Here is a 56801-nt window from a genome sequence, read left to right on the forward strand (position 1 = left end):
GGCCCCCCGGCAGCAGCCACCAGCACAGACCGCCCCGGCCACCCCGGCCGGCCCGGACCGCCACCGCACCGGGGTTCAGGAGGCCGCCGGTACCGGTTCGCGGCCGGCGGCGGAGGGGGCGGCGACGACGCCGTCCTGGTAACTGAGCACCGTGGGGAAGGCGGGGACGCGCAGAGCGCGGAAGAGCGGTGCGGCCTCGGGCCCCGGCACCACCTCGTCCGCCGCCCCGGCGAGTTGGGCGGTCAGGCTGCTCGCGCCGGCCTCGGCCCCGATCACCAGGGCCAGAACCTGCCCGCCCGCCGCCCGGACCCGGTCGGCCCGTTCGGCGAAGTCGGGGAGGCTGTCGGTGCAGGACGGACAGTCGTGGGAGAAGACGCCCAGCAGCAGCTCCCCGGAACGGAAGCCGTCCTGGGTCACGGTCCGGCCGCTGAGCGCGGTGGCGGTGAAGTCCGGTAGCCCGTCCCCGGGTTGTGGCCCCTCGGCTGCGAAGTCGCGGCGTCGGCGCACGGCTTCGAGCTCCTGCCAGCGGCGCAGGATGACCATGAGCAGGACGAGGTTGAGCAGGGCGACGGCTCCGACGAGCACCAGACCGGCAATGACGTAAGGCAAGTTCGACCCCCTGGCGCGGTTGCACGGGTGAGCAGTGTGATACGTGGGGCCTGTCGGGACGATGCCAAGACCTTGCCAGGAACATGACGGGCTGAGCATGATTGCCGCCATGCTTGCCACGGGGTCGCATTTTCGAGTGCTGGGCAGAGTTGAATGGACCGTCGACGGATGCCCCAGGGCCATCGGTCGCCGCCGCGAGCGCCTGCTGCTGGGCTTACTCCTGCTGGAGATGGACCGGCCGCTCCCGATGGACCGGCTGATCGACCTGCTGTCGGACGAGGACGAGCGTCCGCGGTCCCGGACCGACCTCTATGTGGACGTCTGCCGGCTGCGGGCAAGCCTTCGCCGGGGCGGGTGCGACGGGTCGGTACGAGTGGTACGGAGCGGCTCGACGTACACCCTGACCGGCGATCCCCAACTGGTGGACCTGCACCGTTTCACCCAGCTGGTCAATCGGGCCCAGCAGAGCACCGAGCCGCGGGAGGTCTCACGGCTCGCCTCGTCCGCCCTGGCCGAATGGCGCGGCGCGCTTCTGGAGGACGTCGCCTCCGAGCGGACCCGCCGAGGCATCGGCGCCGCTTTCGACGAACTTCTGATCTCCGCACAACTGCTGCGTGTCGCGGCGGAGTTCAAACTGCGCAACTACTGGTCCCTGGCCGCGGAGCTCGCACGCCTCACCGAGGAGTACCCGGAACACGAGATGTTCCTGGCCTTCCGCGCGGCCACACTCTACGAATGCGGCCGCCGCGCGGACGCACTGCGCGTGCTGTCCTCGGCACGCGCCCAGATGACCGCCCGCCTGGGCCTGGACCTGAGCCGCGAACTCCAGGACCTGCGCCAGGCGATCCTGCGGGACGGCCCGGTGGACCTCCGCATCTTCCGGGGCGGAGCCCTGGGCGCCACGATGTGACGCGCGGGGCGGGGGCACCACGCCCCGCCCCCTCTCTGCGGAGGCACAGACGAGCGACAGAGGCACTCCGCGATCAGTAGTGGTACCGGGCGGCAAGGAGAACGATCCCCTTGTCCCTAAAGAACCACCCCGATCCGACCTGCGCGTTCAACGATCGGCAGAGTGACAGCACAGCACCCGCTCACACATGGCGCCGGAACACCGTCCGCAACGCTGCTACCTGTGGAAACGCACCTTTCCTGGATCGCATCCAGCACAGTGACGGCAGACCCGGCACTCCGAGCCTTTGTGTACACACGGGACACCCGGTACCCTTGGGCGCATGACGCAGCCACTGCCCATAGAGTCCATTCGCGATGTCCGGGCACACCTCGCCGAGGTCGTGGAGCGAGCCGACCGGGACGACGTACCCACTGTGATCACCCGACGCGGCAAGCAGGTCGCCGCCGTCGTCTCCATCGAAGTGCTGCGCAAGTACCAGGAGTGGGAAGAGCGCGAGATCAACCGGATCATCGACGAGCGCATGGCCAATCCAGCACCCGGCATCCCGATCGAGGACGTCATGAGGGAGACGCTGGCGCGCAGTGAGTGAGTACCGCACCGTCTTCCGGCCCGAGGCCCAGGCCGAGCTCCGCAAGATCCCGCGGGACACGGCCCTCCGCATCCTGGCAAAGCTGACCGAGCTGGAGAGTAATCCGCTCGGCTTCAACACCACCGCCCTCGTCTCCCAGCCGGACCGCCGTCGACTGCGAGTCGGCGACTACCGAGTCGTCTACACGATCGACAACGGAGAGCTGGTGGTGTGGGTTGTGCGCATCGGGCACCGCTCCACCATCTACGACACCTGACCCCGGCCCGCTGCGGCATCGAAGCATCCAGCGCCCGCCGTCCAGCACGGACAGGGCGAAGGGGCCGGCCCCGGGAGAGCCGCCCCCTTCCGATCCGTAGGTTCCGATCCACACTCCCGACAAGCCGTCCAGCACGCAGCGAACGGACGGATCACACGTTGAAGCGGAATGTCTGCGGCCCGAACCTGACCTGCGGCGGAGCCTCCTGCATGCCCCTGAACTGGTATTTCCTGGTTGGCATGCGTTGGCTCCCGACGACCATTTACGGGTGTCCTGCGGACTGGCTGCGGACTTGCCGGGGGATCCGAGGCAGCGAAATCCCTGGAGCTGTAAACCGCGTCTGAAGCGGCCGAGCTCGATGAGGGTCGTCGTGCCCGGCACCACCAGCACAGAGGCCGCCTGGAGGGCGGGCAGAGCGATGACGGCAAGCGGCTGTGGCGGCCGAAGGTCGCCCCTTCGTGAAGACGCGAAGACGTACTTCAGTCTGGCGAGCGCCGCCGTAACGCATCGGGCGATGTCAGGCGATTGCCTGACAGGCGAGGGATGGGTCCGGTAGATCTGTGCCCGTGACTGACTCCATGCCCCCCGATGACGGCGAGCCCACTTCCCTCCGCGAGAAGGCCAAGGACTGGGTCGAGAAGCACCCGAGGACGATCCGCTTCGTCAAAGTCGCGGGCGTGGCTGCGGGCATGGTCGCTGTTGTGGTCCTCGCGCCGCGCAGCATGGATGAGGACGCAGACGAGTTCCCCAGCTATGCCGAGGGTTCCGCAAACGCCGAAGACGTTGAGGATGCTGAGGGTGCCGCGGAAGTCGAGGGTGTCGCTGGCCAAGAGCAGCCCTCCGCCTCCGAAAGGACGAGCAGTCCTCGCGACTCCGTCAAGAACCACCTGCGGAATCTCCACCACGGCTGGAACGCCAGCGAGGAGAAGAAGGCGCAGTACAAGGAGGAGACAGGGGAAGATCTGCCTCCCGGCACCACCTGGGTCTCTCCAAAGTCCGATGCGGACGATTCCCCGGAAGGCGAGGCCCCCGGTGCGGATGATTCCCCGGAGGACGAGTACCCGGGCGAAGCAGCAGCCTGAGCGCTCAGGTGCAGGTCGCTGCGACCTCCATTCTTGTGCAGTGCCAGCGCAGGCCCTTACGTTCCGTCCCATGACCGCATCAGACGATCTACTCCGCCGGATCGAGCAGGAGCCTTCCCTTGCTGCCGCGCTCGCCTGGCCTGGCGATTTCGACGTCGAACGCCGGGACCCCATTGAGGACCTTGCCCTTCCCACCGGTATCCCCCTACACCCGATAGCCAGCTGCGGCGCCGGCGGCACGTACTTCCTGTGCGGGGAAGCCGGAGCCGAGGAGAGGCCCGTCCTGTACGCCGACTCGGAGGGCCAGGCCACACTGATCGGCGCCGACCTCGTCGAGGCCATCACACTCATCGTGGTGCTGCCCTTCTGGCGCGACCTGGCGAAGGGCTTCGCGATCAGCGAGCTCGGCTCGGACCTTCGGGCCGACCACCCGGACTTCGACGCCGAGCGCGACCGCCTTCTGCACGCCCTCGGGCTTGCCTCCATCTCCGAGGAGGAGGCTGCCGCTCGCCTGCTGGCGGTGGCTGCACGCACGGCCCCGGACTACGTGCCGCGCGTACCGGACGACGATTACCTGCCTTACAAGCTTCTGTTTCCGAGTGGCCCTGCATAACGAAGCCAGCGCTACGTCAGTACCGGGCGATGACCTGCCGCAGGTCCGTGCCCAGGAGGTCCTCCAGCGCGTGGACGCTGGCTTGCGGTAGCGGCAGCTCGCATTCTGGATCTGTGGTTACGAGGCTGTACCTGGCGAAACCCGCAGCCCAGACGTAGTCGAGGGCGTTCAAGTCCGTCTGGGCAGAGCAACAGGGCACCGTAACGGCAAGCGAGTCGAAATAGCCGTCCGGAAGGGCTGCCGTGTCCATCGCGTTGCCCCACCAGTCTTCGATGTCGGAGCCGCACACGGGGCACCGAACACCGCACCAGTTCTCCCCGGGGTCGATGAAGGCTGCGCCGGGGATGTCCCAGACGTCATAACCGCCCAGCGCTTCAGGAACCAGTTGCTGTAGCTGGGCCTGCGCAGCCTCGCTCGCGGCCGACGCAGGCGAAAAGTGCGGATCCTTGGGTATGAGGTGAAGCAGCGTGATGCTCACGCTGCCGACCAGCCGTCCAGCGAGACCTCCAAGCCGTCATTCAGGTAGTGGTGGAGGGCGCTGGCAGTGGTATCCACAAACGCCTCGGGGATGGCGTTGGCGTCGATCCAGCGGACCTGGGAGTGCTTGCGGGGTTCGCGGTTTTCGGGTTCGCCGGTCCATTCGTGGGCGGCGAAGACGACCGTGAGGAAGCCGTTGGGGGCCTCGACGCCCCAGGCACCGTGGATGATGTGGGCGACCTTGAGGGACTCGGGCTTCACCGTGAGGCCGGTCTCCTCGTACAGCTCACGGACTGCAGTCTCCGTGATGGGCTCGCCCGGCTCGCTCTTGCCGACGGGGAGGTCCCACAGGCCCTGGGCAAACTTGGCGTTCTCGCTGCGCTGGAGAAGGACCACGCGGTTGGTGGCCTTGTCGTGGACGATTACAGCCGCGACCAGCAGGGTCATCGATTCGAGCGCCGGCTTGAGGGCCTTCGACTGGTCGTCGGTCTGCTGGGTCACGGTGTTCCCTTCGTCGGGCGGGTTGTTGGGCATGTTAGGCGAGGGCCTCGCGGGCGCGGCGTGCAAGATCGGCGGCACCGGGAACGCGGCGGCGCTGGTAGACCGCGAGAGTGGAGCGGATTGAGGTGATCGCCTTGCGGGTGCGGTCGGAGGTCATGCCCTCCATGAGGACCAGGGCCTGGGCCCAGGCGGCGACGGCCTCGTCTGCGCGGGCCTGGGCGGCGAGGCTGTCGCCGAGGTCTGCGTGGGTGAGGGCGTGGACGCGCTTGTACTTTTCGGGGTCCCAGCGGGTGAGCGCGTCGCGGTGCTGCTGTTCCGTACCGACGTGGTCGGCGAGGTCGGTCAGTGTGCGTGCGGTGTGGCTGGCCACGGTGCCGGCGGCGGGGCCGCTGACGCGGGAGAAGCTGGGCTGGGGACCGTCCTCGCGCAGGAGCGCGTCTTCGGCGGCGAGGAGAGCTCGGGCGGCCAATGGGTTCTCGCCAACGGCTGCGTAGGCGCGCGCGTGCGTAATGTGAAGGAGCGCTTCCGTCTGGCCGTCTACGTGGCCGAGGCCGCGAGTGAGGGCGCCTTCGACGAGGTCCACGCAGTGGTGGGGCTGTTTGAGGCTGAGGGCCTGGTGGGCGAGGGCGCGCATCATCTAGGCGGCGTGGCCGTGGGGGTCGGCTTCGCAGGCGAGCTTGTAGCCGACCTGGTAGTAGCGCTGGGCGGCACCTTCCTGGCCGAGGTCGTGGTGCTTCCAGCCTGCGAGGTAGGCGAGTTCGGCGACGGCGCCGAAGGCGGTTCGGCGTAAGGCTTCGCTGGGGAAGCGTCCGCGCAACATGGGGGCGGCGGTGTCGGCGAGGTACGCGGTGACGGTGGTCAGTCCGTGCCCGCCGCCGAGGCGCTCGTCGGCCGCGCTGAAGGCCGCGGTGATCTGGCGTACGACGTCCACGTCCTCCGCGCCGACCAGGGATGTGCCGGTGCGGGCGCGGAGCATGCGGGTGGTGGCTTCGTGGTCGTATCCGAGCGGCATGGCGACGCCGGCGGTAGTGAAGGCCGCGATGGCGAGGAAGCGGCGGCGCTCGACGTCGGCGCGCCCCAGGTCGGTGGCCGCGAGGACGGGGTCGGACTCCGCTGGCGCATCGCCATCACCGGCCTGGAGGCCGATCTCGGTCTGGGTGATTGTGCGCGCCGCTCGACGGGACAGCGCTTCGGCGAGGTACTGGCCTACTCGGCCCGACGGGGCACGGGTGCCGCTCACCCAGTGGGAGATGGCCGACTTGTTGGTCTGGAGGATCTCGCCGTTCTCGGCGGCGATGCGCCGTACGTCTCGGGCGAGAGCCTCGTAGGTGCAATCGGCCGCGTTGATGACGTCGCGCAGACGAGTGTTGGGGTGTCTCTGCGCCGCCAAGATTGCCTCCACTCCGGAGCTGTAAACCGCGTATACCGCTTCAACTGCCTTCCACCGTACCCACTGAGCGTGACCAACGGTTCACTTATCAGCAGCCGCCCGGAACGGCCCGACCGTGATCCAGGCTCCCCCTTGATCCGGGCGGCACGCCGAAGTTCCGTACGCCCACACCAGGTTCGGGCATTCCTGTGCCCGAACCCGGCCGAACAGAGACGGAGACACGGTGACCACCATCGACACCACGGCCATCACGGTCGAGCTGCCCGAGGCGTTCGACCCGCGCTGGAGCCGCCTGCCCGGCGTCCAGGTCGACGGCCGGCGCATCACCATCGACCCGGCCGAGTACTTCTTCCGCTTCGAGTCGAACACCTGGCTCGTCGCCGACTGGGAGCTGGTCAAGTCCCAGCTCCTGGACGTGGACGAGACGACCGAGAGCGCGGTCGAGCCGCTCGCGCTCGACTTCATCAAACAGCACAGCGAGTCCACGTCCGACCCGGCCCGCCTCCTGGCCACCGCGTACGAGGTGTACGCCTACCTCTTCCGCGAGGAGCACCTGGCCGGCCTCGGCCTGCCGCAGATCACCGCCGAGCACCTGCGGATGCTCCGCGAGGCGGCCACGCTCATGGCGCTCAACAGGGTCGAGCTGGACGGGCACATCTCCAACGTCGGCCCGTGCTGGTTCTTCCCCGCCGCCACGTCCGTCGTCTTCGACCTGGACGACGAGATGGGCGGGATGCTCGACGAGGTCTACCACGGCGCCTGGTTCAACGAGCACCGCCGCATCGAGTCCATCAAGGCCCACGCCGCGCTCGGCGGCCGGCTCGTGCACGGCTGCCAGTCCGTGCCGGACCAGTCCGGCGGCGTGGTCGCGCCCTACGGTGCCTCGATGGCGAACTTCCGCGACGACCTCGCCGCGTTCAAGGCGGGCTGGATCGAGCAGGTCTACGCCCACCGCGTGAACCCCGCCGCGTAACCCACCATCCGATCAGGCTCCGGGGTGGGCCGGCATCCCTCGCCCGCCCCGGAAGCCACCATCCCCCGGAGCCCTCCTGTGACCACGAACCCCAGCGCCGAACTCCTCGACAACCTGCTCACCGCGACCGGCCAGACCACCGCCGTACGGGAGGAGGTGCGCGTGTGGTCCATGTCCGGCGTCGAGCGCGTGGCCTTCCCCGACGGCTCCACGGCCATCTTCAAGTACGCCAAGAAGCCCTTCGACAGCGAGGACCAGGCTCTCCGCCTGGCCCACACCCTCGGCGTACCCGTCCCCCAGGTCCACGCCTCCGCCGTCCTGGACGGCTGGCTCGGCATGCTCATGGAGGACCTCGGACCGTCCGTCCGCGAGGCCGACGACCTCGACGGCGTCGCTGCGGCTGTGATCCTGCACGGAACCCGTACGGCTCCGCCCTTGCCCGTCCTCGACCAAGAGCGGCTGCGGACGCTCCCGGCCAGGGCGCTGGAACACCTCGAACGGCTGCGCAAGGTTGACCGGTGGCAGGATGCCGACGACGTCGAGGACGCGCTCGACCGGATCGCCCAGGTCGCCGAGGCTCGCTCGGCCGGAGCGACGCTGGAACCGTTCGGATGGGTGCACTCCGAGTTCCACCCCACCAGCCTCCACATCGGCGAGCGCGGCTGGCGGCTGCTCGACTTCGCCCGCGCCTGCACCGGCCCCGGCCTGCTTGACCTCGCCAGCTGGCACGGCACCATCGAGCCTCCGCACCCCGTCCGCCTGCGCGTCTTCCTGGAGCAGTACGTCACCGCCGGCGGCACACCCGACGCCCTCGCCCCGCGCGGCGGACTCACCGCCGAACACTGGGCCCTGAGCTGGCACCGCATGTGGGCTGTCGAGTGGTTCATGGAGCAGTCCATCCGATGGATCAACGACCCGGCCACCGACCCCGCCTACATCAAGGCCGTCCGCCGCCACCTCACCGATGTCCTCCACCTCCTGGAGATCTGACGTGCTCGCCCAGGCATCCCCCTGGCACGCCCACGCCTCCCAGCGCACCGCCGCCAGACTCGCCGAACCTCTGGCCGTACCCGCCCGGATGGAATGGACCACGAGACCCGGCCAAGGCCCCGGTGCCGAGATCCTCGGCCCCGACCTGCGCGGCAAGCGAGTTCTCGAACTTGGCTGCGGCCCCGGCCACAACGCCGCCCACCTCGCCACCCGCCACGGCGCCCATGTCACCGGCGTCGACCTGGTCGGCCTCCAGGTCCGCCCAGCCCGCTCCCACTACGGACGGCTGAACAACCTCACCTTCGTAGCTGGCCACGCACTGCACTACCTGCACGCCTCCGACGAGCAATGCGACGCGATCTACTCCGTCTTCGGGGCCGTCGGTCTCGTCGCTCCTGAGCTCCTGCTGCCGGCCATCGCCCAGCGCCTCACGCCCGGACGAGTGCTCGCCTTCTCCGTCCCCCACCCGCAGCGCGGCGGCCGCAGCCCCTCCGGCGACGACCGGCCCCGTCGCGACTTCGTCACCCTCCCCGACCGCACCCGGCTCCCCATCGCCCGCTGGGAGTTCGACACCGACCGCTGGGAGAGACACCTCAGCAGGGCGGGTTTCTGGCTCACCTCGGCCCAGGAGTTCAACGACCACCGCATGGGCCACTGGCCCACCACCCTGCTGATCCGCGCCCGCAAGCTCTGACCAGCCACTCGTCCCGGCTTCCCCCGGAGGAACCGATGCGCCCGCCTTACCTGCTCCTCGACATCGACGGCGTCCTCATACCCTTCCCCAACGCGGACGGCTCGACCCCGGCCACCCACGCCCGCCACGACGTCGTCCCCACCGGCCGGAGCGCCGACAACCCGGTCGCCGTCTGGCTCGACCCTGCCCACGGCCCCATGCTCATGGACGTGATCCGCACCGGCCTGGTCACCCCGGTCTGGTGCACCAGCTGGCGCCAGGACGCCACCACCCTCATCGGCCCGTTCCTCGGCCTTCCAACCCTGTCGTACGTCGATCTCCCGCGTCCGCAGATCACCACCAGCCACCCCAACGGCTACCTGTGGAAGCGCGACCACGTCGACGCCTGGCTCGGCGACGTCCCCGCCGTCTGGATCGACGACGACTTCACCGGCCTCGACCATGAATGGGCGGCGGAGCGCACTGCGAAGGGAACGTCGACCCTCCTCATTCAGCCCGACCCACACCACGGGCTGCAGCCCGAGCACCTGACCAGGCTCATGACGTGGGTCTCGCAGTTACCCACAGCCCGCGCCGCCTGACGCCCTGATGCCCTCGCTGCCACAAGCAGCGAGGGCATCAGAGTGTTGCTCGCGCGTGAGCTGTCTGCGGTCTGTGGCACGTATCGGCGGCGCTGGTGTCGGAGTCGGCTGGAACACTGCGGTCTTGATCAACGAGATGACCCCAGACCTTCCTGGTGCTCCCGCCGGCTCCCTGCCACCCAGAGCGCAGGCAGAGCTTGCCGGCACCGCCTGGGAAGAGCTGCCGCACGTCTGTACGGGCCGGCACGGTGTGCCTGACACACCCGACATCCTCGGCGCTGTGCTCGCTGCCGACCCGGCCCGCCGGGTACGGGCGGTGGGCGATCTGTATCGGCTGCTCCTCAATCAGGAGCAGGTGTTTCCGGCGACCGCTCCGGCAGCCTTGGTCCTGGCCCATCTTCTCGACGATCCGCGCACCCTCGCCGAAGACCGGTGGGAGCGCAGGGCCGGTCGGCGGTCACTTCGCGCCGAACTGCTGAACTGGCTGGCTTCGTTCGCCGACATCGCCCGCCTGGACGTCGAAGACGGCGTCGGCACGGCGCAGAATCTGGCCGCCTCCCGTGCGGCAAGGCCAATACTCCACGACCGCATCGCGGACTTCTGCGACGCCGACGATCCACTGGTGAAGGAGGCCGCGCTCGCGGCCACCGCCCTGCTCCTGGACGACCCCGCCCTCGCCTCGTCCGTACCCCGGTACGCGCCCGCCGTTCGGGAGGTCCTTGCCGTGAGCGCGGACTCGTACTACCGGTGGGTCGCCCGGGAACGGCTGGCTGCCTGGGGGGAGGATGTCACCGGTCTCGTCACTGCGGAGAAGGAGCGCCGCGCGGCCCTGGACCGGGCAGGCGAGCTGTCGGAGGACCCGTTCGGCGGCCAGGAGCAGGAGCAGGCGATCCGCTGGCTGGAAGAGCAACCCGAGGACACCGCGGCTCCGAAACGACTCGGCCGCCGACGTGAGGACCGGACCGCGCCCATACCGGCCGCCCTGCACGAGCCAGCACCCGAGCCGCCCGTGGCCGCCGCTGGAAGCGAGGCGGGGTACCGCGGCCCGTGGCGGATCGCCCGGGAGGAGGAGCGCGCCGAGTGGACGTTCACGCCGTACGTAGGAGTCGGCCCCCTGCACTTCGGGATGCCCTTGGAGGAGATCACCCGCGTCCTCGGCGAAGGACCGGCCGTCTCGTCCTACTCCCACCACGGCGAAGACCAGCAGCTCAACTACGCCGACTTCACTGAGAGCGGGATCAGGGCCCTCTTCCACGACGGCCGCCTGGGGTGCGTCGCCGCAGACGCCCTCGCAGGCCCCCAGGTGAGACTGGACGCAGCCCCTCTGACCGGCTGCGCACCTTCCCACGTGGAGGGCTGGCTCGTCCACCGCACAACACGGCCCGGCAGCCTGGCGTACAGCGTCGCCGGCGATCCGGTCTTCGCCGACCTCGGCCTGGCGATCCGCTCTCAGCGGGCCGGCGACGTCGTCCTGACCCGCCCCCTCTTCCTGCTCCGCGACTGGCTCGACCTGTGGCACGCGCTGCCCAGCGAGGAATGGAACTGCTCCTGAAACGTGGTTCGCCGGTCGGCCTCACCTGAGTGCGAGGCCGACCGGAGCGACATCTCGTCCACTCGAGCGACATCGGGGGCGTAGACCACCGGCCGGGTAGGGAATCAACGTGAGCAGCCCTGTGGCTGGCTGAGCAGCGGGCCGCTGATCCGGCCCGATGCCGCGCCACAAAACGTGGCGAGGGCATCTGACCAGGGTCAGCGGTTTCGACTCTGCTCTTCGGGCCCCGTGGCCACTGGTGCGACCGGAAGATGCGGCGTGGCAGACCTGGCCGATGTGGTACGCGGACCCGCCCCGCGGACGGCGGGGCGGCGGTCGACGGAGCAACGTAGCCGCTCCCCCACGTGCTGGCCGAATTCAGCACGTTGCGGACTCTATCCGGACCACAAAAGGCCGCCCAACCCGCTCCGTCGCAGGTCAGACGGCCTTTCGCCGAACGTATTAGACGTTGAAGCGGAACTCCACCACGTCCCCGTCCTGCATCACATAGTCCTTGCCCTCCATGCGCGCCTTGCCCTTGGCGCGGGCCTCGGCGACCGAGCCGGTTTCGACCAGGTCCTCGAAGGAGACGATCTCCGCCTTGATGAAGCCCTTCTGGAAGTCGGTGTGGATCACACCGGCCGCCTCGGGGGCCGTGGCGCCCTTCTTGATCGTCCAGGCGCGGGCTTCCTTCGGGCCTGCCGTGAGGTAGGTCTGCAGGCCCAGGGTGTCGAAGCCGACGCGGCCGAGGGTGGCGAGGCCCGGCTCTTCCTGGCCCATGGACTGGAGGAGTTCGAGGGCCTCGTCGTCGTCGAGCTCGATCAGTTCGGACTCGATCTTGGCGTTGAGGAAGATCGCCTCGGCGGGGGCGACCAGGGCGCGCTGCTCGTTCTTGAAGTCCTCGTCGACCAGCTCGTCCTCGTCGACGTTGAAGACGTAGAGGAACGGCTTGGTGGTCAGGAGGTGCAGCTCGTGGAGGAGCCTGCCCTTCTCGGTGCCCGCGGTGATGCCCGAGGCGAAGAGGGTCTGGCCCGACTCCAGGATCTTCTGGGCCTCCTCGACCGCGGCGAGGACCGCGACCTTCTCCTTCTGGAGGCGGGACTCCTTGGTGAGGCGCGGGACGGCCTTCTCGACGGACTGGAGGTCGGCGAGGATCAGCTCGGTGTTGATCGTCTCGATGTCGTCCTTGGGCGAGACCTTGCCGTCGACATGGACGACGTTCTCGTCCTTGAAGGCACGGATGACCTGGCAGATCGCGTCGGACTCGCGGATGTTCGCGAGGAACTTGTTGCCCAGGCCCTCGCCCTCCGAGGCACCGCGGACGATGCCGGCGATGTCGACGAAGTCGACCGTCGCGGGGAGCAGCCGCTGGGAGCCGAAGATCTCGGCCAGCTTGTTCAGACGGGCGTCCGGGACGCCGACGACGCCGACGTTCGGCTCGATCGTGGCGAACGGGTAGTTGGCCGCCAGCACGTCGTTCTTGGTCAGGGCGTTGAACAGGGTCGACTTGCCGACATTCGGCAGGCCGACGATTCCGATCGTGAGCGACACGTTGGCGACTTCCTGAGGAGTGAGGCGGTGGGCGGGAACGCTGCGGGCCCGGGTGGGCCGATTCTCCAGTTTACGGGCGGGGGCAACCGGGTACCCACGGGTCCGGTCGGGCGCCGGTCCGGTTCCCGTTCGGCCGTGTGGCATCGAACTCATCGCCTAGGTCGACCAAAGGGCGTGTCCCGCACCTGTTTCCTGCCGCCCGGCGACCTACGTTGTCCCGGTGGAGCAGCACAGGACACGTCCCCCGCAGCGCAGGCAGTCTCGCCAGGCCCCGCTGTCCCCGCAGGCCACCATCGAGGAGGCCGCGACCGTCTACCGGGTGGTGAGCGCGCCGGAGGGCCGCTCCCGTCCGGTGCCGCCCGTCGTGCTCGCGCTGCGCAGGCTGCCCAATCCCCGGCTGACCGGCGTCGGGGCCGGGCTCTTCGCCGCGGCGACCATGTTCGTGATCGCCTGCCTCGACCTGGTGGCCCTGGACGGTTCGCCGGTGGTGTTCGGGGTGCTGTTCCTGCCGGTCTGCGCGCTGACCGCGCTGTGGGTGCGGCCGGCGGACCTGGTGACCGCGCCGATCATCGTGCCGATCGCGTTCGCCGTCGGGGTCGTACCGATCGCCGGTGGTACGGGCGGCTTCGCCGGCCGGACCATGGCGGTCGTCACCGCGCTCGCCGTGCACGCCGGGTGGCTGTACGGCGGGACGCTGATCGCCGGGCTCATCGCGACCGTACGGAAGGTACGGCAGATGCGTCAGCGACAGCGCCGCTCACCGCTCGCCTCGCAGCCGGCGCGCCCCTCCTCGCGGGGGCCGCGCCGCCCGCGGCGGTGAGCGGCGTCCCCCGAGGGCTGTCGTGTGATCCCCGGCGCGTGTGCGGCGACAGCCCCTAGCTGCTCGATGCCGCCATCGCGGCGCCCACGATTCCCGCGTTGTTCTGCAGCTCGGCCGGCACCATCTCGGCCCGTACGTGCTCGATCAGGGGCAGGAACTTGTCGGCCTTGCGGCTGACCCCGCCGCCGATGATGAAGAGCTCGGGCGAGAACAGCATCTCCACATGGGCCAGGTACTTCTGCACCCGGTGCGCCCAGTGGTGCCAGCTCAGGTCCTCGTCCTCCTTGGCCTTGGTGGAGGCGTGCTTCTCCGCGTCGTGGCCGTTCAGCTCCAGATGGCCCAGCTCGGTGTTGGGGACGAGCCTGCCGTCGACGAAGAGGGCGCTGCCGATGCCCGTACCGAGCGTCAGCATGATCACGGTGCCCTTGCGGCCCCGGCCCGCGCCGAACGTCATCTCGGCGACACCGGCCGCGTCCGCGTCGTTCAGCACGGTGACGGGGAGGTTCAGCCGGTCGCCGAGGAGGCCTCGGGCGTCCGTGTCGACCCAGCCCTTGTCGACATTGGCCGCGGTACGGGTGACGCCGCCGGTGACGACGCCCGGGAAGGTGACGCCGACCGGGCCGGACCAGTCGAAATGGCCGACGACCTCGGCCACGCACTCGACCACGTCCTTGGGCGTGGCCGGGTGCGGTGTCAGTACTTTGTGGCGCTCCTGCGCCAGGTCTCCGCGGTCCAGGTCCACGGGAGCGCCCTTGATCCCGGATCCGCCGATGTCCACGCCGAAGATCTGCATGCAATCCACGGTACGGGCAGGCCGCCCGGCCCACTTCCCGAAAGCGGAACGTCCCTGTTGTCCGGGGCTAATGCTCCGAGAGTTGTCCGGGGCTACTGCTCCGAGAGCGCGGCGGCCTCGGCGCGCAGATCGCGGCGGAGCTCCTTGGGCAGCGAGAAGGTGATGGACTCCTCGGCCGCCTTCACGATCTCCACGTCCTCGAAACCGCGCTCGGCCAGCCAGGCGAGGACACCGTCCACCAGCACCTCGGGAACCGACGCCCCGGAGGTGACACCGACCGTGGAGACACCCTCCAGCCAGGCCTCGTCGATCTCTTCGGCGAAGTCGACCAGATGGGCGTCGTTCGCGCCGGCGCCGAGGGCGACCTCGACCAGGCGGACGGAGTTGGAGGAGTTCTTGGAACCGACGACGATCACGAGGTCGGCGTCCTCACCCATCTGCTTCACCGCGATCTGGCGGTTCTGCGTGGCGTAGCAGATGTCGTCGCTGGGCGGCGAGATCAGGAGCGGGAACTTCTCCTTGAGCGCGCCGACCGTCTCCATCGTCTCGTCGACGGAGAGCGTGGTCTGGGAGAGCCAGACGACCTTGGACGGGTCGCGCACCTCGACCCCGGCGACGTCCTCGGGGCCGTCGACCAGCGTGATGTGGTCGGGGGCCTCGCCGGAGGTGCCGATGACCTCCTCGTGGCCCTCGTGGCCGATCAGGAGGATGTCGAAGTCGTCCTGCGCGAAGCGGACGGCTTCCTTGTGGACCTTGGTGACCAGGGGGCAGGTCGCGTCGATCGTGGCGAGCTTCCGCTCGGCCGCCTCCTGGTGCACGGTCGGCGCGACGCCGTGCGCGGAGAACATCACGATCGAGCCCTCGGGGACCTCCGCCGTCTCCTCGACGAAGATCGCGCCCTTCTTCTCCAGGGTCTGTACGACGTACTTGTTGTGGACGATCTCGTGGCGTACGTAGACCGGGGAGCCGTACTGCTCCAGGGCTTTCTCCACGGCGATCACGGCACGGTCCACGCCCGCGCAGTAGCCACGGGGAGCGGCGAGCAGGACGCGGCGAGGTGTCGTAGCAGTCATGCGCCCCATCGTAAGGCCGAGTCGAACGCGCGGAAGATCGGCCGGGTGGCGAGACTGATCCGTACGCGGTCCGGCGGGTCTGCTCCGTACCCGGTCCGGCGGGACCGACCCACCACCCGGTCCGGCGGGACCGATCCGTACGCGACCCCCAGGGAGGGCTCATGCCGGAGAGCGGCAGCGGTGGCAGGGGCGGGGGCGCGGAGGCGACGGGGGCGGCAGGGGCGCACCAGGAGAGCGGGAGGCTGCGGCGGACGCTCGGTTTCCGGGATCTGGTGGTCTACGGGCTGCTGTTCATCGCGCCGATGGCGCCCGTCGGGGTGTTCGGCACGCTCGACGCGAAGTCGCACGGCGCCGTCGCGCTGGTCTATGTGGCGGCGACGGTGGTGATGGCGTTCACGGCGTTCAGCTACGCCCAGATGGTGCGGGTCGTCCCGCTGGCGGGTTCGGTCTTCGCGTACGCGCGCAAGGGGCTCGGGGAGGGGGCGGGGTTCATCGCCGGGTGGATGGCGATGCTCGACTATCTGCTGATCCCGGCGGTCGCCTATCTCTTCTCCGGGATCGCGCTGAACGCACTGGTGCCTTCGGTGTCACGGTGGGTGTGGACGGCGCTCGCCGTCGTCGTCACCACGCTGCTCAACCTCTGGGGCGTGCGGGCCGCCGCCCGGGTCGGTTTCGCGGTGCTGGCGATGGAGATCGTGGTGCTGCTGGTGTTCCTGGTGTCGGCGGTGGTGGTGCTCGTACGGGACGGGGCGCAGCGTGGCTGGCTGACTCCGCTCACCGGTGATTCCGGTTTCTCCGCGTCGGCGGTGCTCGGGGCGGTGTCGGTGGCGGTGCTGTCGTATCTGGGCTTCGACGCGATCGCCACGTTCGCGGAGGAGGTGTCCGGGGGCTCGGCGAAGGTGGCGCGGGCGCTGCTGTTCTGTCTGGTGCTCGCGGGTGTGCTGTTCGTGGCGCAGGCGTATCTGGCGGCGCTGCTCGAACCGATGACGTCGGCGGAGCTGGCCGCCGATCCGGCCGCGCAGGGGTCGGCGTTCTACGACACGGTGGACTCGGCGGTCGGGGGCTGGCTGCACGATCTGGTGGCGGTGAGCAAGGCGATCGGGGCGGCCTTCGCGGCGCTGGCCGGGCAGGCCGCCGCGGGCAGGCTGCTCTTCGCGATGGCCAGGGAACGGCGGCTGCCCCGGGTGCTCGCCAGGGTCGACCCGGGGTCCGGGGTGCCGCGGCTCGCGATTCTGCTGGCCGCGACGGTGACGCTGATCGCCGCGGTGTGGGCGGCCCGGCGCGCCGACGGGCTGGACCATCTGGTGTCGGTCGTCGACATCGGCGCGCTGACGGCCTTCGTGCTGCTGCACGCGTCGGTGGTCGGCTGGTTCGCCGTACGCCGGATGGAGGGGCCGCCGAGCTGGTGGCGGCATGTGCTGGTGCCGGTGGTGGGTGCGGGGGTGCTGATCGTGGTGATCGCGGAGGCGACCCGGAGCGCCCAGGCGGTGGGGGTGTGCTGGTTCGGGGTGGGGCTGGTGGTGCTGGCGTTGCAGTGGGGGCGGCGTGCGGCCTGAGCGGGGAGCGGCCGGGCCTGGCCGGCCTTCGTCGTGGCGGCCCGATTGTCGGCGGGGGCCGATACGCTCGCTCGCATGGCTCTTCAGACATCCGCGGAAGCTCCGCTGCCCGTAGGTGATGTGTCGCGGCTCATCGGGGGCTGGATCGACCGGCTCGGGGCGGTCTGGGTCGAGGGGCAGATCACCCAGCTGTCGCGGCGGCCGGGCGCCGGGGTGGTGTTCCTGACGCTGCGCGACCCGTCGCAGGACATCTCGGTGAGCGTGACGTGCTTCCGGCAGGTCTTCGACCGGATCGCGGATGTGGTGACGGAGGGGGCGCGGGTCGTCGTCCTGGCGAAGCCCGAGTGGTACGCGCCGCGCGGCCAGCTGTCCCTGCGGGCCACGGAGATACGGCCGGTCGGCATCGGCGAGCTGCTGGTGCGGCTGGAGCAGCTGAAGAAGTCGCTGGCCTCCGAGGGGCTCTTCGCGCTCGACCGGAAGAAGCCGCTGCCGTTCCTGCCGCAGCTGATCGGTCTGGTCTGCGGGCGGGCGTCGGCGGCCGAGCGCGATGTGCTGGAGAACGCCCGGCGGCGGTGGCCCGCGGTCCGCTTCGAGGTGCGCAACGCGGCGGTGCAGGGCGTGCACGCGGTGAATCAGGTGGTCCAGGCGGTGAAGGAGCTGGACGACCTCCCGGAGGTCGACGTGATCGTGGTGGCGCGGGGCGGCGGCAGTGTGGAGGACCTGCTGCCGTTCTCGGACGAGCAGCTGATCCGGACGGTGGCCGCCTGCCGTACGCCGGTGGTGTCGGCGATCGGGCACGAGCCGGACTCCCCGCTGCTCGACCTGGTCGCGGACCTGCGCGCCTCCACGCCGACGGACGCGGCGAAGAAGGTCGTGCCGGACGTGGGCGAGGAGCTGGACCGGGTGGGGCAGCTGCGCGACCGTGCGCTGCGGACGGTACGGGGGCTGCTGGACCGCGAGGAGCGGGGGCTGGCGCACGCGCTGGGCCGGCCGTCGATGGAGCGTCCCCAGCGGATGGTGGACGAGCGGGCGTCGGAGATCGACGCGCTGATCGGCCGGAGCCGGCGGGTGCTGGGGCATCTGCTGGACCGGGCGGATTCGGAGCTGGCGCACACCAGGGCCCGAGTGGTCGCCCTGTCACCTGCGGCGACGCTGGAGCGCGGCTACGCGGTGCTGCAGCGGGCCGACGGCCATGTCGTACGGAATCCCGAGGACGCGGGGGCGCCGGGCGAGGTGCTCCGGGCCCGGGTCTCGGGCGGCGAGTTCGCCGTACGGGTCGGCGAGTGACCGCCCCCGCAGGTGTGGGCGGACGAGGTCAATGGCCCCCGGCGGGCCGGAACGTAGGGTGGGACGCATGACGGACGACGCGACTACGGCGGCCGGTGCCACGGGCACGCTCGGCTACGAGCAGGCCCGCGACGAGCTGATCGAGGTGGTGCGCCGCCTGGAGGCGGGCGGTACGACGCTGGAGGAGTCGCTCGCGCTCTGGGAGCGGGGCGAGGAGCTGGCGAAGGTGTGCCGGCACTGGCTGGAAGGCGCGCGCGCCCGGCTGGACGCGGCCCTGGCGGGCCCGGCCGGCTCGCAGGAGAACGGCGGCACGGCGGCCGACAACGGCTGAGACCACGACTGGCGAGCGCCGAGGGCGCCGCCGGCAGCGCTCGGGGAGCGTTGTGGAACGAATCACTCGGCCCCGCTTTAGTTGAAAGTTAACCTACCTCTCCGTTAGCGTGGTCCCCGTTGCTCGATCCACGTGTACGTCCGGAAGGTAATACGCACGATGTCCCTCGCTCTTGACCCCGCCGCCCAGGACCTCCTCTTCCGTGAGGCCCGCACCGCCAACACCTTCTCCGACGAGCCGGTGACCGATGAGCAGGTCCAGGCGATCTACGACCTGGTCAAGTACGGGCCGACCGCGTTCAACCAGTCGCCGCTGCGCGTCGTCCTGGTCCGCTCCGACGACGCCCGCGCGCGTCTCGTGAAGCACATGGCCGAGGGCAACCAGCCGAAGACCTCGACCGCCCCGCTGGTCGCGATCCTGGCCACCGACAACGAGTTCCACGAGGAGCTCCCGGCCCTGCTTCCGCACTTCCCGCAGGCCAAGGACGCGTTCTTCTCTGAGCGCCCGGTCCGCGAGTCGGCCGCCGCGCTGAACGGCGCGCTGCAGGCCGCCTACTTCATCATCGGCGTCCGCGCCGCCGGCCTGGCCGCGGGCCCGATGACCGGCTACGACGCCGCGGGCATCGAGAAGGAGTTCCTGGACGGCGACCACAACGTGCTGATGGTCGTCAACATCGGCAAGCCGGGCGAGGACGCCTGGTTCCCGCGTCTGCCGCGCCTCGCCTACGACGAGGTCGTCACGACCGTCTGACCGTCGCCACGCGCATGCGGAAGGCCCTGGAGCACTCGGTGCCCCAGGGCCTTCGCCGTACTCCGGCGCTTATCGCCCGTGCTCCGGCGCTTTCGCCCGTGCTCCACGGCCTTCGCCGTACGGAGCGCGGCGGCCGCCGGGACGGCACGCCCCGGCGGTGGCGTCAGGACGTCTTGAGGGCGGCGGCCATCTCCGCCAGCCGCTCCGGCGAGGCGGACCCGGTGACCACGGTGGTCGAGTCCTTGTCGTGGCGCACGAGGGCGTCGTACTTCGGGCCCTTCCAGTGCTGCCAGGCCTCGCCCGCGACCTGCTGCGTACGCCCGGTGTCCTTGGCGTCCTGGCTGACCTCGGTCACGTACTTCTTCGCCGGGGACGTGGACTGCTCGACCGCGACGTACTTGCCCTCCGGGTCGAGGAAGCCCAGGTGCCAGCTGTTGCCCGCCTTGCGGTCGTAGCTGACCGAGGTCGGCTTCCACTTCTCGGTCAGTCCGTCCGGCGCGGCCACGGGGTACGGCGCCGCGCGCCGGGCCGTCAGGAGCTCCACCCGGTAGTCGACCGCCTTGACCGGGTTGGCGTTCTCGTCGTGCGGAACGAAGATGTAAACAACCCCTGCCGCAGCGGAGATGACCGCCATCGACAGGAACATGTCCCGCACCGTCTGCTTGCCTCGCTTGCTAGCCACGGGTCCATGGTCGCATTAGCCCCGATGGGCCCGACCCGGGGGCAGCCGCTCATAAGTGACCCGGTCTGCTCATTTTGTCGACCTGACGATAGAGTCGCAGCACCCTCTTCCGGTCGTCGCCGTACAGAGTCGCCGTACAGAAAGGTGCGCTCCGATGTCCGAGCATCATCTGCCGTCTCAGCTCGAGGTCTCCCCCGAGGCCCCCGACCGCAACCTCGCCCTGGAGCTGGTCCGGGTCACCGAGGCCGCCGCCATGGCGGCGGGGCGCTGGGTGGGCCGCGGCGACAAGATCGGCGCCGACGGCGCCGCCGTGAAGGCCATGCGGACCCTCGTCTCCACCGTCTCGATGAACGGCGTCGTCGTCATCGGCGAGGGCGAGAAGGACGAAGCCCCCATGCTGTTCAACGGCGAGCGCGTCGGTGACGGCACCGGCCCCGAGGTCGACATCGCCGTGGACCCGATCGACGGCACGACCCTGAACGCCAAGGGCATGCCGAACGCGATCGCCGTACTGGCCGCCGCGGACCGCGGCGCCATGTTCGACCCGTCGGCCGTCTTCTACATGGACAAGCTGGTCACCGGCCCCGAGGCCGCCGACTTCGTCGACATCAACGCCCCCGTCTCGGTGAACATCCGCCGTGTCGCGAAGGCGAAGAACTCCGCCCCCGAGGACGTCACCGTCGTCATCCTCGACCGCCCGCGCCACGAGGGCATCGTCAAGGAGATCCGCGAGACCGGCGCGCGGATCAAGTTCATCTCCGACGGCGATGTCGCGGGCTCGATCATGGCCGCCCGCGAAGGGACCGGCGTCGACCTGCTGATGGGCATCGGCGGCACCCCCGAAGGCATCATCTCGGCCTGCGCCATAAAGTGCCTGGGCGGTGTCATCCAGGGCAAGCTCTGGCCCAAGGACGAGGCCGAACGGCAGCGCGCGCTGGACGCCGGGCACGACCTGGACCGGGTGCTGTCCACCGACGACCTGGTCAGCGGCGACAACGTGTTCTTCGTCGCGACCGGCATCACGGACGGTGAGCTGATGCGCGGCGTGCGGTACCGCGCGGAGACGGCGACCACCGAGTCGATCGTCATGCGGTCCAAGTCCGGCACCATCCGGAAGATCGACTCCACGCACCGGCTCTCGAAGCTGCGTGCCTACAGCGCGATCGACTTCGACCGCGCGAAGTAGGTCCGGCAGCAGAAGAGGCGGAACACGAAGAGGCGCCCCCGTGTGCGGTGGGGGCGCCTCTTCGCGTAGCCGCCGTCGAGGCAGTGCGCGCGATTGCGGGGCCGTACGGACTCGGGCCGCACCCGGGCCGCCGGGGCGGTCAGCCCGCCGCGGCGATGCGGCCCGTCGCGCCGGCGGACGCGGAGGAGGCCTTGAGCTCCATCTCGCGCCGTCTGCGGCGGGCGAGCACCACACGGCGCTCGGCGGCGGTGAGCCCGCCCCACACCCCGTACGGCTCCGGCTGTATGAGCGCGTGCTCCTGGCATTCGATCATCACCGGGCAGCGCGCGCAGACCCGCTTCGCGGACTCCTCGCGCGCGAGTCTGGCAGCAGTCGGCTCCTTCGACGGGGCGAAGAACAGCCCGGCCTCGTCCCGGCGGCACACCGCCTCCGAGTGCCAGGGGCCGGACTGGTCCTCCCGCGCGGGGGTGCGCTGGGACGGGACGACGGCGACCTGCAGGGGCTGATGCGGCAGTTGCAGCACGGTCTACTCCTGACGACGGCTTCGCGAGCGAGAGACGACGCAGCATTCCCTACCCGCTGTGCGTGCGCCCATGCACTGAGTGGCACCCGGTTCCGGGGCGCAATTCCCGTCGACCGGGAATTTGGCTTGTTTTCGAAGGGGATAGCCGAGGCCGGTCCGGTTTCGCAGGAGTTTCCGTGAGTTCTCGCACTTGTCACGAACGCGACGAAGAACGCGGTGCAGAGTGCGGCGAGGAGCGCGCCGGTGAACGGCGCCCCTATCCGAGGTATTTGCGCAGCCGGTCCTGGAGATCCGCGATGAACTTCCCACGCTTGGGCTTCGCCTCGACGCTGCCGAACACGGAATAGCCGTTGACGACGACCACCGGCGCTTCGGGGTCCGCGGATTCCAGTGTGGCGACTTCGAAATTACCGAAGACGCCCGTGCCGCTGCCGCGCAGCGAGATGTTCTCGGGGACCTTGATGTCCACACTCCCGAAGACGGAAGTCGCGTTGATGACGGTGAGTCTCTGACCGAAAAGCGCCTCGGTCAGATCCACCTCCACGCTGCCGAAGAGCGCGAAGGCGTTCGTACGGCTGCCGACCCGCCAGCGGCCCTTGCGGGTCGAGCTGCTGAAGATCGCCACCAGGTTCTCGGCGGGGCCCGTGGGGCTCTCCTGGCCGTGGACACCGGGGGCGGCCGGGCGGGCGGTGCCCGCCGAGGCGGGCAGGTCCCGTACCAGCGGCTCCAGCTCACCGACGGTCTTGGCGCGGTAGACCGCGTCGACCCGCTCGGCGTGCTCGTCGGCGGTGAGCCGGCCCTCGGCCATGGCTTCCCGCAGGATGTCCGCGATCCGGTCGCGGTCCGCGTCGGAGGCACGGATACCGGCCGGCTCCATCGGGGCCGTCTGCTGCTGGGGCTGCTTTTCGAGGTCCACCGGCCCAGGGTACCCAAACGCGATAGATCGCGACTAGTGGCTGCCCCTCCCCGTCGCGTCGGCGGCTCCATGGGCGGCCGGACTGAGCCTTACCTCACAACTCCGGCACCCGTGCGGCGTTCTACCCTGGTGGGTGCGCTGCCCAAGGGAGGTCAGCCGCTGTCTGCCGAGTGAGGAATGGCCGTAATGCCAGAGTTTGCGTACTCCGATCTGCTCCCCCTGGGCGAGGACACCACGCCGTACCGCCTGGTGACCTCCGAGGGTGTCTCCACCTTCGAGGCCGACGGTCGTACGTTCCTCAAGGTGGCGCCGGAGGCGCTGCGCGCCCTGGCCGCCGAGGCCATGCACGACATCTCGCACTATCTGCGCCCCGCCCACCTGGCGCAGCTGCGGCGGATCGTGGACGACCCCGAGGCCTCGTCGAACGACAAGTTCGTCGCTCTCGACCTGCTGAAGAACGCGAACATCGCCGCGGCGGGCGTGCTGCCGATGTGCCAGGACACCGGCACCGCGATCGTGATGGGCAAGCGCGGGCAGAACGTCCTCACCGAGGGCGGTGACGAGGAGGCGCTGGCGCACGGCATCTTCGACGCCTACACCCAGCTCAACCTCCGCTATTCGCAGATGGCTCCGCTCACCATGTGGGAGGAGAAGAACACCGGCTCGAACCTGCCCGCCCAGATCGAGCTGTACGCCACCGACGGCGGCGCGTACAAGTTCCTCTTCATGGCGAAGGGCGGCGGCTCGGCCAACAAGTCGTTCCTCTTCCAGGAGACGAAGGCCGTGCTGAACGAGGCCTCCATGATGAAGTTCCTGGAGGAGAAGATCCGTTCGCTGGGTACGGCCGCCTGCCCGCCGTACCACCTGGCGATCGTCGTCGGCGGTACGTCGGCCGAGTTCGCGCTCAAGACCGCGAAGTACGCCTCCGCGCACTACCTCGACGAGCTGCCGGCCGAGGGCTCCCCCACCGGCCACGGCTTCCGGGACAAGGAGCTGGAGGAGAAGGTCTTCGAACTGACGCAGAAGATCGGCATCGGCGCCCAGTTCGGCGGCAAGTACTTCTGCCACGACGTGCGCGTCGTCCGCCTCCCCCGGCACGGCGCCTCGCTGCCCGTCGCGATCGCCGTCTCCTGCTCGGCGGACCGCCAGGCCACCGCGAAGATCACCGCCGAGGGCGTCTTCCTGGAGCAGCTGGAGAAGGACCCGGCCCGCTTCCTCCCGGACACCACCGACGAGCACCTCGACGAGGCCGGGGACGTCGTGAAGATCGACCTCAACCGGCCGATGGACGAGATCCTCGCCGAGCTGACCAAGTACCCGGTCAAGACCCGGCTCTCGCTGACCGGTCCGCTGGTCGTGGCCCGCGACATCGCGCACGCCAAGATCAAGGAGCGGCTGGACGCGGGCGAGGAGATGCCGCAGTACCTCAAGGACCACCCGGTCTACTACGCGGGCCCGGCGAAGACGCCCGAGGGGTACGCCTCCGGCTCCTTCGGTCCGACGACGGCCGGCCGCATGGACAGCTATGTCGCACAGTTCCAGGCGGCGGGCGGCTCCAAGGTGATGCTCGCCAAGGGCAACCGGTCCAAGCAGGTCACCGACGCGTGCGACGCGCACGGCGGTTTCTACCTCGGCTCGATCGGCGGCCCGGCGGCCCGGCTCGCGCAGGACTGCATCAAGAAGGTCGAGGTCGTCGAGTACGAGGAGCTCGGCATGGAAGCGGTCTGGAGGATCGAGGTCGAGGACTTCCCCGCGTTCGTCGTCGTCGACGACAAGGGCAACGACTTCTTCACCGAGCCCGCCCCGGCACCGACGTTCACCAGCATTCCGGTGCGGGGCCCGGGTCTCGCCTGACGCGCCGCGCCGTACGGGGCGCGCATGACGTCACGGCCCCGCGGGGGCGTTTTGGCCGGAGCGCCCCCGCGGGGCCGTTCTCATGCCTCCAGCAGGCCCGATGTCGCGACCAGATAGCCGAGTTGGGCCCGGCTGTTGCTGCCCAGCTGCTCGGAGACCCTGCGCACGTGCTCGGCGACGCTGCGGCGGCTCATGCCGAGGCGCCGGGCGATCGACTCGTCCGTCTCGCCGCCCACGACCCCCTGCAGGATGGTCCGTTGCAGGTCGGAGGTGACGACCGGGGTGCGCAGCGGCACCCGTTCCGGGCGGACCGGGACCGCGCGGGCCCAGGCCTCGTCGAAGTGCCGGGCCAGGAAGCGGACCAGGGAGGGGTGCTGGATGCGCAGGGCCCGGTGCGGCTCGTCGGAGAACGGGACGAACGCGAGGTTCCGGTCGAAGACGATGATCCGGTCGGCGACCTCGGCGAGCGTTCTGACCTCGGCGCCCTCGGTCGTCACCCGCTCGATGTAGGCGAGCGTCGTACGGTCCGAGCGGACCGTGTGCTGGTAGATGGTCCGCTGCCGGATGCCCCGCCGCAGATTGCGCAGATCCCTGGGCAGCGACTCCTCCAGCACGTGCACGGGACGGCCGCCGCCCGGGTGGGCGGTGCGGACCTCCTCGCGGCAGCCCGCGACGCCCGCTTCGAGCGCCTTGCCGATGACCGCCTCGCCGGAGAGCCGGGTGAGGGCGGACGGTTCGAGCCGGTGCGCGTCGGCGTACAGGCCCTCGAACACGGACAGGGCGGCGCGGGCCGAACGCAGCGAGCGGCGCTGCCGGGCGATCGCCGCCTCGATGGGCCCGAGCACGTCGAACGAGGCGGTCTCGGGCGGTACGGGGACCAGGCGTCCCGGCACGTCGCGGTCGGCCACCATCAGATGCAGGGCGCTCAGGCAGCCGGGCACCTCGTCCGCCGGAAGGCTTCCGTCCGCGAGCGCGCGCCGGTAGGCCGCGAGGGCCGGTTCGCAGACGCGCTCCGGAGACGATTCGCGGCAATCGCACGCCCGTGGGCCGGAATGATCGTCCTTCACAAGCATGCAGATTACATTCGTGCAATCGCGCGGTCGTGGGCGAACGCGAATGCCCGGTGAGTATGTCCCGGTGACGCACGACATCGAACAGGCGGACGACCGACCGGATCAGGCACCCGACACCGATCAGGCCGGACGGGCGCGCGCGGAGCGCCGCTATCGATTCCTCGTCGCGGGATACGCGCTGTCCTCGTACGGCACCTTCCTGAATATGGTGGCGCTCAATCTGTTCGTCTACGAGACGACGGGCAGAGCGCTCGCGTTGGGCCTGTTCATGGCTGTGCGCCTGGCGTCCGGTTTTGTCGCCGGACTGATCGCGGGCGGTCTTCTCGCACGGTTCCGCGCGAAGAACGTGATGCTGTGGACGAATGCGGCGCAGGCGGCGGTGATGCTGCTGCTGGTCTTCGCACCGGAGGGGATGCGGACGGCCGCGTTGACGGCCGTTTCCGTGGTGGTCGGCGGCTGCGGAACGCTTTTCATGGTGGCGCTGCGCAGTTCCATTCCGGAGATGGTCGGCGAGGACCGGCGCTCCTGGGCCAACTCCCTTTCCATCACCGGGCGTTCGCTGGCGATGGTGGCCGGCTTCGCCTCCGCGGGCGTGGTGGTCTCGCTCGTCGGCTACACCGCCGCGTTCGTGGTGGACATGGCCACCTTCGTGGTCTGCGCCGTGACGGTGGCACTGCTGCCGGTCCCGGGCAGAGGCGGAGGAAAGGACACCCGGCCGGATTCGGAGGGGGATTCCGGCCGGGGTACGCGGAAGGGGCGGCCGGGCCGGTGGCGGCGGCCGGGCGCGTTCCTCGCGTCGGCCGCCGCGCCCGGTCTCGGTCTGATGGTGGTGCTGCGGAGTGTGGATGCCTTCGGCTCGTCCTCCCACAACGCCGCGCTGCCGGTCCACTCCGCCGCGCTCGACGCCGCGCACCCCGCCGTGTTCGTCAGCGGGTTCTGGTGTCTGTGGGCGCTGGGGAACGTCGCCGCGCAGCAGGTGATCCAGCGGTACGTCAGACGCACCGGGCGGACGGTGGGTGCGCCGGGCTTCGGGTACGGCACCTGTCTGATGTCGGGGGCGTTCATCCTGGCGTTCGCCGGGTTCCCGTGGGCGGCGACCGTGGTGATCGCCTTGGTGGCGGGGGCGGCCGACGGGCTCACGGAGGTCTCGTACACCTCCCATCTGCAGACGCTCCCCGCCGCTCTGCGCGGTCATGCCTTCGGGCTCTCCGCGACCGTCGAGAACCTGGGCTTCGGCGTCGGCATGATCCTGGTCGCGGCGGCACTCGACAGCTACAGCCCGCTGACCGTCGTCGCCTGGTCGCACGGGGCGGCCGTCGTGGTCGCGGTGGTGTTCCTCATCAGGGTGTCCGGGCCGCGCGGGCGGGCCGGTACGCCCGCCGCCGATCGCGACGGGCCGGTGCCGTGACGGCTCACGGGATTCACCTGATTCAGGTACGACGTTATTCAGCCAATCTTGCGGCGCTCGGCGCGGGGCCGGGCGCCCGTCACGCCGCCCCGCACACTCCCGGCGCGCCCCCGCCCGCCTCGGAGCCCGCCCCCGGCGCCGCCGGTCCGCCACCGCCGCTTTCACGCAGCGGGCCGCGCCGCGGACTTGCGGCGTACCGGGCCGCTTTGGTGGGTTGGCGGACGTTCCTGGAGCGCTCCGCCCCCGCCTCGAACACCGCCCGCACCGCGCCGCACCCGGCGGCCCGGCGCGGGCGCCTCCACCCTCACCGTCGAATCACCGGAAAGGCGGACGCCGAATGACGCCGCTTCCCCACCGCAGCCACAGCGACGACCTGCTGTCCTTCATCAGCACCAGCCCTTCCCCGTACCACGCGGTGGCCAGTGCCGCCCAGCGCCTGGAGAAGGCCGGCTTCCGCGAACTGCGGGGCACGGACGACTGGACGGGCACGACCGGCGGCAGCTTCGTCGCCCGCGGTGGTGCGCTGATCGCCTGGTACGCCCCCGAGGGTGCCCCGGCGCACACCCCCTTCCGGATCGCCGGCGCCCACACCGACTCCCCGAACCTGCGGGTCAAGCCCGCCCCCGACACCTCCTCCGCGGGCTGGCGGCAGATCGGTGTGGAGATCTACGGCGGCGTTCCGCTGAACACCTGGCTCGACCGCGACCTCGGCATCTCCGGGCGGCTCGCGCTGCGCACCCCGGGCGGCGGCACCGGCTCCCGGCTCGTCCGGATCGACGAACCCCTGATGCGGGTGCCCCAGTTGGCCATCCACCTGGACCATTCGGTCAACGAGGGACTCGCGCTCGACCGGCAGCGCCACCTCGCCCCGGTGTGGGCGCTCGGCGAGCGCGAGGAGGGCGCGCTGCTGCGCCGGGTCGCGGCGGCCGCCCAGGCGGAGCCGGACGAGGTGCTCGGCTGGGACCTGATGCTGCACGACATCCAGCCGCCCGGATACCTGGGCGCGGACCGCGAGTTCGTGGTGTCGGCGCGGCTGGACAACCTGGTGTCCGTGCACGCGGGCGTCACGGCCCTGACGGGTGCGGCGACCGCGGCCGAGGCGCCCGCGTACATTCCCGTGCTGGCCGCCTTCGACCACGAGGAGGTCGGCAGCGGTTCGGAGACGGGCGCCCAGGGTCCGCTGCTGGAGCGGGTCCTGAGCCGCTCGGTCATCGCCCGCGGCGGCAGCCCGGAGGACTGGTCGCGGGCCCTGGCCGGTGCCTTCTGCGTCTCCGCCGACATGTCCCACGCGGTGCACCCCAACTACGCGGAGCGGCACGACCCGGAGCACCGTCCGCTGCCGAACGGCGGGCCCGCGCTCAAGGTCAACGTCAACCAGCGGTACGCCACCGACAGCACCGGCATGGCGGTGTTCGCGGCGGCGTGCGAGCGGGCGGACGTACCGTGGCAGCCCTTCGTCTCCAACAACGCGATGCCGTGCGGCACCTCGATCGGCCCGATCACCGGGGCCCGGCTGGGTGTGCCGACAGTCGACGTGGGGGTGCCGGGGCTGTCCATGCACTCGGCGCGCGAGCTGTGCGGGGCGGACGACCCCGGTCATCTGGCCGCCGCTCTGGGCGCGTTCATGACGTCCGGCTGATCCGCGCCGAACGGCCCGGAGGGGCGGAGCGGCCTCGGCCGCCCCGCCCCTCCACGCGCCGGTGGAACGGTCCCGCTACGCGAACCGCTGCTGCGCGCCGCCGTCGCAGCTCTGCAGCTTCAGCGGCTCCTTCGCACCGGCCAGCGTCAGGCACAGCCCGGTCGAGGCCGCCGGGCGCAGGGTGCCCGACTGCTTCACGAACTGCTGGTTGGCGGCGCCCGAGCAGTTGTACAGGATGAGCGTGGCGCCCGCCTTGTAGTCGGCGCCCGGTACGTCCAGGCACCGGTCGTGGCTCAGCGCCGTACGCAGGGTCCTGGTGCCGGAGTCGTACCACCAGCCCTGGTTGCGGCCGCCGTGGCAGTCCCAGCCGCCGACCTTGGTGTCATTGCGGGTCACCGAGCCGGGGGCGTCCACGCAGGTGCCCGTGGCCTCGTTCTTCAGGGGCTTGAACAGGTCGTCCCACGCCCCGGCCTGCAGGACCGGCTTTCCGGTGCTCGCCGGGTCGGCGCAGCTCGCCTCGCGCAGGTTCGAGTTGTAGATCTGGGTCAGACAGGACGCGAAGGCGCCGTGGCCTCGCTCGTTCGGGTGGAAGGACTGCCGCAGGGAGTTGGAGTCCGGCGGGAAGTGCCCGAGGTCGATGTAGAGACCGCGGGCCCAGGTGGACTCGCTGCAGACCTCGTGGCCGTGGAAGAGCCGGGAGTTGTCGAGGTAGACGGCCCCGGTGTCGGCCGCGGCCTTGCGCATGCCGCGCTCGAAGGTGGGTACGGCGGTGTTGCGGCCCCAGGCGGCGTCGGAGTCGTAGCCGGCGCAGCCGCCGGGAAGCTTCCCGGGGAAGTCGGGGTTGTCGTAGAAGTCCGGGCCGATGGGGCTCGGGTAGCCCATGACCACGAGCTTGTAGTCGCTGTCGGCGTAGCCGGCCCCGGACATGACGGTCTTCAGGTCGCGCACGGTCTTCTCGACCTTGGGGACGAGCCCGTCGACGCGCGCCTGCCAGCCGCCGTCGTACTTGGGCTCGCAGGTGCCCTGGGAGAGCACCCAGCGCGTGACGCAGTCCGTCATGACCGGGCCGAACTGGAGGTCGTCGTTGGCACCCGCGACGAGCACGATCATCTTGATGCGGGTGTTGCGGGCCTTGATGGCGAGGTTGTCGCTCTGCACCAGCTCGTCGGCGTACTGCTTCGAGCCGCCGATCACGATGTTGCCGGTGTACGCGCCGGAGCAGGAGACGTTGTACGTGACGTCCGCCGGGATGCCGGTGCGGTGGATGGCCGAGTCGGGCGAGCGGTGGCACCAGTTGTCGGGGCCGTTGGTGCCGGCCTCGTACGTGCCGACGCCCTCGCCGGAGATCTCGCTGTCGCCGAGCGAGATCAGCCCGGTCTTGCGCTCCGCGAGCGGCCGCTCGGCCGGGTCGCCGTACAGCTTGGTGGCTTCCGCCGCGCGGATGGCCTCCAGTTCGGGTGACAGCGGGGTGGATGCGGTAGTGCTGGAACCGGACCGGTCCGTCGCGCCCGCCGGTCCGGCCGCGGCGGCCATGCCGCCGAGTGCCGCCGCCATGGCCGCGGCGGCCGCGACCGTACAGCGGAGTCTGTGCCTGGTGCGCCTCATTGCGCCTCCCCGGGTTGTGGTTACCCCCGGTATTTACTGGTCGGTAGGCAACTTGGGAATAGACAGAACAAGACAAGTGCTCAACTTTTTCAGGAGGTTGAACGAGATGGACGAGTCACAGACCGGCGCAGGGACCCCCGCGGGCTCCACGGATTTCCGTGTCGAGCACGACTCGATGGGCGAGGTGAGGGTGCCCGCGCACGCCAAGTGGCGGGCCCAGACGCAGCGCGCGGTGGAGAACTTCCCGGTGTCCGGGCAGCGCCTGGAGCGGGCCCACATCGAGGCCCTGGCCAGGATCAAGGCCGCCGCCGCCAAGGTGAACGCCGAGCTGGAGGTGCTCGACCCGGAGATCGCCGCGGCCATCCAGGAGGCCGCCGCCGAGGTCGCCGAGGGGCGCTGGGACGACCACTTCCCGGTCGATGTCTTCCAGACCGGCTCGGGCACCTCGTCCAACATGAACACCAACGAGGTGGTGGCCACGCTCGCCACCGAGCGCCTGGGCCGCGAGGTCCATCCGAACGATCACGTCAACGCCTCGCAGTCGTCCAACGACGTCTTCCCGTCCTCCATCCACATCGCCGCGACGGCGGCCGTCACCGGCGACCTGATCCCGGCGCTGGAGCATCTGGCGGCCGCCCTGGAGCGCAAGGCCGCCGAGTTCGCCACGGTCGTGAAGTCGGGGCGCACGCATCTGATGGACGCCACGCCCGTCACCCTCGGCCAGGAGTTCGGCGGCTACGCGGCACAGATCAGGTACGGGGTCGAGCGGCTGCGCGCCTCCCTCCCCCGCCTCGCCGAGCTGCCCCTGGGCGGCACGGCCGTGGGCACCGGCATCAACACCCCGCCCGGCTTCTCCGCCGCAGTGATCGCCGAGGTCGCCCGCACCACCGGGCTGCCGCTGACGGAGGCCCGGGACCACTTCGAGGCGCAGGGCGCGCGGGACGGGCTCGTGGAGACCTCGGGCCAGCTGCGTACCATCGCCGTCTCGCTCACCAAGATCTCCAACGATCTGCGCTGGATGGCCTCCGGACCGCGCACCGGACTGGCCGAGATCAACCTCCCCGACCTCCAGCCGGGCTCGTCCATCATGCCGGGGAAGGTGAACCCGGTCGTCCCCGAGGCCGTGCTGATGGTCGCCGCCCAGGTGACGGGGAACGACACGACGGTCGCCACGGCGGGCGCGGCCGGCAACTTCGAGCTGAACGTGATGCTTCCGGTCATCGCGAAGAACCTGCTGGAGTCCGTCCGGCTGCTGGCCAACGTCTCCCGGCTGCTCGCGGACCGCACGGTCGACGGGATCACGGCGAACGCGGAACGGGCCAGGGAGTACGCCGAGTCCTCGCCGTCCGTCGTCACCCCGCTGAACAAGTACATCGGCTACGAGGAGGCGGCGAAGGTCGCCAAGAAGTCCCTCGCCCAGCGCCGCACCATTCGCGAGGTGGTCCTGGACTCGGGATACGTCGAGCGCGGCGACCTCACCGTGGAACAGCTCGACGAGGCCCTGGACGTGCTGCGCATGACCCGCCCCTGACCTGCGCCGCGGCGGCGGGGCTCCGGGGGCCTCTAAGATCCGTCCATGGCAGGCAAGGGAGACATCGAGCACTGGGCGCCGGGTGATCAGATCCTGTGGCGCTACCGCCGCAACGGCGTGTCGGACGGGTCCGGGGCGCCGGAGCGTGCCCCTGATCCGTTCCACATCTGCCGTCCCGTCACCGTGGTCCAGGACACCGACGAGCTGCTCGCGGTGTGGGTGGCGCCCGGCACCGAGTGCGTGAAGCCGGTGCTGGCGGACGGCAAGGACGTGCACGCCGAGCCGCTCGCCACCCGCTACACCGCCCCGCGCACCACCGCCCGCTCCACCTGGCTGGGAAACGGCGTGCTGAAGCTCGCCCGGCCCGGCGAGCCCTGGTCCGTCTGGCTGTTCTGGGATCCGGTCTGGCAGTTCCGCAACTGGTACGTGAACCTGGAGGAACCGCACACCCGCTGGCAGGGCGGCGTCGACTCCGAGGATCACTTTCTCGACATCTCCGTGCGCCCCGACCGCAGTTGGGTCTGGCACGACGAGGACGAGTTCGCCATGGCGCAGCAGGCCGGTCTGATGGCCCCGCGGACCGCGCGGCGGGTGCGGCAGGCGGGCCTGGCCGCCGTCGAAGTGATCCAGGACTGGGGCGCCCCGTTCCGCGACGGCTGGGAGGACTGGCGGCCCGATCCACAATGGCGGGTTCCCGCGCTTCCCGATGACTGGGACCGCACCCCCTCGCGTATGCCGTCGTGAGACCCTTGATGCACCCCAGGGGGACAAACGTAGGATCGTCCTCCGGAGTGCCGCTCCACTCCAACCGGAATGTGCGGCACCGGACCTGACCACAAGTCACCGCACGAGCACCACGCACTGAATGAGCTGTATGAGCCACATCAGTCGTATGAATCGTATGAACCACTACGAGGGGGTGGAGACGTGCTCGCTGTTGCCCGCCCTGTCGCCGGAAACGTTGTCACCGACCCACCCCGCAGGCATCCGGTTTCAGCCCCTCGTTCCGGGGCATCCGGTGACAGCCGTTGTTATCGCCGCTCCTGCCGGGGCACAGTAACGCCCCAACAGGTGATTGCCTCATACAACCGGCCCGGACGGACGGAACCCCACGCGTGACGGAGCACCCCACCTCCCACGAAGGCCGGCAGCCTCTCGCCGCCCGGTCGCAGGAACGCACCCGGCCGCGGCAGCAGGACGCCGCGCCGGCCGCTTCCCCTGCCTCCGCCGCGATCCCCAGCCCGGCCATGGCGCCGGGAGCGGGAGCCGGCCCCGCGGCGAGCGTCGCCCCGGCAGGACTCGATCCACAGGCCGCGGCCCGTCGCGAGGGCGACCGGCTGCGTTTCGTCGGGGCGGCCACCCGGCGGATCGCCCGCGGCATAGACCTGGACGAGATCGTGCTGGGCCTGTGCCGGGCCAGCGTGCCCACGTTCTCCGACGCCATACTGGTCTACCTCCGCGACCCGCTCCCGGTCGGCGACGAGCGGCCGGTCTCCCCCTTCGTGCTGCGGCTGCGCCGGTCCGACCGGCTGCGGCTGAGCGAGGAGGAGACGGAGAGCGCGCCGGACACCGAGCGCCTGCGGCTGCCGGTCATCGATCCGCACGGCGACCTGACGCCCGCGGCCGAGCTGTGCGAGGTCCGTTCGGGCGGCGCGCTGGCCGAGGTGCTGCGCGGGGTGCGGCCGGTCTTCGGGGACTCCGCGGCGGCCCGGGCCGCGCTGCCCGAGCTGCTCGGCGCCGGCCGGACCGTACCCACCGGACACCGCGCGATCCTCGCCCCGCTGCGCGGCCGGCGGCGGGTGATCGGCGCCGCGGTCTTCCTGCGCGGGACGGAACGGCCGTCCTTCGAGTCCAACGACCTGCTGGTCGCGGCCCAGTTGGCGACGCACACCGCGCTCGGCATCGACAAGGCCGTGCTGTACGGACGCGAGGCGTACATCGCCGACGAGCTCCAGCGCACCATGCTGCCCGACTCGCTGCCGCAGCCGACCGGCGTCCGGCTCGCCTCCCGCTATCTGCCGGCCGCCGAGACGGCCCGGGTCGGCGGCGACTGGTACGACGCGATCCCGCTGCCCGGGAGCAGGGTCGCCCTGGTCGTCGGCGACGTCATGGGCCACTCCATGACGTCCGCGGCGATCATGGGGCAGCTGCGCACCACCGCGCAGACCCTCGCCGGGCTCGACCTGCCGCCGCAGGAGGTGCTGCACCACCTCGACGAGCAGGCGCAGCGGCTCGGCAGCGACCGCATGGCGACCTGCCTGTACGCGGTGTACGACCCGGTCGCGCACCGGATCACCATCGCCAACGCCGGGCATCCGCCGCCCGTCCTGCTCCACCTGGGCGGCCGTGCGGAGGTGCTGCGGGTGCCGCCGGGCGCCCCGATCGGTGTCGGCGGGGTGGACTTCGAGGCCGTCGAGCTGGACGCGCCCGCCGGCGCCACGCTGCTGCTGTACACCGACGGTCTGGTGGAGTCCCGGCTGCGGGACGTCTGGACCGGGATCGAGCAGCTGCGCGAGCGGCTCGCCGCCACCGCCCGGCTGACCGGCCCGGACCACTCGCCGCCGCTGGAGGCGCTGTGCGACGACGTCCTGGACATGCTCGGTCCGGGCGACCGGGACGACGACATCGCGCTGCTCGCCGCCCGGTTCGACGGGATCGCGCCGAGCGACGTCGCGTACTGGCACCTCGAACCGGAGGAGACCGCGCCGGGCCGGGCCCGCAGGCTGGCCCGCCGCGCGCTCGGCCGCTGGGGTCTCGACGATCTCTCCGACTCGGTGGAACTGCTGGTCAGCGAGGTGGTGACCAATGCGGTGCGTTATGCGGAGCGACCGGTGACGCTGCGGCTGCTGCGTACCGACACCCTGCGCTGCGAGGTCGGCGACGACTCCCCGCAGCTGCCCCGGCAGCGCCGGGCGCGGGACATGGACGAGGGCGGTCGCGGTCTGTTCCTGGTGAACCGGCTTGCCAGGAGGTGGGGGGCGACGCGCCTTTCCACCGGCAAGGTGGTCTGGTTCGAGATGCCGACGCGGGGCCAGTAGCCGGGCCGGACGAAAGGGTCCGGAACGGGCACGGGGCAGAGCCCTGTACGCAGGGTAGCGAAATGTTGCCGACCTCCTGTCGGCGGGTTTGACTTCAGTCGTGAACGAGACGACCTGACCGAAACCCCCACCGACGGGAGGACGCTCGTGTCCGAGGAACCCAAGACCAGAAACACCCCCTACACCACGAACAACGCCGGAATCCCGGTGGAGAGCGATGAACACTCGCTCACTGTCGGAGCCGACGGACCGATCCTGCTCCAGGACCACTACCTCATCGAGAAGATGGCCCAGTTCAACCGTGAACGGGTCCCCGAACGAGTGGTCCACGCCAAGGGATCCGGCGCGTACGGCACCTTCAAGGTGACCAATGACGTCAGCCAGTTCACCAAGGCCGACATGTTCCAGCCGGGCAAGCAGACCGCCATGCTCGCCCGCTTCTCCACGGTCGCCGGTGAGCAGGGATCCCCGGACACCTGGCGGGACCCCCGTGGATTCGCCCTGAAGTTCTACACGGAGCAGGGCAACTACGACATGGTCGGCAACAACACGCCGGTCTTCTTCGTACGTGACCCGATGAAGTTCCAGGACTTCATCCGCTCGCAGAAGCGCCGTCCGGACAGCGCGGTGCGCGACCACGACATGCAGTGGGACTTCTGGACCCTGTCCCCCGAGTCCGCGCACATGGTGACGTGGCTGATGGGCGACCGGGGCATCCCGAAGACGTACCGCCACATGAACGGCTACAGCTCGCACACCTACATGTGGGTCAACGCGGGCGGCGAGCGGTTCTGGGTGAAGTACCGCTTCAAGACCGACCAGGGCATCGACTTCTACACGCAGGACGAGGCCGACCGGATGGCCGGTGTGGACGGCGACGTCCACCGCCGCGACCTGTTCGAGGCGATCAAGCGCGGTGACCACCCGAGCTGGACGCTGTACGTCCAGGTGATGCCGTTCGACGACGCGCCCGACTACCGGTTCAACCCGTTCGACCTCACGAAGGTGTGGCCGCACGGCGACTACCCGGAGATCGAAGTCGGCCGGATGACGCTGAACGAGAACCCGGAGGACTTCTTCGTCCACATCGAGCAGGCGTCCTTCGAGCCGTCGAACCTGGTGCCCGGCATCGGTCCGTCGCCCGACAAGATGCTGCTCGGCCGGCTCTTCTCGTACCCGGACACCCACCGGTACCGGATCGGCCCGAACTACGCGCAGCTGCCCCCGAACCGCCCGCGGTTCGGCCGGAACTCGTACGCGAAGGACGGTCCGATGCGGTACGAGCCGAGCCGTACCGGAGCGGTCTACGCGCCGAACTCCTACGGCGGCCCGGCGGCGGACACCGCGCGCTACGGCGACCCGGCGGGCTGGGCCACGGCGGGCGAGATGGTCCACGAGGCGTACAAGCTGCACAGCGAGGACGACGACTGGGGCCAGGCGGGCACGATGGTGCGCAAGGTGCTCGACGACGCGGCCCGCGAGCGGCTGGTGGGGAACATTTCCGGCCATCTGCTGGACGGCGTGAGCGCCCCGGTCCTGGAGCGCGCGCTGCAGTACTGGCGCAACGTGGACAAGGACCTAGGCGACCGGATCGCCAAGAAGGTCAACGGCGGCTGACATACGGGAAACGGATCAGGGGCGGTGCCGGCCGGCACCGCCCCTGATTCATGTGTTCGTCGTCGGCTCAGGAGCTCATCGCGCGGGAGGAGCGCCGTTGGCGATGTTGTTCTCGTTGCCGTCGGCCGGCTTGCCGGGGACCCCGCCGCCCGGCTGGCCCGGGGACTGGCTCGGCGGCACGTCCGGGGACTGGCTCGGGGGCGGCACGTCCGGGGACTGGCTCGGCGGCACGTCGGGCGACTGGCTCGGGCTCTGCGAGGGCGCGTCCGGCGACTGGGACGGGGTGGTGTCGGTGCTCGCCGACTGCGAGGGGCTCGCCGGCGGTGTGCTCGGCACGGTGACCTCGCCGCGCTCGACGTCCTCCAGGTCGAACCGGGCGCTGGAGCCGCCGCCCAGGGCACCGAGCGTGTAGTCCGCCCAGATCTGTGCCGGGAAGCCACCGCCGTTGGCCCGGCCGGAGTTGGCCGTGCCGGTCAGGCTGACCTGGCCGCCGCCCTCCTTGGGCGATTCGCCGAAGAGCGCGACGACCGTGGTGAGCTCCGGGGTGTAGGCGGCGAACCAGGCCGACTTGTTGTTCTCCGACGTACCCGTCTTGCCCGCCGCCTCGTACGCCGAGGTGTTGGCCGCCCGGCCGGAGCCGCTGTCCACCACGCCGGTCAGGACGGAGGTCACGGTGTCGGCGGACTTGCGGCTGATCACCTGGCTGCCGATGCCCTCGACCGGCTCCACCGTCCGGTCGCGGTGCTTGGCCGACTTCACGATGAACGGGGTGACCTTCTTGCCGTGGTTGTCGAGCGTGGCGTACGCGCCCGCCATGTCCCAGGTCGAGGCGTTCATGGTGCCGAGCGTGATGGCGGGGCGCTCGGGGAAGTTCTCGTCCGGTACGCCGAGGGCCAGCGCGGTCTTCTTCACCGCGGGCGGGCCGACATCGACGACCATCTGCGCGAAGACCGAGTTGATCGACGCGTTCATCGCCTTCTGCACGGTGACGCTGCCGTAGCTCTGGTTGTCCTCGTTCTCCGGAGCGAACGGGGTGTCGCTGCCCACCACGGGCCGCTTGCTGGTGCCGTCGTAGCGGGTGTTGACACCGATCAGGTCGCCGTCCTGGGTCTTCGACCCGTTCTCCAGCGCGGAGGCGAGCACCAGCGGCTTGAAGGTGGAGGCGGGCTGGTAGTCCCGGCGGGTGGCGTTGGAGTAGTAGTGCTTGACGTAGTCCACGCCGCCGTACATCGCGACGACGGCGCCGGTCTTCGGGTTCACCGAGGTGGCACCGGCCTGGACCGTCGCGTCGACCTTGTTGTTCTTGCGGTCCAGCTTGGACTCCAGCTGGCGGTCGACCGACTGCTCCAGCTGCTTCTGCCGCTTCTTGTCGATGTTGAGCGTGAAGGTCCAGCCGCCGGCCTGCCGCATCTCCGCGGTGATGCCCTGCTTCTCCAGCTCCTTGTTGGCCGCCTCGACGAGGTAGCCGGTCTGGCCCTCCATGCCCTTGGCGGGCTTGGCCTTGTGCGGCTTCGGGAAGGTGAGCTTGTCGCGCTCGGCCTTGTCGAGCCAGTGCATCTCGACCATGTTGTCGAGCGTGTAGCCCCAGCGCTCCTTGACCAGCTTCTTGCCGGTTTCGCTCGCGGTCTGCCAGTCGTACTGACTGGGGGCCTGGAGCACCGAGGCCAGGTAGGCGCCCTGGGAGACGTTGAGGTCCTTGGCGTCGACGCCGTAGTAGGCCTGTGCGGCGGCCTGGATGCCGCTCGCGCCCCGCCCGTAGTAGCTGGTGTTGATGTACCCGGCGAGGATGTAGTCCTTGCCCTTCTTGTTCTCGATCTTGAGCGAGATCACCAGTTCCTTGAGCTTCCGGCTGATCGTCGGGTCCTGCGTCAGGTAGTAGTTCTTGACGTACTGCTGGGTGATGGTCGAGCCACCCTGCTTGCCCTTGCCGCTGAGGGTGTTGATCAGGCCGCGCGCGGTGCCCTTCAGGTCGACGCCCTTGTCGTCGTAGAACGACTTGTTCTCGGCGGCGACGAAGGTGTGCTGCACCTCCTTGGGCACCTCGGCCAGGTCGACGATCTGACGGTTGACGCCGTTGCCGGTGCGGGTCAGCAGCGACCCGTCGCTGTACTGGTAGACGTTGCTCTGCCGCTCGGCCAGGGCGTTGGCCTTGGGGATGTCCACGTACATGTAGAGCGCGACGAAGGCGCCCATGATCAGCAGGCAGAGTCCGAAGAAGGCGCCCAGCATCTTCTTCCAGGTGAAGAGTCTGCGTATGCCGCCGCTCTTCGCGGCCCGCCGCGCTCCGCGCCGCTGGGCTCGTCGCGCATCCGCTCGACCCATCGCTGTTTCGCTCCTGTTTCTCTGCTCGACCAGATCCGCTCAGCCGAACCAGCTAACACCGTCAGCAAGGACAAAAAGCGAGCGATGCGGTCTTTTACGGACGTGACAATCAGCACCCGCTCCCAAGGGAACCGACTCACGAAGGGTGCCCAAGGTTGCGAACACAGGTAATGTGTAATCACATTGCTAGCACCGAGTCAGTCTTTCGAAACGGGGGATTCCATGCCCGACCACGGCAATCCGCACAATGTGGCCACCCTTGCCGCCGACCTCACGCCCGACGCCCCGCAGATGCCCGAACCGCAGGTGAGAGAGGTGACGGCGCACAGCATCCCCGGCGGTCTCGGCCTGCTGCTGACCGTGCTGGGGGTGATCGCCGGCATCGGTCTGGCGATAGTCGGCGGCGTCGTCGGTTCGAACGGGAACAACGCCCTGGGCGTCCCCGTCTGCATCTTCGGCGTCCTGCTCGTCATCGCCTCGTTCTTCTGCATGACGGGTGTGAAGATGGTCGCACCGGGCGAGGCCCGGGTGATCCAGCTCTTCGGCCGCTACGTCGGCACGATCCGTACCGACGGGCTGCGCTGGATCAACCCGCTCACCAGCAGCCGGAAGATCTCCACCCGGGTCCGCAACCACGAGACCGCGGTCCTGAAGGTCAACGACGCCTACGGCAACCCGATCGAGCTCGCGGCGATCGTCGTCTGGAAGGTCGAGGACACCGCGCAGGCGCTCTTCGAGGTCGACGACTTCCTGGAGTTCGTCGCCACCCAGACCGAGGCGGCCGTCCGGCACATCGCGATCGAGTACCCGTACGACGCCCACGAGGAGGGCGGCCTCTCGCTGCGCGGCAACGCGGAGGAGATCACCGAGAAGCTGGCCGTGGAGCTCACCGCCCGGGTGCAGGCCGCCGGCGTACGGATCATCGAATCGCGCTTCAGCCACCTCGCGTACGCCCCCGAGATCGCCTCCGCGATGCTCCAGCGCCAGCAGGCCGGCGCGGTGGTCGCGGCCCGGCAGCAGATCGTCGAGGGCGCGGTCGGCATGGTCGAGATGGCGCTCACCCGGATCGCCGAGCAGGACATCGTCGAGCTCGACGCGGAGCGCAAGGCGTCCATGGTCAGCAATCTGATGGTGGTGCTGTGCGGTGACCGCGCGGCGCAGCCGGTCCTGAACACGGGCACTCTTTACCAGTGACCGAACAGACCCCGGCACGCCGGACCCCGCCGCAGCGCAAGCAGATGCTGCTGCGGCTGGATCCGGCGGTGCACGACGCGCTGGCCCGCTGGGCCTCCGACGAACTGCGCAGCGCGAACGCCCAGATCGAGTTCCTGCTGCGCAGGGCGCTGGCGGAGGCGGGCCGCCTGCCGGGTACGGCGCGGCCGATCCCCCGCCGGGGGCGGCCGCCGAAGGACGCGTCGGGCCCGTCCGACGGCTGAACACCGGGGATCCGGGGGCGGGGGCCCGGTATACACCAGAGGTATACACGCCGTGTACAGTGCTCGGCATGTCTATCGGCCACACCCTGCTCGGACTCCTGGAGTCCGGCCCCCGCCACGGCTACGACCTGAAGCGCGCGTTCGACGAGAAGTTCGGCCACGACCGCCCCCTGCACTACGGCCAGGTCTACTCGACCATGTCCCGGCTGCTCAAGAACGGCCTCGTCGAGGTCGACGGCGTGGAGAGCGGCGGCGGCCCGGAGCGCAAGCGGTACGCCATCACCGAGGCCGGGATCACCGATGTCGGCGCCTGGCTGGCGCAGCCGGAGAAGCCCGAGCCGTACCTCCAGTCGACGCTCTACACCAAGGTCGTCCTGGCCCTGCTCACCGGCCGCAGCGCCGAGGCCCTGCTGGACACCCAGCGCACCGAGCACCTGCGCCTCATGCGCATCCTCACCGACCGCAAGCGCAAGGGCGACCTCGCCGATCAGCTGATCTGCGACCACGCGCTCTTCCACCTCGAAGCCGATCTGCGCTGGCTGGAACTGACCGCCGCCCGGCTCGACCGTCTCGCCGCGGAGGTGGGCGCATGATTCCCGTAGGTTCCCTGCTCAGCGCCGACAGCCTGTACAAGACGTACGGCCAGACGCCCGCCCTCGACGGCGCCTCGTTCTCCATCCACCCCGGTGAGGTCGTCGCCGTGATGGGCCCCTCCGGCTCCGGCAAGTCGACCCTGCTGCACTGCCTCGCCGGAATCGTCACGCCCGACCGGGGCACGATCACCTACGCGGGCCGCGAGCTCTCCGCCATGTCGGACGCCGAGCGCAGCGCCCTGCGCCGCACCGAGTTCGGCTTCGTCTTCCAGTTCGGCCAGCTCGTCCCGGAGCTGACCTGCGTCGAGAACGTCGCCCTGCCGCTCCGCCTGGCCGGCGCCAGGCGCAAGGAAGCAGAACGCACCGCCCGCCACTGGCTGGAACGCCTGGAGGTCGACAACGTGGCCGCCAAGCGCCCCGGCGAGGTCTCCGGCGGCCAGGGCCAGCGCGTCGCCGTGGCCCGCGCGCTGGCCGCCTCCCCGAAGGTGATCTTCGCGGACGAGCCGACCGGTGCACTGGACTCCCTCAACGGCGAGCGGGTCATGGAGCTGCTCACCGAGGCGGCCCGGTCCACCAATGTCGCCGTGGTCCTGGTGACCCACGAGGCGCGGGTCGCCGCGTACTCGGACCGCGACGTCACCGTGCGCGACGGCCGGACCCGCGACCTGGAGCACGCCGTATGACCCTGCTCGACCAGAAGAACGCACCGGCCGGGGCCCCGCCGCGGCCCGCCCCGCCCACCGGTGTCGCCGCCCGGCTCCGCGACCTCGGTCTCGGCATCCGGTTCGCCGCGGGCGGCGGGCGCGAGGGCTGGGTCCGCACCGTACTGACCGCCGTCGGCGTCGGTCTCGGTGTGGCGCTGCTCCTGACCGCCGCCTCCGCGCCGCATCTGCTCCAGGAGCGGTCCGCGCGCAGCCAGGCCCGCGCCGAGAGCGCCGTCCCGGGCGGGCCGGACGCACAGGCGAAGAAGTCCGACACCTCGGTGCTCCGGATCAACGCGGAGACCGAGTACCGCGGCCGCACCGTCGAGGGCTGGCTGATGCGCGCGGACGGTACGCGTCCGGTCGTCCCGCCGGGCGTCGAGCGTTTCCCCGGCGCGGACGAGATGGTGGTCTCCCCCGCGCTGAAGGAGCTGCTGGACTCCTCGGAGGGCAGCCTCCTCAGGGAACGGCTGCCGTACCGGATCACCGGCACGATCGCCGGCTCCGGCCTGGTCTCGCCGGGGGACCTGGTCTACTACGCGGGCAGCGACACCCTGACCCCCGCCAACGGCGGTCACCGGATCGCCGGTTACGGGAATCCGGGCGAGGGCGAGGAGATGCCGCCCGTCCTCATCGTGCTGATCATCATGATCTGCGTGGTGCTGCTGGTGCCGGTCGCGATCTTCATCGTGACGGCGGTGCGGTTCGGCGGCGACCGCCGCGACCGCCGGCTCGCCGCGCTGCGCCTGGTCGGCACGGACATCCGGATGACCCGCCGGATCGCGGCCGGCGAGGCCGTGTTCGGGGCGCTCCTCGGGCTGCTGACCGGTGTGGTGCTCTTCCTGGTGGGGCGTCGTTTCGTCGGTCACATCGAGATGTGGGACGTCAGCGTCTTCCCGTCCGACCTGGTGCCCGACCTCCGGCTGACGGCGCTGGTCGTGGTCGCCGTTCCGCTGACGGCGCTGGTGGTCACGCTGGCCGCCCTGCGCTCGGTGGTGATCGAGCCGCTCGGCGTCGTACGGGGCGGCCGCAACCGCAGGCGCCGGTTCTGGTGGCGGCTGGTGATGCCGGTCGCGGGCCTGGTGGTGCTCGGCATGACCGGCAAGGTCGACGAGTTCACCCCGGTCGATCCGTACCCGATCGCGGGCGGTGCCGTGCTGGTCCTGGTCGGGCTCGCGCTGCTGCTGCCGTGGCTGGTCGAGGCGTGCGTGAACCGGCTGCACGGCGGCCCGGTGCCCTGGCAGCTGGCCACCCGCAGGCTCCAGCTGAGCAGCGGCGCGGCCTCCCGCGCGGTCAGCGGCATCACGGTCGCGGTCGCGGGCGCGGTGGCGTTGCAGATGCTGTTCGCGGCGGTGGGCGACGAGTTCAACAGGATGACGGGGCAGGACCCGTCGCGGGCCCAGTTCTACACGTACTCCGAGAAGGTCACCCCGGAGGCGGCCGGCCGGACCATCGAGCAGTTCAAGGCCACCAAGGGCGTGGAGGCCGTCATCGGCAAGGTCGAGGTGTACGTCACCAGGCCCGGCAAGTTCGAGGGCGACGACGTCCAGCCCACCACCAGTCTGATCGTCGGCGACTGCGGGACCCTGCGCGAACTGGCCCGGATCGAGTCCTGCAAGGACGGCGACACCTTCGTGGTCCACCCCAGGAACGACAAGGAGCTGTCCGACTGGGTCGACCAGACGGCCCGCAAGGGCAAGGAGGTCGAGATCAGCAGCGCTCCCGGCGGGAAGACGATGCGGTGGACGCTGCCCGCGGACTCCCCGACGGTCCTCGCCCGCCACGATCCGCTGGGCGAGGACTCCTGGGGCATCATGGCCACCACCGGCGCGATCGACCCGAGCACGCTGCCCGGCGCGACGACCCAGTCGCAGATCCGGGTCGACGAGAGCGTCGAGGATGTCGCGGAGTACGTGCGCAACACCGCGGCCAGGCTCGACCCCGCGATGCGGGTCGCGTCCCTCAGGTCGGTGGCGCGCGACGAGAAGTACGCCAGTGTGCAGCGCGGCCTCCAGGTAGGTGCGACGGCGACGCTGCTGCTGATCGCCGCCGCGATGCTGGTCGCCCAGCTGGAGCAGTTGCGCGAGCGCAAGCGGCTGCTCTCGGTGCTGGTCGCCTTCGGCACCCGGCGCTCCACCCTCGCCTGGTCGGTGCTCTGGCAGACCGCCCTGCCGGTGGTCATCGGACTGGCGGTGGCCGTGGCGGGCGGGCTCGGCCTCGGCGCCACGCTGATCGCGATGCTCGACAAGGAGGTCACCGACTGGTGGCTGTTCCTGCCGATGACCGGCGCGGGCGCGGCGCTGATCCTGCTGGTCACGCTGGTGTCGCTGCCACCGCTGTGGCGCATGATGCGCCCGGACGGCCTGCGTACGGAGTGACGGAGCGGTGGTGAAGGGGGTGCGGTCCCGCGGGACCGCACCCCCTTCGCCTCTCAGTCGCTTCGTGTGCCGGTCGTCACCCGCACCGGCAGCCCCCGCATCGCCTCTCGCAGCGCCGCCGCGAACTCCTCGAACTCCTCGTGCCGCGCCGCCCCCGTACGCATCCCCAGCGCCACCCGTCTCGACGGCGCCGGTTCCGCGAAGTACCCGGTGGCCAGCGCGTCGTTGCGGCCGGTCTCGACCGTCACCGCGGTCCGCGGCAGCAGCGTCACACCGAGCCCGCCGGCCACCAGCTGGACCAGTGTGGAGAGCCCGGCGGCGGTCGTGGTGACCGGCGCCCCCTCCGTGCGGCCGGCCTCCCGGCAGATGTCCAGCGCCTGGTCGCGCAGGCAGTGCCCCTCGTCGAGCAGCAGCAGCGGCAGCTCGCGCAGCGCCTCGCGCGGAATGTCGGCGCGCCCGCCCAGCCAGTGGTCCTTCTCCATCACGAGCACGAAGTCCTCGTCGAAGAGCGGGAGTTCGGTCACCCCGGGCACTCCGAGCGGCACCGCGAGCAGCAGCAGGTCGAGCCGTCCCGCGGCCAGCCCCTCCAGCAACGAGGAGGTCTGCTCCTCGTGCACCTGGAGGTCGAGCTCCGGGTAGCGCTCGTGGACCAGCCGCAGCACGGTCGGCAGCAGGTACGGGGCGACGGTCGGGATCACACCGAGCCTGAGCACCCCGGTGAACGGCGCCCGGACCGCCTCCACCTCCTCCATCAGCTCGCCGACGGCCTCCAGCACCGCCCGGGCCCGTACCGCGAGCCGCTCCCCGGCCGGCGAGAGCAGCACCTTGCGCGTCGTACGCTCGATGAGCTGGACACCCAGTGCCTCCTCCAGCGCCGAGACCGCCCCGGAGAGCGCCGGCTGACTCATCCCGATTGCTGCCGCCGCGTCCCTGAAGTGCAGGTACTCCGCGACGGCCACGAAGGCGCGCAGCTGCGACAGGCTGGGCTGTTTGGGCCGACTGCCCGGATTGCTCTGGGCCACTGATAGGCACCTCCGATCATCACGGCCGAGTGTAGCTATTTCCGCGATCAATGCACTCTGTGCCAAGGTGGACTCCGTCCAACCCTCAGGAAAACCCCCAAAAGGGAATTCCTACGCTACAAGGAGAGCGCGTGCTCACTGTCGGTGACAAGTTCCCCGAGTTCGACCTGACTGCTTGTGTCTCGCTGGAGAGCGGCAAGGAGTTCGAGCAGATCAACCACAAGACCTACGAGGGCAAGTGGAAGATCGTCTTCGCGTGGCCGAAGGACTTCACCTTCGTGTGCCCCACCGAGATCGCCGCCTTCGGCAAGCTGAACGACGAGTTCGCCGACCGTGACGCCCAGATCCTCGGCTTCTCCGGTGACTCCGAGTTCGTGCACCACGCCTGGCGCAAGGACCACCCGGACCTGACCGACCTGCCCTTCCCGATGATGGCCGACTCGAAGCACGAGCTCATGCGTGACCTCGGCATCGAGGGCGAGGACGGCTTCGCCCAGCGCGCCGTCTTCATCGTCGACCAGAACAACGAGATCCAGTTCACGATGGTGACCGCCGGTTCCGTGGGCCGTAACCCCAAGGAGGTCCTGCGGGTCCTGGACGCCCTGCAGACCGACGAGCTGTGCCCGTGCAACTGGACCAAGGGCGAGAACACCCTCGACCCGGTCGCGCTCCTCTCGGGCGAGTGAGCTGACAGCGACATGGCACTCGACGAACTGAAGGCCGCCGTTCCGGACTTCGCCAAGGACCTGAAGCTGAACCTCGGTTCGGTCATCGGGAACAGCGAACTTCCGCAGCAGCAGCTCTGGGGCACCGTCCTCGCCTGCGCGATCGCCTCGCGCTCGCCGAAGGTGCTGCGCGAGCTGGAGCCGGAGGCCAGGGCCAACCTCTCCGCGGAGGCGTACACCGCCGCGAAGTCGGCCGCCGCCATCATGGCGATGAACAACGTCTTCTACCGGACCCGGCACCTGCTGTCGGACCCCGAGTACGGGACGCTCCGGGCGGGTCTGCGGATGAACGTCATCGGCAAGCCCGGCGTGGAGAAGATCGACTTCGAGCTCTGGTCGCTCGCCGTCTCCGCGATCAACGGCTGCGGCCAGTGCCTGGACTCCCACGAGCAGGTGCTGCGCAAGGCCGGCGTGGACCGTGAGACCATTCAGGAAGCCGTCAAGATCGCCTCGGTGATCCAGGCGGTCGGCGTGACCCTCGATGCCGAGGCCGTGCTCGCCGAGTAGGACCAGCAGTACCCCTTGTACGAGAAGGGCCCCAGGGACGACCGACCGTCCCCGGGGCCCTTCTCCCTTCTGCCCGTGGGCCTATGTGCCGGACCCGTTCTTCTTCGTGTCCCCGTCGGCGCGGTCCTCGTCGTCGCCGTAGTCGATGTCCTCGGGCGGCGATCCGGGCGCGGGTGTCGGAGCGAGATCGACGGCGGTCGCCCCGCGTGGGGACGGCGCGTAGCGCAACGCCTGTTCCTGTCCGTACGCCCGCAGATAGCCGACCACCGTGTTGGTGACCGCGACCAGCGGCACCGCGACGACCGCGCCGCCGATGCCGGCGATCATGCCGCCCGCGGCGACCGAGAGGACCACGGCGAGCGGATGCACCCGCACCGCGCGTCCCAGGATGAACGGCTGGAGCACATGGCCCTCGATCTGCTGTACGGCGAGCACCACCGCCAGCACCATCAGGGCGGTGAACACGCCCTGGGTGACCAGCGCGACGACCACCGCCAGCGCCCCGGAGATCACGGCGCCGACCAGCGGGATGAAGGCGAAGAGGAAGATGAAGACCGCCAGCGGCACCGCCATCGGCACATCGAGGAAGAAGATCCCGAGCCCGATGAAGATCGCGTCGATCAGCGCCACTATGACAGTGCCCCGCACATAGGCGGTCAGCGTCCGCCAGGCGCGCGGCCCGGCGCCCGCGACGCCCGGCCGGGCCTGGGCCGGCACCAGTTTCAGCACCCAGTGCCAGATGCGCCTCCCGTCGTACAGCAGGAAGAGCGTAGAGAACATCGCCAGCAGCATCCCGGTGAGGAGCTCCACCATCACGGTGACGCCCTGCAGTCCGGCGGAGGTGATCTGCTCGGTGTTGGTGCCGATGGTGTCGCTGAGGTTCTTCGCGACATCGTTGATCTGCTGCTCGGTGACGTGGAAGGGGCTGTCGAGCAGCCAGTTCTTCAGATCGTCGATACCCGTCCGCACCTTGTCGGAGAGGGTGTCGATGTTGTCCATGACCTGCCAGACCACGAACCAGCCGACCAGGCCCATGATGACGAAGCCCAGGATCGCCGTGACGGCGGTGGCCAGCCCGCGCGGCAGCCCGTGGTGCCTCAGCCGGGCGACGGTCGGTTGCAGCATCGCGGTGACGAGCAGCGCGGCGACGAACGCCAGGACCACCAGCTGCACCGCGCTGATGACCCGCATCAGCACCCAGAGGGTGCCCGCCAGGACGAGCAGCCGCCAGCCCGCCTCGGCCGCGACCCGCATCCCCCAGGGAATCGCCGCGACCGGATCGGGCCGGGCGGCGACGGAGGGGGCGTACGAGGGCGGCGGCGGCACACGGCCGGCCCCGGCACCGCGCCGGGCCTCCTCGCCCGGAACGGGCCCGGACGCAACGGCTCCGGAGGCAACGGCCGCGGCGGGCGCGGCGGAAGCGGTCACCGGCGGCTCGGTCCGCGCGGCCTCGTCCCCCTCGGCCTCGGCCCGGCGCTGCTCCAGCCGATCGCCCAGTTCGGTCAGTTCGGCGCCCAGCCGGCCGAGCCACCCCGGAAGTTTCGACATGATCGTTCCTCTTCCCCCGTCTTCTCTCCCCGCCGCTCCCCCGCCGCGCCGTCCGGACCGACCGTACATGCACGAAGCCCCTCACCGTAGGACGGCGAGGGGCTCTGCACGATCGGGACCGGAACCTCGGAAGGTTCTAGTACCAGTGGTTGGCCTGCCAGAAGGACCAGGCAGCGCACGGGCTTCCGTAGCGGCCGCTGTTCATGTAGCTGAGGCCCCACTTGATCTGGGTGGCCGGGTTGGTCTGCCAGTCCGCCCCGGCGGTCGACATCTTCGAACCGGGCAGCGCCTGCATGAGGCCGTAGGCGCCGGTGGACGGGTTGCTCGCCCGGTAGTTCCAGCTCGACTCGACGTTCACGATGTTGCTGAAGCACTGGAACTGGTCGGCGGGAACGATCTGACGCGCCATCGCCTGGATCTCGGCCACGGTGTACGAGCCCTGCTGGGCGAAGGAGGAGGCGCTGCGGATCGAGGAGCGGCTGGCGCGCTCGTCCGCCGCCTTCTTCTTCTCCTTGCGCTCCTGCTCCAGCTTGTCCTCGGCCGCCGCCTTCTTCGACTTGGCGTCCTTGGCGGCCTGGATGCGGGCCGCTTCCTCCACGGACTTCTTCGCCGCGGCATCGGCCGCGGACGCCTGGGCGTCGGCCTGCTGCGTCAGCGAGGCGGTCTGCACCTGGGCCTGCTGGCCCGCGGGGATGTCTGCGAGCAGCGTGGTGTCGGCTGCGGTCGCCTCGAAGTTGTTGTCGTCGACAGCGGGAGTGCTGCCCGAGGCAACGCCAACGACGGCGCCAACGGTGGTTACGGCGGTGGCGGATGCCACGGCGAACCCCCGGACCGAGATCCGGCTCACACGGTGTCCTTCCAGCATCGCCCGCTTAGGTGACCTCGCGGACGCAATCGTGCCCCTGGCGCTGGCCTCCCTACTGCTTGGGTCACGGGAGGCACGGACCCGGTGGGCGACTCCCCGGAGGGAGCGCCGCGTGGTGCTCGCGGGCGGCATACGGACGTCGATTGTTGAGTTGTGTGGTGCGTGGCACCTCTGGAGGTGCGGGTGTGCCGTATGCGGGGCCTGACGGAAGCAAGACTCTGCCGGAACGGCACGCCGTGAAGCAATTCTCTGTTGCGTGTGAAAGCTCACACCTCGTTTGGAGCAAGTGATTTACGGAAATGGCGCCGCAACGCGATGCCGCCCGGCTAAGCTGCTTCGCTCGCCGGGCGGCACCAACTGTCGTATCCCGTATCAGATCTGGCCTTCCTCCAGCATTTCGGTCACCAGTGCGGCGATCTGCGAGCGCTCGGAGCGGGTGAGGGTGACATGCGCGAAGAGCGGATGGCCCTTCAGTTTCTCGACCACGGCGACGACTCCGTCGTACCGGCCGACCCTGAGGTTGTCCCGCTGGGCCACGTCATGCGTGAGCACCACCCGGGAATTCGCCCCGATCCGGGACAACACGGTCAGCAGCACGTTCCGTTCGAGCGACTGGGCCTCGTCGACGATCACGAAGGCGTCGTGGAGCGAACGGCCCCGGATATGGGTGAGCGGCAGGATCTCCAGCATCCCGCGCCCCAGCACCTCCTCGATGACCTCGCGCCCGGCGACCGCCGAGAGCGTGTCGAAGACGGCCTGCGCCCAGGGGCTCATCTTCTCGGCCTCGGTGCCGGGGAGATATCCCAGCTCCTGCCCGCCGACCGCGTACAGCGGGCGGAAGACCATCACCTTCTGGTGCTGTCTGCGCTCCAGGACGGCTTCGAGCCCGGCGCAGAGCGCCAGCGCCGACTTGCCGGTGCCGGCCCGGCCGCCCAGCGACACGATGCCGACGTCCTGGTCGAGGAGCAGATCGAGGGCGATGCGCTGCTCGGCACTGCGGCCGTGGATGCCGAAGGCCTCCCGGTCACCGCGCACCAGGCGCACATTGCCCTCGGCGGTGACCCGGCCGAGCGCCTTGCCCCGCTCGGACTGGAGGACCAGTCCGGTGTGCACGGGCAGTTCGCAGGCTTCGGGGACGTAGAGCGTCTCCTCTCCGTAGAGCAGGTCCACCTGCTCGCCGCCGAGGGAGAGCTCCGACATGCCCGTCCAGCCGGAGTCGGTGATGGCGAGCTCGGCGCGGTACTCCTCCGCGAGGAGGCCGACCGAGGACGCCTTGATCCGCAGGGGCAGGTCCTTGGAGACGACGGTGACGTCGTACCCCTCGGCCTGGAGGTTGCGCGCGACCGCGAGGATCCGTGAGTCGTTGTCCCCCAACCGGTAGCCGGCTGGCAGTACGCCGGGGTCGGAATGGTTGAGTTCGACGCGCAGCGTCCCGCCCAGATCCCCGAGCGGGATCGGGGCGTCGAGCCGGCCGTACCGGACCCGGAAGTCGTCCAGCAGGCGCAGGGCCTGCCGGGCGAAGTAGCCGAGCTCCGGGTGGTGCCGTTTGGCCTCCAGTTCCGTGACCACGACGATCGGGAGCACGATCTCGTGCTCGTCGAACCGGGTCATGGCGTTGGGATCGGCCAGCAGGACGCTGGTGTCGAGAACATAGGTGCGCCGGTCGGACATGCGGCGCTTTGTGCTGGTCACCACGGAAGGACGTACCCCCTCGGACGAGGTTGGGGTGCGACGGCGTCGCGGAGCATCCCAATGGGAGAGGACTGACCGGGCTTGGGCCCCGATGCGCGGGCCGGGCACCGGCCCTCCGCGTCGGCCGTGCGGTTCGTACGGTCCTTCGTGTGCAAAGGGCCTCCCGGGCGAGCGGACTCCATGCCGCTCACTTGGACACGACGTCCGCCTGGTTCCTGACCGGACGTCGACCTGTCAGGGGTATTCCCTCGAACACGCGAAGCCATGCCGCCCTGGGCCGGCGGGGTGAGCCGGGAGTTGCTCCCCGGGCAGGTGGGGGCGGGCCCCGGGGGGAGTCCGCAGGGGGTCAGCCGCCGTAGCGGCGGCCCCGGGCCGCGTAGTCGCGCAGTGCGCGGAGGAAGTCGACCTTGCGGAAGGCCGGCCAGAAGACCTCGCAGAAGTAGTACTCGGAGTGCGCGGTCTGCCAGAGCATGAAGCCGGACAGCCGCTGCTCGCCGCTGGTGCGGATGACCAGGTCCGGGTCGGGCTGGCCCCGGGTGTAGAGGTGCTCGGAGATCATGTCGGTGGAGACGATCTCCGCCAGGTCCTCGAACGAGGTCCCCTTGGCGGAGTGGTCCAGCAGCAGCGAGCGGACCGCGTCGGCGATCTCCTGGCGCCCGCCGTAGCCGACGGCGACGTTGACCAGTATTCCGTCGACGCCGATGGTGGCCTGCTCGGCCTCCTTGAGCACCGTCTGGGTGTGGGCGGGCAGCAGGTCGAGCGTGCCGACGTGGTGGACCCGCCAGCGGCCGTCCGCCGCGAGGTCGCGCACGGTGTTCTCGATGATCCCGAGGAGCGGCGTCAGCTCGGACTCGGGGCGGTCGAAGTTGTCCGTGGAGAGCAGCCAGAGCGTGACGACTTCCACATCGGTCTCGCTGCACCAGCCGAGCAGGTCCTTGATCTTGTCCGCGCCGGCCTGGTGTCCCTGCGCGGCCGTCCCGCCGGACGCCTTCGCCCAGCGCCGGTTTCCGTCGAGGATGACGCCGATGTGCTTGGGCACCTGGGTGTGGTCGAGGCGGGCCTCCACCCGGCGCGCGTAGAGCCCGTACACCAGGTCGCGCAAGTTCACTGAGTTCACCTCTCGGTTCCGTGCGGGCCCGCCCGCCCCCTTGCCCGGGGTCCGGGGTCGTCCCCCTGGGGATCGCCGCACTGGTCCACAGAGTCCGTCGCCCCGCCGTGCCGTGGCATTCCCCGAAGCCGCCACATTACTGCGCAGGCGGGGCACCGGCCCAACCCGGCCTGTCACAAGTCCGTGATAAGGAGAGAAACGTGACTGATTCTCCTCTCCACTACCAAGCCGCCGGTTCGCGCTACGACTCCATGGAGTACCGCCGCAGCGGCCGCAGCGGTCTCAAGCTTCCCGCCGTCTCCCTCGGTCTCTGGCACAACTTCGGCGACGACCGCACGCTGGACTCCCAGCGGGCGATCCTGCGCCGCGCCTTCGACCTCGGGGTGACCCACTTCGATCTGGCCAACAACTACGGGCCGCCGCCCGGCTCCGCCGAGCTCAATTTCGGCAAGCTCTTCCGCCAGGACTTCGCCCCGTACCGGGACGAGCTGATCATCTCCACCAAGGCCGGTTACGAGATGCACCCCGGCCCGTACGGCGAGTGGGGCTCCCGCAAGTACCTGCTGTCGTCGCTCGACGCCTCGCTGAACCGGATGGGGCTGGATTACGTCGACATCTTCTACTCCCACCGCTTCGACCCGGAGACCCCGCTGGAGGAGACGATGGGGGCACTGGCCTCCGCCGTCCAGCAGGGCAAGGCGCTGTACGTGGGGGTGTCCTCGTACAACGCGGAGCAGACCGCCGAGGCGGCCGGGCTGCTCAGGGAGATGGGCGTACCGGCACTGATCCACCAGCCGTCCTACTCGATGATCAACCGCTGGATCGAGGACGACGACCTGCTCGACACCCTGGAGACGGCCGGCATGGGCTGCATCTCCTTCGTGCCGCTCGCCCAGGGCCTGCTCACCGGGAAGTACCTGGCGGGCATCCCGGAGGGCTCCCGCGCCACCCAGGGCAAGTCCCTGGATCCCGGGCTGCTCTCGGACGAGGTGGTGCGCAGGCTGAACGGGCTGAACGACATCGCCGCCCGGCGCGGTCAGTCGCTCGCCCAGCTGGCGCTGTGCTGGGTGCTGCGCGACAGCCGTATGACGTCCGCCCTGATCGGTGCGTCGAGCGTGAAGCAGCTGGAGGAGAACGTCGCGGCGCTCGACGGACCGCCGTTGACCGCGGAGGAGTTGAAGGAGATCGACAGCTTCGCCGTGGACACCGCGGGCACCAACATCTGGGCCGGACGGGGCTGACGTAAGGGGCGGCTGCGCGGGGCCGGCTCACGGCCGGCGCCGCGGGCCGAAAAAAACGGGCCGGTCCGTGGGGGGGGATACGGACCGGCCCGAGGGGGGGTTTCCACCATAACCCTTCGTAAGTGATGCTGCGCGCCACGCCACTCCACAATCACTCTGCGAATTCACCGGACTCCGTTGCGCGCACGCCGTCCGGTTGACGCCCGCCGGTCTCTCAGTGGCCGCCGACCGGCTTCACACAGCCCGTCCCTTCGAGGTACTTGCCGTGCGCCTCGGCCGTGACCAGCCCGTTGGCCTCGCCGTCCAGCGCGCCCTCCACGCAGATCCTGCCGAGGTCCAGGACGAAGGTGCTTCGGTGCGCACCGAAGGTGCCGGTGGTGATGGTGCCGGGGGCGTAGCCCAGGCCGGTGAGGGCCGCCCGGACCCGGGGCTCGGTGGCCCTCCGGCCCTCCGCGATCCCGGCCAGACCGGCCTTGACCTTCTTCACCTCGGCCTCGCCCCGGGCCCGGTCGGCCGGGGTCAGCTCGGCGGTGGACTGGAAGGCGTGGTTCTCCCGGTACTTCGAGGCGTCGCTGCCGTCGACCGGGCCGTCCTGGGGGGAGGCAGCCCTGGGGGGCGGGCCGCCGCTCGCGCCGGGCCCCCCGGCCGCCGCCCCGGACCCGGCCCGCTCCGTGCCGCAGCCGGCGAGGACGGGGACGAGGGCGAGCGCCGCCGCTGCGGCGAGGATGCGGGCGGTACGTCTCGCAGAGGTCATGGGCCGAGTATGGGACAGGGGCTGACCTGATGGGGCGCTAGTTTCCCGGACATGACGAGCCGAACCGCAACTGTGACCTGGTCCGCCGCGAACGCCCGCCGGATGGCGCGCCAGGGGCTCGCCGCTCCCGGCCGCCTCTCCCCCGCCGAGGTGGTGGGTACCCTGCCGGCCGCGCACGCCCAGGTCCTCTCGGCCGCCGAGCTCTCCGTCGGGCTGCGGACGACGGGCGTGACCCGCGCCGATGTGCGCGACGCGCTGTGGAAGGACCGCACCCTGGTCAAGACCTTCGGGCCGCGCGGCACCGTCCATCTGCTGCCGATGGCCGAACTGCCGCTGTGGACGGGGGCGTTGTCCGCGCTGCCGACCGGGCGCAATCCGTTCGCCAAGGACGCCCGGATGACCCCTGAGCAGGTCGGGGCGGTGCTCGCCGCGATCGACGAGGCGCTGACCGGGGCCGAGCTGACCGTCGACGAGCTGTCCGAGGCGGTGGTGGAGCGGGCCGGGGCGTGGGCGGGGGACCTGGTGATGCCCGCGTTCCAGGGGATGTGGCCGCGCTGGCGGCAGGTGATGCATCTGGCGGGTCACCGCGGGGTGCTGTGCTTCGCGCCGGACCGCGGCCGCAAGGTCACCTACACCCGGCCCGGCGTCGTGCCGCTGGACGGGCCCGAGGCGCTCGCCGGTCTCGTACGCCGCTATCTGCACGCGTACGGGCCCGCCACGCCCGCGCACTTCGCGAAGTGGCTGGCGCTGCCTCCCGGCTGGGCGGCGGAGCTGTTCGCGGGGACGGCCGCGCGCGGGGAGATCGAGCCGGTGACGTACGAGGGAGGACCGGCCTGGGTGGTGGCGGGCGACACCGGCTTTCCGGCGGAGCCGGTCCGCGGGGTGCGGCTGCTCCCCTATTTCGACGCGTTCCTCATCGCGTCCCGGCCGCGCGAGAGGCTCTTCCCCGGTGCGGCGTACACACGGGCGCTGGCGGGCGGCCAGGCGGGGAACTTCCCGGTGCTGCTGGTCGACGGCACGGCCGCCGGGGTGTGGCACCAGCGGCGTTCGGGCCGCCGGATCGCGGTCACCGTGGAGCCGCTGGCGCCCCTGACGGCCGGGCAGCTGCGGGAGCTGGAGGCGGAGGCGGCACGGGTCGGCGAGGTGCTGGAGGGGAACGCGGAGCTGACGGTGGGCGAGGTGACGGTGGGGGCGCACGCCTGACGCAGGGGCTCTCAGGTGGTGGCCGGTGCGCCGCGGTGGCCGCGGGTGAAGCGGATCGCCATCGTGTCGCCGCCGACGACCACGAAGCTGCCGCCCTCGCAGCGGATGACGGCCTCGCGGACCTGGCCGTTCTCGTCCCCGCGCTCCTCGGTGCGGGTGACCGTCCAGCCGCCGTCGGGCGGCTGCGGCAGGGCCGGCACGGTGGCGAACTCCCACTGCCCCGACGGTACGCACCACTCGGGCAGCCGCGGCCAGGTGCCGGGTCCGACGCGCAGGGTCCAGTCGGAGGCGCAGGTCAGCAGCACCGACTGGCCGTCGGCCAGCAGGAATTCGACCGCTTCCGGCTCCGCCAGCCGTCCCTCCGGGCGGTAGAAGACACCGAGCACTCCGATGATCCGCGCGCCTCTGAGCCAGTCGGCCCTTCCCTGCCGCGGGACCCGCGGTGCGTTCTCTTCGTTCCCCACCCTCATGTGCCAGATCCTTCCCCAGGGTTCACCGCCCAGGGTCGCATCCTGCGGCCGTGAGCGGCGGGTGCGACTCGGGGTCAGGCGTCCGGTTTGCGGGCCTCGATCAGGAATCGGGTGGTGTGGGCGACGAACGGCCCCTCAATCTCGATCAGATGGTGCAGCTCGGCCAGTCGGGGCCGGTACTCCTCGACGGTGAAGCCCGGGACCATCCAGATCACCTTGCGCAGGAAGTAGACGACGGCGCCGATGTCGAGGAACTCGGTGCGCAGTCGTTCCGCCCGCAGATCGACGACCTCCAGCCCGGCCGCCTCGGCGGCCGCGCGCGCCTGCTCGGGGTCCCGGGCGCCGCGCACCTCGGGGGGCTGCGGGCCGAGGAAGTACTCGACGAGCTCGAAGACGCTGGCCGGGCCGACCTGTTGCGAGAAGTACGTGCCGCCGGGGGTGAGTACCCGTGCGATCTCCGTCCACCAGGTGGTCACCGGGTGCCGGCTGACCACCAGGTCGAAGGCGTTGTCGCCGAACGGCAGCGGCGGCTGGTCCGGATCGGCGACCACGGCCGCGCCGAGCGGGTGCAGGAGTGCGGTGGCGCGGGCGATGTTCGGCGGCCAGGACTCGGTGGCGACGGTGAGCGGCGGCAGCTTCGGCACGGACGCGAGGACCTCGCCGCCGCCGGTCTGGATGTCGAGCGCGGCCCGGGCCCGGCCCATGCGGTCCGCCATGGCGCGGGCGTAGCCCCAGGAGGGGCGCTCTTCGGTGGCCCGGCCGTCGAGCCAGGAGAAGTCCCAGCCGTCGACGGAGACGGTGGCCGCCTCCGTGACGAGGGCCTCGAATCGTGCGCGTTCTGCTTCGGCTGCCGCTTCTTCGGGTGCTCCGGACATACGGGAATGGTGTCAGCCGGGTGCCCGGTGGCGCGACCGGATTGCGGCGGGGCCGCGGATACGGCGGGGTCAGGCGGCCAGGGCTCCGAGCAGCATGCCCAGCAGCGCGCCCGTGATCATGAACGGGCCGAACGGGATGCCGGTCTTGCGCCCGGCCCGCTTCAGGACCATCAGCCCGAACCCGTACGCCGCCCCGAGCAGGAAGCCGGCGAAACCGCCGGCGAACACCACGGCCCAGCCGTACCAGCCGAGGGCCATGCCCAGCGACAGGGCGAGCTTGACGTCCCCGAAGCCCATCCCGTTCGGGTTGATGACGAAGAGCAGGAAGTAGAAGCCGCCGAGCGCGGCACCGCCGAGCAGGGCCGACAGCCAGGATCCGGCGTGCTCGGGGAGCAGCGCGGCGGCGCCGAGGAGTACGGCGAGGGCCCCGGCGGCGGGCAGGGTCAGCCGGTCGGGCAGCCGGTGGACGCGGCGGTCGACGGTCGCCAGGAGCACGGCCACGGGTGCCAGCAGCAGCCAGACGGCCAGTTCGGGGCGGGGTCCGGTGGCCGCCGCGAGGACCGCGCAGGAGAGCGCGGTGACGACGGGGACGAGGACGCCGGGGGCGTAGCGCGCGGCGGGCGGCGTGCGGTCCGCCGTGCCGTCCGGGTCTCCGGGCGCGTCGCCCGGGGTGGTGGTCACCGGCACGGCCGCGCACGAGGCGCACCGGGTGGAGCCGAGCCAGCCGCGGGCGGCCCCGGTCAGGGCATGGCCCTCGGGGCAGGCGTCGCGCCAGGGGTCCTCCGGCTCGACGGAGAACCGGTAGGCGGCGCGCGGGACCAGCAGTCCGGCCGCTGCGCCCCAGAGTGCGGCGAGCACTGTCAGCATGGCTTCCACGGTGCCGACCCTAGGCGGGCGCCCGGCACCGGTCATGGGTCCTGGGGCCCACT

General features: G+C 70.5%; 53 protein-coding genes and 1 pseudogene. 32 read left to right on the plus strand and 22 right to left on the minus strand.

Translation table 11 applies throughout. From position 1 onward, the window contains the following. Positions 1-75: 75 nt before the first annotated feature. Positions 76-609 carry a peroxiredoxin family protein gene (locus ACWCPY_RS09310; RefSeq protein ID WP_451263731.1) on the minus strand — a complete coding sequence of 178 codons (534 nt, stop codon included), beginning with the start codon at positions 607-609 and terminating at the stop codon, positions 76-78. 136 nt (positions 610-745) lie between these two features. Between ACWCPY_RS09310 and ACWCPY_RS09315 the strand changes: the two genes are divergently transcribed. The 5 genes from ACWCPY_RS09315 to ACWCPY_RS09335 all read left to right on the plus strand — a co-directional run bounded on the left by ACWCPY_RS09315 (position 746) and on the right by ACWCPY_RS09335 (position 4062). Next, a complete protein-coding gene (locus ACWCPY_RS09315; protein WP_451263732.1) occupies positions 746-1519 on the plus strand; it encodes an AfsR/SARP family transcriptional regulator in 774 nt (257 codons plus the stop codon). A gap of 322 nt (positions 1520-1841) precedes the next feature. Next, positions 1842-2111 carry a type II toxin-antitoxin system Phd/YefM family antitoxin gene (locus ACWCPY_RS09320; RefSeq protein ID WP_161367966.1) on the plus strand — a complete coding sequence of 90 codons (270 nt, stop codon included), beginning with the start codon at positions 1842-1844 and terminating at the stop codon, positions 2109-2111. Next, positions 2104-2367, plus strand: coding sequence for a type II toxin-antitoxin system RelE family toxin (locus tag ACWCPY_RS09325; protein WP_451263733.1), 264 nt, complete (start codon positions 2104-2106; stop codon positions 2365-2367). Before ACWCPY_RS09320 ends, ACWCPY_RS09325 begins: the two co-directional genes overlap by 8 nt. Before the next feature lie 566 nt (positions 2368-2933). After that, positions 2934-3449, plus strand: coding sequence for a hypothetical protein (locus ACWCPY_RS09330; RefSeq protein ID WP_451263734.1), 516 nt, complete (start codon positions 2934-2936; stop codon positions 3447-3449). A 70-nt stretch (positions 3450-3519) separates the two neighbouring features. Beyond that, positions 3520-4062, plus strand: a complete 543-nt coding sequence (locus tag ACWCPY_RS09335) for a hypothetical protein (RefSeq protein WP_362438689.1) — start codon at positions 3520-3522, stop codon at positions 4060-4062. A gap of 16 nt (positions 4063-4078) precedes the next feature. Here ACWCPY_RS09335 and ACWCPY_RS09340 read toward each other — a convergent pair whose 3' ends face one another. The 3 genes and pseudogenes from ACWCPY_RS09340 to ACWCPY_RS09350 form a co-directional block, all read right to left on the minus strand. Then, the gene (locus tag ACWCPY_RS09340) at positions 4079-4540 is read right to left on the minus strand and encodes a hypothetical protein (protein ID WP_362438692.1); all 462 of its coding nucleotides are present in this window, start codon (positions 4538-4540) and stop codon (positions 4079-4081) included. After that, on the minus strand, positions 4537-5073 hold the full coding sequence (locus tag ACWCPY_RS09345; protein ID WP_451263735.1) for an NUDIX domain-containing protein: 537 nt from the start codon (positions 5071-5073) through the stop codon (positions 4537-4539). Before ACWCPY_RS09345 ends, ACWCPY_RS09340 begins: the two co-directional genes overlap by 4 nt. Position 5074: 1 nt before the next feature. Then, positions 5075-6430 (minus strand): annotated as a pseudogene (locus tag ACWCPY_RS09350) (tetratricopeptide repeat protein). A gap of 223 nt (positions 6431-6653) precedes the next feature. On the opposite strand from ACWCPY_RS09350, the gene ACWCPY_RS09355 reads away from it, so the two are divergent. The 5 genes from ACWCPY_RS09355 (at position 6654) to ACWCPY_RS09375 (ending at position 11220) form a co-directional block, all read left to right on the plus strand. Beyond that, positions 6654-7403, plus strand: coding sequence for a hypothetical protein (locus tag ACWCPY_RS09355; protein ID WP_451263736.1), 750 nt, complete (start codon positions 6654-6656; stop codon positions 7401-7403). A gap of 78 nt (positions 7404-7481) precedes the next feature. Continuing rightward, entirely contained in the window at positions 7482-8393 is a 912-nt protein-coding gene (locus ACWCPY_RS09360; protein WP_451263737.1) for a phosphotransferase family protein, read from the plus strand. A gap of 1 nt (position 8394) precedes the next feature. Further along, positions 8395-9087 (plus strand): methyltransferase domain-containing protein, encoded by a 693-nt coding sequence (locus ACWCPY_RS09365; RefSeq protein WP_451263738.1) that lies wholly within the window; start codon positions 8395-8397, stop codon positions 9085-9087. 35 nt (positions 9088-9122) lie between these two features. Further along, on the plus strand, positions 9123-9668 hold the full coding sequence (locus ACWCPY_RS09370) for an HAD domain-containing protein (protein WP_451263739.1): 546 nt from the start codon (positions 9123-9125) through the stop codon (positions 9666-9668). A 250-nt stretch (positions 9669-9918) separates the two neighbouring features. Further along, complete coding sequence (locus ACWCPY_RS09375) at positions 9919-11220, plus strand: hypothetical protein (RefSeq protein ID WP_451263740.1); 1302 nt, start codon at positions 9919-9921, stop codon at positions 11218-11220. Positions 11221-11661: 441 nt separating this feature from the next. Here ACWCPY_RS09375 and ychF read toward each other — a convergent pair whose 3' ends face one another. Then, positions 11662-12750, minus strand: a complete 1089-nt coding sequence (ychF, locus tag ACWCPY_RS09380; protein ID WP_451263741.1) for a redox-regulated ATPase YchF — start codon at positions 12748-12750, stop codon at positions 11662-11664. A gap of 220 nt (positions 12751-12970) precedes the next feature. Between ychF and ACWCPY_RS09385 the strand changes: the two genes are divergently transcribed. Next, positions 12971-13570: a DUF6542 domain-containing protein gene (locus ACWCPY_RS09385; protein ID WP_451263742.1), complete on the plus strand. Its 600-nt coding sequence runs from the start codon at positions 12971-12973 to the stop codon at positions 13568-13570. A 55-nt stretch (positions 13571-13625) separates the two neighbouring features. Here ACWCPY_RS09385 and ppgK read toward each other — a convergent pair whose 3' ends face one another. Together ppgK and ACWCPY_RS09395 are read right to left on the minus strand one after the other, a co-directional pair. Continuing rightward, the gene (ppgK, locus tag ACWCPY_RS09390; RefSeq protein WP_451263743.1) at positions 13626-14363 is read right to left on the minus strand and encodes a polyphosphate--glucose phosphotransferase; all 738 of its coding nucleotides are present in this window, start codon (positions 14361-14363) and stop codon (positions 13626-13628) included. Positions 14364-14455: 92 nt separating this feature from the next. Beyond that, positions 14456-15445: a 4-hydroxy-3-methylbut-2-enyl diphosphate reductase gene (locus ACWCPY_RS09395; protein WP_443051121.1), complete on the minus strand. Its 990-nt coding sequence runs from the start codon at positions 15443-15445 to the stop codon at positions 14456-14458. A gap of 152 nt (positions 15446-15597) precedes the next feature. Between ACWCPY_RS09395 and ACWCPY_RS09400 the strand changes: the two genes are divergently transcribed. The 4 genes from ACWCPY_RS09400 (at position 15598) to ACWCPY_RS09415 (ending at position 19360) form a co-directional block, all read left to right on the plus strand. After that, the gene (locus ACWCPY_RS09400) at positions 15598-16992 is read left to right on the plus strand and encodes an APC family permease (protein ID WP_451263744.1); all 1395 of its coding nucleotides are present in this window, start codon (positions 15598-15600) and stop codon (positions 16990-16992) included. A 75-nt stretch (positions 16993-17067) separates the two neighbouring features. Further along, on the plus strand, positions 17068-18279 hold the full coding sequence (gene xseA / locus ACWCPY_RS09405; protein ID WP_451263745.1) for an exodeoxyribonuclease VII large subunit: 1212 nt from the start codon (positions 17068-17070) through the stop codon (positions 18277-18279). 67 nt (positions 18280-18346) lie between these two features. Further along, entirely contained in the window at positions 18347-18610 is a 264-nt protein-coding gene (locus ACWCPY_RS09410; protein WP_451263746.1) for an exodeoxyribonuclease VII small subunit, read from the plus strand. A gap of 159 nt (positions 18611-18769) precedes the next feature. Continuing rightward, on the plus strand, positions 18770-19360 hold the full coding sequence (locus ACWCPY_RS09415) for a malonic semialdehyde reductase (protein ID WP_329818117.1): 591 nt from the start codon (positions 18770-18772) through the stop codon (positions 19358-19360). 163 nt (positions 19361-19523) lie between these two features. On the opposite strand, the gene ACWCPY_RS09420 is transcribed toward ACWCPY_RS09415, so the two are convergent. After that, positions 19524-20042 carry a DUF4245 domain-containing protein gene (locus tag ACWCPY_RS09420; protein WP_362438727.1) on the minus strand — a complete coding sequence of 173 codons (519 nt, stop codon included), beginning with the start codon at positions 20040-20042 and terminating at the stop codon, positions 19524-19526. A 154-nt stretch (positions 20043-20196) separates the two neighbouring features. Between ACWCPY_RS09420 and glpX the strand changes: the two genes are divergently transcribed. After that, positions 20197-21228: a class II fructose-bisphosphatase gene (gene glpX / locus ACWCPY_RS09425; protein WP_451263747.1), complete on the plus strand. Its 1032-nt coding sequence runs from the start codon at positions 20197-20199 to the stop codon at positions 21226-21228. A gap of 139 nt (positions 21229-21367) precedes the next feature. On the opposite strand, the gene ACWCPY_RS09430 is transcribed toward glpX, so the two are convergent. Together ACWCPY_RS09430 and ACWCPY_RS09435 are read right to left on the minus strand one after the other, a co-directional pair. Then, on the minus strand, positions 21368-21751 hold the full coding sequence (locus ACWCPY_RS09430; RefSeq protein WP_451263748.1) for a WhiB family transcriptional regulator: 384 nt from the start codon (positions 21749-21751) through the stop codon (positions 21368-21370). 256 nt (positions 21752-22007) lie between these two features. Further along, positions 22008-22667 carry a DUF1707 SHOCT-like domain-containing protein gene (locus ACWCPY_RS09435; protein WP_451263749.1) on the minus strand — a complete coding sequence of 220 codons (660 nt, stop codon included), beginning with the start codon at positions 22665-22667 and terminating at the stop codon, positions 22008-22010. Positions 22668-22853: 186 nt separating this feature from the next. On the opposite strand from ACWCPY_RS09435, the gene ACWCPY_RS09440 reads away from it, so the two are divergent. Next, positions 22854-24521 carry a fumarate hydratase gene (locus ACWCPY_RS09440; protein ID WP_451263750.1) on the plus strand — a complete coding sequence of 556 codons (1668 nt, stop codon included), beginning with the start codon at positions 22854-22856 and terminating at the stop codon, positions 24519-24521. A gap of 80 nt (positions 24522-24601) precedes the next feature. Here ACWCPY_RS09440 and ACWCPY_RS09445 read toward each other — a convergent pair whose 3' ends face one another. After that, the gene (locus ACWCPY_RS09445; protein WP_451263958.1) at positions 24602-25588 is read right to left on the minus strand and encodes a LuxR C-terminal-related transcriptional regulator; all 987 of its coding nucleotides are present in this window, start codon (positions 25586-25588) and stop codon (positions 24602-24604) included. Positions 25589-25658: 70 nt separating this feature from the next. On the opposite strand from ACWCPY_RS09445, the gene ACWCPY_RS09450 reads away from it, so the two are divergent. Together ACWCPY_RS09450 and ACWCPY_RS09455 are read left to right on the plus strand one after the other, a co-directional pair. After that, the gene (locus ACWCPY_RS09450) at positions 25659-27002 is read left to right on the plus strand and encodes an MFS transporter (RefSeq protein ID WP_451263751.1); all 1344 of its coding nucleotides are present in this window, start codon (positions 25659-25661) and stop codon (positions 27000-27002) included. 337 nt (positions 27003-27339) lie between these two features. After that, positions 27340-28641 (plus strand): M18 family aminopeptidase, encoded by a 1302-nt coding sequence (locus tag ACWCPY_RS09455; RefSeq protein WP_451263752.1) that lies wholly within the window; start codon positions 27340-27342, stop codon positions 28639-28641. A gap of 75 nt (positions 28642-28716) precedes the next feature. Here the strand turns inward: ACWCPY_RS09455 and ACWCPY_RS09460 are convergent, their stop codons facing one another. Further along, positions 28717-30246, minus strand: coding sequence for a ricin-type beta-trefoil lectin domain protein (locus ACWCPY_RS09460; protein WP_451263753.1), 1530 nt, complete (start codon positions 30244-30246; stop codon positions 28717-28719). Positions 30247-30352: 106 nt separating this feature from the next. Here ACWCPY_RS09460 and ACWCPY_RS09465 point away from each other — a divergent pair, with 106 nt between their 5' ends. From ACWCPY_RS09465 to ACWCPY_RS09480, 4 genes are all read left to right on the plus strand, one after another. After that, the gene (locus ACWCPY_RS09465) at positions 30353-31777 is read left to right on the plus strand and encodes a class II fumarate hydratase (protein WP_451263754.1); all 1425 of its coding nucleotides are present in this window, start codon (positions 30353-30355) and stop codon (positions 31775-31777) included. 45 nt (positions 31778-31822) lie between these two features. Further along, positions 31823-32521: a cytidylyl-2-hydroxypropylphosphonate hydrolase gene (fomD, locus tag ACWCPY_RS09470; protein WP_451263755.1), complete on the plus strand. Its 699-nt coding sequence runs from the start codon at positions 31823-31825 to the stop codon at positions 32519-32521. A gap of 371 nt (positions 32522-32892) precedes the next feature. Beyond that, positions 32893-34815 carry a SpoIIE family protein phosphatase gene (locus tag ACWCPY_RS09475; protein ID WP_451263756.1) on the plus strand — a complete coding sequence of 641 codons (1923 nt, stop codon included), beginning with the start codon at positions 32893-32895 and terminating at the stop codon, positions 34813-34815. Between the two features lie 147 nt (positions 34816-34962). Then, positions 34963-36432 carry a catalase gene (locus ACWCPY_RS09480; RefSeq protein WP_451263757.1) on the plus strand — a complete coding sequence of 490 codons (1470 nt, stop codon included), beginning with the start codon at positions 34963-34965 and terminating at the stop codon, positions 36430-36432. Between the two features lie 75 nt (positions 36433-36507). Here ACWCPY_RS09480 and ACWCPY_RS09485 read toward each other — a convergent pair whose 3' ends face one another. Beyond that, positions 36508-38754, minus strand: coding sequence for a transglycosylase domain-containing protein (locus ACWCPY_RS09485; RefSeq protein ID WP_451263758.1), 2247 nt, complete (start codon positions 38752-38754; stop codon positions 36508-36510). A 222-nt stretch (positions 38755-38976) separates the two neighbouring features. Between ACWCPY_RS09485 and ACWCPY_RS09490 the strand changes: the two genes are divergently transcribed. The 5 genes from ACWCPY_RS09490 to ACWCPY_RS09510 all read left to right on the plus strand — a co-directional run bounded on the left by ACWCPY_RS09490 (position 38977) and on the right by ACWCPY_RS09510 (position 43862). Next, on the plus strand, positions 38977-39948 hold the full coding sequence (locus ACWCPY_RS09490) for an SPFH domain-containing protein (protein WP_451263759.1): 972 nt from the start codon (positions 38977-38979) through the stop codon (positions 39946-39948). Next, positions 39945-40190, plus strand: coding sequence for a hypothetical protein (locus ACWCPY_RS09495; RefSeq protein WP_329818131.1), 246 nt, complete (start codon positions 39945-39947; stop codon positions 40188-40190). Before ACWCPY_RS09490 ends, ACWCPY_RS09495 begins: the two co-directional genes overlap by 4 nt. 68 nt (positions 40191-40258) lie before the next feature. Continuing rightward, complete coding sequence (locus tag ACWCPY_RS09500) at positions 40259-40783, plus strand: PadR family transcriptional regulator (RefSeq protein WP_124716644.1); 525 nt, start codon at positions 40259-40261, stop codon at positions 40781-40783. Next, positions 40780-41466 carry an ABC transporter ATP-binding protein gene (locus tag ACWCPY_RS09505; protein WP_451263760.1) on the plus strand — a complete coding sequence of 229 codons (687 nt, stop codon included), beginning with the start codon at positions 40780-40782 and terminating at the stop codon, positions 41464-41466. Before ACWCPY_RS09500 ends, ACWCPY_RS09505 begins: the two co-directional genes overlap by 4 nt. Beyond that, positions 41463-43862 carry an FtsX-like permease family protein gene (locus ACWCPY_RS09510; RefSeq protein WP_451263761.1) on the plus strand — a complete coding sequence of 800 codons (2400 nt, stop codon included), beginning with the start codon at positions 41463-41465 and terminating at the stop codon, positions 43860-43862. The genes ACWCPY_RS09505 and ACWCPY_RS09510 overlap by 4 nt, the downstream gene beginning before the upstream one ends. A 53-nt stretch (positions 43863-43915) precedes the next feature. Here the strand turns inward: ACWCPY_RS09510 and ACWCPY_RS09515 are convergent, their stop codons facing one another. After that, positions 43916-44884 (minus strand): hydrogen peroxide-inducible genes activator, encoded by a 969-nt coding sequence (locus ACWCPY_RS09515; protein ID WP_451263762.1) that lies wholly within the window; start codon positions 44882-44884, stop codon positions 43916-43918. A gap of 131 nt (positions 44885-45015) precedes the next feature. Here ACWCPY_RS09515 and ACWCPY_RS09520 point away from each other — a divergent pair, with 131 nt between their 5' ends. Together ACWCPY_RS09520 and ACWCPY_RS09525 are read left to right on the plus strand one after the other, a co-directional pair. After that, positions 45016-45570, plus strand: coding sequence for a peroxiredoxin (locus tag ACWCPY_RS09520; protein WP_031083404.1), 555 nt, complete (start codon positions 45016-45018; stop codon positions 45568-45570). Positions 45571-45582: 12 nt separating this feature from the next. Further along, positions 45583-46116, plus strand: a complete 534-nt coding sequence (locus ACWCPY_RS09525) for an alkyl hydroperoxide reductase (protein ID WP_451263763.1) — start codon at positions 45583-45585, stop codon at positions 46114-46116. Positions 46117-46197: 81 nt separating this feature from the next. On the opposite strand, the gene ACWCPY_RS09530 is transcribed toward ACWCPY_RS09525, so the two are convergent. From ACWCPY_RS09530 to ACWCPY_RS09545, 4 genes are all read right to left on the minus strand, one after another. After that, entirely contained in the window at positions 46198-47664 is a 1467-nt protein-coding gene (locus ACWCPY_RS09530) for an AI-2E family transporter (protein ID WP_451263764.1), read from the minus strand. Positions 47665-47800: 136 nt separating this feature from the next. Continuing rightward, positions 47801-48511, minus strand: a complete 711-nt coding sequence (locus tag ACWCPY_RS09535) for an aggregation-promoting factor C-terminal-like domain-containing protein (RefSeq protein WP_451263765.1) — start codon at positions 48509-48511, stop codon at positions 47801-47803. 390 nt (positions 48512-48901) lie between these two features. Further along, entirely contained in the window at positions 48902-50224 is a 1323-nt protein-coding gene (locus ACWCPY_RS09540) for a PhoH family protein (protein WP_451263766.1), read from the minus strand. 343 nt (positions 50225-50567) lie between these two features. Further along, positions 50568-51329, minus strand: coding sequence for an isoprenyl transferase (locus ACWCPY_RS09545; RefSeq protein ID WP_451263959.1), 762 nt, complete (start codon positions 51327-51329; stop codon positions 50568-50570). 200 nt (positions 51330-51529) lie between these two features. Here ACWCPY_RS09545 and mgrA point away from each other — a divergent pair, with 200 nt between their 5' ends. Beyond that, positions 51530-52570, plus strand: coding sequence for an L-glyceraldehyde 3-phosphate reductase (gene mgrA / locus ACWCPY_RS09550; protein WP_451263767.1), 1041 nt, complete (start codon positions 51530-51532; stop codon positions 52568-52570). Positions 52571-52784: 214 nt separating this feature from the next. Here the strand turns inward: mgrA and ACWCPY_RS09555 are convergent, their stop codons facing one another. Next, on the minus strand, positions 52785-53324 hold the full coding sequence (locus tag ACWCPY_RS09555) for a hypothetical protein (RefSeq protein WP_451263768.1): 540 nt from the start codon (positions 53322-53324) through the stop codon (positions 52785-52787). Positions 53325-53375: 51 nt separating this feature from the next. On the opposite strand from ACWCPY_RS09555, the gene ACWCPY_RS09560 reads away from it, so the two are divergent. Further along, on the plus strand, positions 53376-54527 hold the full coding sequence (locus ACWCPY_RS09560; protein WP_451263769.1) for a winged helix DNA-binding domain-containing protein: 1152 nt from the start codon (positions 53376-53378) through the stop codon (positions 54525-54527). 11 nt (positions 54528-54538) lie between these two features. Here the strand turns inward: ACWCPY_RS09560 and ACWCPY_RS09565 are convergent, their stop codons facing one another. From ACWCPY_RS09565 to ACWCPY_RS09575, 3 genes are all read right to left on the minus strand, one after another. Next, entirely contained in the window at positions 54539-54997 is a 459-nt protein-coding gene (locus tag ACWCPY_RS09565) for a hypothetical protein (protein ID WP_451263770.1), read from the minus strand. A 74-nt stretch (positions 54998-55071) separates the two neighbouring features. Continuing rightward, complete coding sequence (locus ACWCPY_RS09570; protein WP_451263771.1) at positions 55072-55872, minus strand: class I SAM-dependent methyltransferase; 801 nt, start codon at positions 55870-55872, stop codon at positions 55072-55074. Positions 55873-55941: 69 nt separating this feature from the next. Next, positions 55942-56748 carry a prepilin peptidase gene (locus ACWCPY_RS09575; protein WP_451263772.1) on the minus strand — a complete coding sequence of 269 codons (807 nt, stop codon included), beginning with the start codon at positions 56746-56748 and terminating at the stop codon, positions 55942-55944. Positions 56749-56801: the final 53 nt, after the last annotated feature.

The sequence above is a fragment of the Streptomyces sp. NPDC002403 genome, assembly GCF_053593015.1.

Bases quoted from the DNA above. Each gene is read 5' to 3' on its own strand.
- ACWCPY_RS09320 (WP_161367966.1), top strand. From the start codon at position 1,842: ATGACGCAGCCACTGCCCATAGAGTCCATTCGCGATGTCCGGGCACAC.
- ACWCPY_RS09335 (WP_362438689.1), top strand. From the start codon at position 3,520: ATGACCGCATCAGACGATCTACTCCGCCGGATCGAGCAGGAGCCTTCC.
- ACWCPY_RS09345 (WP_451263735.1), bottom strand. From the start codon at position 5,073: ATGCCCAACAACCCGCCCGACGAAGGGAACACCGTGACCCAGCAGACC.
- ACWCPY_RS09370 (WP_451263739.1), top strand. From the start codon at position 9,123: ATGCGCCCGCCTTACCTGCTCCTCGACATCGACGGCGTCCTCATACCC.
- ppgK (WP_451263743.1), bottom strand. From the start codon at position 14,363: ATGCAGATCTTCGGCGTGGACATCGGCGGATCCGGGATCAAGGGCGCT.
- ACWCPY_RS09395 (WP_443051121.1), bottom strand. From the start codon at position 15,445: ATGGGGCGCATGACTGCTACGACACCTCGCCGCGTCCTGCTCGCCGCT.
- ACWCPY_RS09400 (WP_451263744.1), top strand. From the start codon at position 15,598: ATGCCGGAGAGCGGCAGCGGTGGCAGGGGCGGGGGCGCGGAGGCGACG.
- xseA (WP_451263745.1), top strand. From the start codon at position 17,068: ATGGCTCTTCAGACATCCGCGGAAGCTCCGCTGCCCGTAGGTGATGTG.
- ACWCPY_RS09410 (WP_451263746.1), top strand. From the start codon at position 18,347: ATGACGGACGACGCGACTACGGCGGCCGGTGCCACGGGCACGCTCGGC.
- ACWCPY_RS09415 (WP_329818117.1), top strand. From the start codon at position 18,770: ATGTCCCTCGCTCTTGACCCCGCCGCCCAGGACCTCCTCTTCCGTGAG.
- glpX (WP_451263747.1), top strand. From the start codon at position 20,197: ATGTCCGAGCATCATCTGCCGTCTCAGCTCGAGGTCTCCCCCGAGGCC.
- ACWCPY_RS09440 (WP_451263750.1), top strand. From the start codon at position 22,854: ATGCCAGAGTTTGCGTACTCCGATCTGCTCCCCCTGGGCGAGGACACC.
- ACWCPY_RS09455 (WP_451263752.1), top strand. From the start codon at position 27,340: ATGACGCCGCTTCCCCACCGCAGCCACAGCGACGACCTGCTGTCCTTC.
- ACWCPY_RS09460 (WP_451263753.1), bottom strand. From the start codon at position 30,246: ATGAGGCGCACCAGGCACAGACTCCGCTGTACGGTCGCGGCCGCCGCG.
- ACWCPY_RS09465 (WP_451263754.1), top strand. From the start codon at position 30,353: ATGGACGAGTCACAGACCGGCGCAGGGACCCCCGCGGGCTCCACGGAT.
- fomD (WP_451263755.1), top strand. From the start codon at position 31,823: ATGGCAGGCAAGGGAGACATCGAGCACTGGGCGCCGGGTGATCAGATC.
- ACWCPY_RS09485 (WP_451263758.1), bottom strand. From the start codon at position 38,754: ATGGGTCGAGCGGATGCGCGACGAGCCCAGCGGCGCGGAGCGCGGCGG.
- ACWCPY_RS09490 (WP_451263759.1), top strand. From the start codon at position 38,977: ATGCCCGACCACGGCAATCCGCACAATGTGGCCACCCTTGCCGCCGAC.
- ACWCPY_RS09500 (WP_124716644.1), top strand. From the start codon at position 40,259: ATGTCTATCGGCCACACCCTGCTCGGACTCCTGGAGTCCGGCCCCCGC.
- ACWCPY_RS09505 (WP_451263760.1), top strand. From the start codon at position 40,780: ATGATTCCCGTAGGTTCCCTGCTCAGCGCCGACAGCCTGTACAAGACG.
- ACWCPY_RS09510 (WP_451263761.1), top strand. From the start codon at position 41,463: ATGACCCTGCTCGACCAGAAGAACGCACCGGCCGGGGCCCCGCCGCGG.
- ACWCPY_RS09525 (WP_451263763.1), top strand. From the start codon at position 45,583: ATGGCACTCGACGAACTGAAGGCCGCCGTTCCGGACTTCGCCAAGGAC.
- ACWCPY_RS09530 (WP_451263764.1), bottom strand. From the start codon at position 47,664: ATGTCGAAACTTCCGGGGTGGCTCGGCCGGCTGGGCGCCGAACTGACC.
- ACWCPY_RS09555 (WP_451263768.1), bottom strand. From the start codon at position 53,324: ATGACCTCTGCGAGACGTACCGCCCGCATCCTCGCCGCAGCGGCGGCG.
- ACWCPY_RS09560 (WP_451263769.1), top strand. From the start codon at position 53,376: ATGACGAGCCGAACCGCAACTGTGACCTGGTCCGCCGCGAACGCCCGC.
- ACWCPY_RS09565 (WP_451263770.1), bottom strand. From the start codon at position 54,997: ATGAGGGTGGGGAACGAAGAGAACGCACCGCGGGTCCCGCGGCAGGGA.
- ACWCPY_RS09570 (WP_451263771.1), bottom strand. From the start codon at position 55,872: ATGTCCGGAGCACCCGAAGAAGCGGCAGCCGAAGCAGAACGCGCACGA.